General features: G+C 67.0%; 51 protein-coding genes and 1 tRNA gene (2 of these 52 cut by a window edge). 39 read left to right on the top strand and 13 right to left on the bottom strand.

Annotation, left to right across the window (positions count from 1 at the left end; genetic code table 11):
* The 14 genes from sctV to AC1DW0_RS21235 all read left to right on the top strand — a co-directional run.
* Positions 1 to 173 carry the 3' portion of a type III secretion system export apparatus subunit SctV gene (gene sctV / locus AC1DW0_RS21300; protein WP_477947825.1) on the top strand. The gene continues 1,942 nt to the left of window position 1, outside the view, so the window shows 173 of its 2,115 coding nt (coding positions 1,943-2,115); the start codon falls outside the window, past its left edge; the stop codon is at positions 171 to 173.
* Positions 174 to 246: 73 nt separating this feature from the next.
* Positions 247 to 513 (top strand): type III secretion system export apparatus subunit SctS, encoded by a 267-nt coding sequence (gene sctS / locus AC1DW0_RS21295; protein ID WP_477947824.1) that lies wholly within the window; start codon positions 247 to 249, stop codon positions 511 to 513.
* A complete protein-coding gene (sctC, locus tag AC1DW0_RS21290) occupies positions 513 to 2,237 on the top strand; it encodes a type III secretion system outer membrane ring subunit SctC (protein ID WP_477947822.1) in 1,725 nt (574 codons plus the stop codon). The genes sctS and sctC overlap by 1 nt, the downstream gene beginning before the upstream one ends.
* Complete coding sequence (locus AC1DW0_RS21285) at positions 2,234 to 3,367, top strand: FHA domain-containing protein (protein WP_477861072.1); 1,134 nt, start codon at positions 2,234 to 2,236, stop codon at positions 3,365 to 3,367. The genes sctC and AC1DW0_RS21285 overlap by 4 nt, the downstream gene beginning before the upstream one ends.
* A gap of 111 nt (positions 3,368 to 3,478) precedes the next feature.
* A complete protein-coding gene (locus AC1DW0_RS21280; protein WP_056193332.1) occupies positions 3,479 to 3,673 on the top strand; it encodes a hypothetical protein in 195 nt (64 codons plus the stop codon).
* Between the two features lie 102 nt (positions 3,674 to 3,775).
* The gene (locus AC1DW0_RS21275) at positions 3,776 to 4,165 is read left to right on the top strand and encodes a hypothetical protein (protein ID WP_457355486.1); all 390 of its coding nucleotides are present in this window, start codon (positions 3,776 to 3,778) and stop codon (positions 4,163 to 4,165) included.
* Positions 4,158 to 4,931, top strand: a complete 774-nt coding sequence (gene sctJ / locus AC1DW0_RS21270; protein WP_477947819.1) for a type III secretion system inner membrane ring lipoprotein SctJ — start codon at positions 4,158 to 4,160, stop codon at positions 4,929 to 4,931. Before AC1DW0_RS21275 ends, sctJ begins: the two co-directional genes overlap by 8 nt.
* Before the next feature lie 203 nt (positions 4,932 to 5,134).
* Entirely contained in the window at positions 5,135 to 5,827 is a 693-nt protein-coding gene (locus tag AC1DW0_RS21265) for a type III secretion system protein (protein ID WP_477947817.1), read from the top strand.
* Positions 5,809 to 6,444 carry a type III secretion system stator protein SctL gene (gene sctL / locus AC1DW0_RS21260; RefSeq protein ID WP_056193343.1) on the top strand — a complete coding sequence of 212 codons (636 nt, stop codon included), beginning with the start codon at positions 5,809 to 5,811 and terminating at the stop codon, positions 6,442 to 6,444. The genes AC1DW0_RS21265 and sctL overlap by 19 nt, the downstream gene beginning before the upstream one ends.
* Entirely contained in the window at positions 6,444 to 7,772 is a 1,329-nt protein-coding gene (sctN, locus tag AC1DW0_RS21255; RefSeq protein WP_477947815.1) for a type III secretion system ATPase SctN, read from the top strand. The genes sctL and sctN overlap by 1 nt, the downstream gene beginning before the upstream one ends.
* A gap of 1 nt (position 7,773) precedes the next feature.
* Positions 7,774 to 8,259 carry a serine kinase gene (locus tag AC1DW0_RS21250; RefSeq protein WP_477947813.1) on the top strand — a complete coding sequence of 162 codons (486 nt, stop codon included), beginning with the start codon at positions 7,774 to 7,776 and terminating at the stop codon, positions 8,257 to 8,259.
* Positions 8,259 to 9,053, top strand: coding sequence for a type III secretion system export apparatus subunit SctT (gene sctT / locus AC1DW0_RS21245; RefSeq protein WP_056193482.1), 795 nt, complete (start codon positions 8,259 to 8,261; stop codon positions 9,051 to 9,053). Before AC1DW0_RS21250 ends, sctT begins: the two co-directional genes overlap by 1 nt.
* Positions 9,046 to 10,077, top strand: a complete 1,032-nt coding sequence (locus AC1DW0_RS21240) for an EscU/YscU/HrcU family type III secretion system export apparatus switch protein (protein WP_477947811.1) — start codon at positions 9,046 to 9,048, stop codon at positions 10,075 to 10,077. The genes sctT and AC1DW0_RS21240 overlap by 8 nt, the downstream gene beginning before the upstream one ends.
* Before the next feature lie 370 nt (positions 10,078 to 10,447).
* Positions 10,448 to 15,409 (top strand): hypothetical protein, encoded by a 4,962-nt coding sequence (locus tag AC1DW0_RS21235; protein WP_477947809.1) that lies wholly within the window; start codon positions 10,448 to 10,450, stop codon positions 15,407 to 15,409.
* 85 nt (positions 15,410 to 15,494) lie between these two features.
* Here the strand turns inward: AC1DW0_RS21235 and AC1DW0_RS21230 are convergent, their stop codons facing one another.
* The 3 genes from AC1DW0_RS21230 to AC1DW0_RS21220 all read right to left on the bottom strand — a co-directional run bounded on the left by AC1DW0_RS21230 (position 15,495) and on the right by AC1DW0_RS21220 (position 19,660).
* Positions 15,495 to 16,370 carry a helix-turn-helix transcriptional regulator gene (locus AC1DW0_RS21230; protein ID WP_477947807.1) on the bottom strand — a complete coding sequence of 292 codons (876 nt, stop codon included), beginning with the start codon at positions 16,368 to 16,370 and terminating at the stop codon, positions 15,495 to 15,497.
* A gap of 103 nt (positions 16,371 to 16,473) precedes the next feature.
* The gene (locus AC1DW0_RS21225) at positions 16,474 to 18,981 is read right to left on the bottom strand and encodes a serine/threonine protein kinase (RefSeq protein WP_477947805.1); all 2,508 of its coding nucleotides are present in this window, start codon (positions 18,979 to 18,981) and stop codon (positions 16,474 to 16,476) included.
* Positions 18,982 to 19,024: 43 nt separating this feature from the next.
* Complete coding sequence (locus AC1DW0_RS21220) at positions 19,025 to 19,660, bottom strand: sigma-70 family RNA polymerase sigma factor (protein ID WP_457355466.1); 636 nt, start codon at positions 19,658 to 19,660, stop codon at positions 19,025 to 19,027.
* 950 nt (positions 19,661 to 20,610) lie between these two features.
* Between AC1DW0_RS21220 and AC1DW0_RS21215 the strand changes: the two genes are divergently transcribed.
* From AC1DW0_RS21215 to AC1DW0_RS21160, 12 genes are all read left to right on the top strand, one after another.
* On the top strand, positions 20,611 to 21,738 hold the full coding sequence (locus AC1DW0_RS21215) for a glycoside hydrolase family 43 protein (protein ID WP_477947802.1): 1,128 nt from the start codon (positions 20,611 to 20,613) through the stop codon (positions 21,736 to 21,738).
* Positions 21,735 to 23,303, top strand: coding sequence for an alpha-N-arabinofuranosidase (locus AC1DW0_RS21210; protein ID WP_457391825.1), 1,569 nt, complete (start codon positions 21,735 to 21,737; stop codon positions 23,301 to 23,303). Before AC1DW0_RS21215 ends, AC1DW0_RS21210 begins: the two co-directional genes overlap by 4 nt.
* A 132-nt stretch (positions 23,304 to 23,435) precedes the next feature.
* A complete protein-coding gene (locus tag AC1DW0_RS21205) occupies positions 23,436 to 24,494 on the top strand; it encodes a LacI family DNA-binding transcriptional regulator (RefSeq protein ID WP_457391827.1) in 1,059 nt (352 codons plus the stop codon).
* 690 nt (positions 24,495 to 25,184) lie between these two features.
* Positions 25,185 to 28,088, top strand: a complete 2,904-nt coding sequence (locus AC1DW0_RS21200; RefSeq protein ID WP_477947800.1) for a TonB-dependent receptor — start codon at positions 25,185 to 25,187, stop codon at positions 28,086 to 28,088.
* 179 nt (positions 28,089 to 28,267) lie between these two features.
* Positions 28,268 to 29,224: a hypothetical protein gene (locus AC1DW0_RS21195; protein WP_457391830.1), complete on the top strand. Its 957-nt coding sequence runs from the start codon at positions 28,268 to 28,270 to the stop codon at positions 29,222 to 29,224.
* Between the two features lie 76 nt (positions 29,225 to 29,300).
* Positions 29,301 to 30,461, top strand: coding sequence for an AGE family epimerase/isomerase (locus tag AC1DW0_RS21190; protein ID WP_477947902.1), 1,161 nt, complete (start codon positions 29,301 to 29,303; stop codon positions 30,459 to 30,461).
* On the top strand, positions 30,458 to 31,384 hold the full coding sequence (locus AC1DW0_RS21185; RefSeq protein WP_457391832.1) for a carbohydrate kinase family protein: 927 nt from the start codon (positions 30,458 to 30,460) through the stop codon (positions 31,382 to 31,384). Before AC1DW0_RS21190 ends, AC1DW0_RS21185 begins: the two co-directional genes overlap by 4 nt.
* A gap of 10 nt (positions 31,385 to 31,394) precedes the next feature.
* The gene (locus AC1DW0_RS21180) at positions 31,395 to 33,284 is read left to right on the top strand and encodes a glycoside hydrolase family 97 protein (RefSeq protein ID WP_477947797.1); all 1,890 of its coding nucleotides are present in this window, start codon (positions 31,395 to 31,397) and stop codon (positions 33,282 to 33,284) included.
* 34 nt (positions 33,285 to 33,318) lie between these two features.
* A complete protein-coding gene (locus tag AC1DW0_RS21175) occupies positions 33,319 to 34,584 on the top strand; it encodes an oligosaccharide MFS transporter (protein WP_477947795.1) in 1,266 nt (421 codons plus the stop codon).
* 8 nt (positions 34,585 to 34,592) lie between these two features.
* The gene (locus tag AC1DW0_RS21170) at positions 34,593 to 35,795 is read left to right on the top strand and encodes a glycoside hydrolase family 88 protein (RefSeq protein ID WP_457391837.1); all 1,203 of its coding nucleotides are present in this window, start codon (positions 34,593 to 34,595) and stop codon (positions 35,793 to 35,795) included.
* Positions 35,796 to 35,797: 2 nt separating this feature from the next.
* Entirely contained in the window at positions 35,798 to 37,450 is a 1,653-nt protein-coding gene (locus AC1DW0_RS21165) for a glycoside hydrolase family 43 protein (protein ID WP_457391839.1), read from the top strand.
* Between the two features lie 23 nt (positions 37,451 to 37,473).
* Positions 37,474 to 38,928, top strand: a complete 1,455-nt coding sequence (locus AC1DW0_RS21160) for a glycoside hydrolase family protein (RefSeq protein ID WP_457391841.1) — start codon at positions 37,474 to 37,476, stop codon at positions 38,926 to 38,928.
* Positions 38,929 to 39,008: 80 nt separating this feature from the next.
* Here AC1DW0_RS21160 and AC1DW0_RS21155 read toward each other — a convergent pair.
* Positions 39,009 to 39,084: transfer RNA gene (locus AC1DW0_RS21155), tRNA-Ala, on the bottom strand.
* A 62-nt stretch (positions 39,085 to 39,146) separates the two neighbouring features.
* On the opposite strand from AC1DW0_RS21155, the gene AC1DW0_RS21150 reads away from it, so the two are divergent.
* From AC1DW0_RS21150 to AC1DW0_RS21135, 4 genes are all read left to right on the top strand, one after another.
* On the top strand, positions 39,147 to 40,037 hold the full coding sequence (locus tag AC1DW0_RS21150) for an alpha/beta hydrolase (RefSeq protein ID WP_477947792.1): 891 nt from the start codon (positions 39,147 to 39,149) through the stop codon (positions 40,035 to 40,037).
* Positions 40,038 to 40,115: 78 nt separating this feature from the next.
* Positions 40,116 to 40,535: a rubrerythrin family protein gene (locus AC1DW0_RS21145; RefSeq protein WP_477947790.1), complete on the top strand. Its 420-nt coding sequence runs from the start codon at positions 40,116 to 40,118 to the stop codon at positions 40,533 to 40,535.
* Between the two features lie 59 nt (positions 40,536 to 40,594).
* Positions 40,595 to 41,944 (top strand): heterodisulfide reductase-related iron-sulfur binding cluster, encoded by a 1,350-nt coding sequence (locus AC1DW0_RS21140; protein WP_477947789.1) that lies wholly within the window; start codon positions 40,595 to 40,597, stop codon positions 41,942 to 41,944.
* Positions 41,941 to 42,516, top strand: a complete 576-nt coding sequence (locus AC1DW0_RS21135) for a DUF3501 family protein (protein ID WP_457323617.1) — start codon at positions 41,941 to 41,943, stop codon at positions 42,514 to 42,516. Before AC1DW0_RS21140 ends, AC1DW0_RS21135 begins: the two co-directional genes overlap by 4 nt.
* A gap of 3 nt (positions 42,517 to 42,519) precedes the next feature.
* Here AC1DW0_RS21135 and AC1DW0_RS21130 read toward each other — a convergent pair whose 3' ends face one another.
* The 6 genes from AC1DW0_RS21130 to AC1DW0_RS21105 all read right to left on the bottom strand — a co-directional run bounded on the left by AC1DW0_RS21130 (position 42,520) and on the right by AC1DW0_RS21105 (position 48,504).
* Positions 42,520 to 43,140, bottom strand: a complete 621-nt coding sequence (locus AC1DW0_RS21130; protein ID WP_457353234.1) for a DUF6198 family protein — start codon at positions 43,138 to 43,140, stop codon at positions 42,520 to 42,522.
* Positions 43,137 to 43,355 (bottom strand): DUF2788 domain-containing protein, encoded by a 219-nt coding sequence (locus AC1DW0_RS21125; RefSeq protein ID WP_056193383.1) that lies wholly within the window; start codon positions 43,353 to 43,355, stop codon positions 43,137 to 43,139. Before AC1DW0_RS21125 ends, AC1DW0_RS21130 begins: the two co-directional genes overlap by 4 nt.
* A gap of 3 nt (positions 43,356 to 43,358) precedes the next feature.
* On the bottom strand, positions 43,359 to 44,150 hold the full coding sequence (locus AC1DW0_RS21120) for a DUF2189 domain-containing protein (protein ID WP_056193386.1): 792 nt from the start codon (positions 44,148 to 44,150) through the stop codon (positions 43,359 to 43,361).
* A 103-nt stretch (positions 44,151 to 44,253) separates the two neighbouring features.
* Positions 44,254 to 46,842, bottom strand: a complete 2,589-nt coding sequence (locus tag AC1DW0_RS21115; RefSeq protein WP_457324079.1) for a [protein-PII] uridylyltransferase — start codon at positions 46,840 to 46,842, stop codon at positions 44,254 to 44,256.
* Positions 46,843 to 46,845: 3 nt separating this feature from the next.
* Positions 46,846 to 47,667 (bottom strand): type I methionyl aminopeptidase, encoded by an 822-nt coding sequence (map, locus tag AC1DW0_RS21110; RefSeq protein WP_056193392.1) that lies wholly within the window; start codon positions 47,665 to 47,667, stop codon positions 46,846 to 46,848.
* 12 nt (positions 47,668 to 47,679) lie between these two features.
* On the bottom strand, positions 47,680 to 48,504 hold the full coding sequence (locus AC1DW0_RS21105; RefSeq protein WP_056193396.1) for an undecaprenyl-diphosphate phosphatase: 825 nt from the start codon (positions 48,502 to 48,504) through the stop codon (positions 47,680 to 47,682).
* 118 nt (positions 48,505 to 48,622) lie between these two features.
* Between AC1DW0_RS21105 and AC1DW0_RS21100 the strand changes: the two genes are divergently transcribed.
* From AC1DW0_RS21100 to AC1DW0_RS21090, 3 genes are all read left to right on the top strand, one after another.
* A complete protein-coding gene (locus tag AC1DW0_RS21100; protein WP_235531847.1) occupies positions 48,623 to 49,258 on the top strand; it encodes a TetR/AcrR family transcriptional regulator in 636 nt (211 codons plus the stop codon).
* Positions 49,259 to 49,305: 47 nt separating this feature from the next.
* Positions 49,306 to 49,959, top strand: coding sequence for a protein-L-isoaspartate O-methyltransferase family protein (locus AC1DW0_RS21095; RefSeq protein WP_056193488.1), 654 nt, complete (start codon positions 49,306 to 49,308; stop codon positions 49,957 to 49,959).
* Positions 49,960 to 50,101: 142 nt separating this feature from the next.
* Positions 50,102 to 51,448 (top strand): TolC family outer membrane protein, encoded by a 1,347-nt coding sequence (locus tag AC1DW0_RS21090; RefSeq protein WP_056193398.1) that lies wholly within the window; start codon positions 50,102 to 50,104, stop codon positions 51,446 to 51,448.
* Positions 51,449 to 51,467: 19 nt separating this feature from the next.
* Here the strand turns inward: AC1DW0_RS21090 and AC1DW0_RS21085 are convergent, their stop codons facing one another.
* Complete coding sequence (locus AC1DW0_RS21085) at positions 51,468 to 51,977, bottom strand: Lrp/AsnC family transcriptional regulator (protein ID WP_056193403.1); 510 nt, start codon at positions 51,975 to 51,977, stop codon at positions 51,468 to 51,470.
* A gap of 108 nt (positions 51,978 to 52,085) precedes the next feature.
* On the opposite strand from AC1DW0_RS21085, the gene yedA reads away from it, so the two are divergent.
* Complete coding sequence (gene yedA / locus AC1DW0_RS21080; protein WP_056193491.1) at positions 52,086 to 52,985, top strand: drug/metabolite exporter YedA; 900 nt, start codon at positions 52,086 to 52,088, stop codon at positions 52,983 to 52,985.
* Here the strand turns inward: yedA and AC1DW0_RS21075 are convergent.
* Positions 52,982 to 53,770 (bottom strand): MBL fold metallo-hydrolase, encoded by a 789-nt coding sequence (locus AC1DW0_RS21075; RefSeq protein WP_056193406.1) that lies wholly within the window; start codon positions 53,768 to 53,770, stop codon positions 52,982 to 52,984. The two genes, yedA and AC1DW0_RS21075, sit on opposite strands and share 4 nt — an antisense overlap.
* Before the next feature lie 56 nt (positions 53,771 to 53,826).
* On the opposite strand from AC1DW0_RS21075, the gene AC1DW0_RS21070 reads away from it, so the two are divergent.
* From AC1DW0_RS21070 to AC1DW0_RS21050, 5 genes are read left to right on the top strand one after another with little or no spacing between them, the layout of a single operon-like run.
* A complete protein-coding gene (locus tag AC1DW0_RS21070; RefSeq protein WP_056193408.1) occupies positions 53,827 to 54,150 on the top strand; it encodes an ArsR/SmtB family transcription factor in 324 nt (107 codons plus the stop codon).
* Positions 54,147 to 54,575, top strand: coding sequence for a YeeE/YedE family protein (locus tag AC1DW0_RS21065; protein WP_056193411.1), 429 nt, complete (start codon positions 54,147 to 54,149; stop codon positions 54,573 to 54,575). Before AC1DW0_RS21070 ends, AC1DW0_RS21065 begins: the two co-directional genes overlap by 4 nt.
* Entirely contained in the window at positions 54,572 to 54,970 is a 399-nt protein-coding gene (locus AC1DW0_RS21060; RefSeq protein WP_477947782.1) for a DUF6691 family protein, read from the top strand. The genes AC1DW0_RS21065 and AC1DW0_RS21060 overlap by 4 nt, the downstream gene beginning before the upstream one ends.
* Positions 54,971 to 54,986: 16 nt before the next feature.
* Positions 54,987 to 55,766, top strand: coding sequence for a peroxide stress protein YaaA (gene yaaA, locus AC1DW0_RS21055; protein WP_477947781.1), 780 nt, complete (start codon positions 54,987 to 54,989; stop codon positions 55,764 to 55,766).
* A complete protein-coding gene (locus AC1DW0_RS21050) occupies positions 55,763 to 56,605 on the top strand; it encodes a 2OG-Fe(II) oxygenase (RefSeq protein ID WP_056193415.1) in 843 nt (280 codons plus the stop codon). Before yaaA ends, AC1DW0_RS21050 begins: the two co-directional genes overlap by 4 nt.
* A 9-nt stretch (positions 56,606 to 56,614) precedes the next feature.
* Here AC1DW0_RS21050 and AC1DW0_RS21045 read toward each other — a convergent pair whose 3' ends face one another.
* Positions 56,615 to 57,009, bottom strand: the final stretch of a protein-coding gene (locus tag AC1DW0_RS21045; protein WP_056193418.1) for a DUF3667 domain-containing protein. It continues 556 nt past the right edge of the window; the window shows 395 of its 951 coding nt (coding positions 557-951); its start codon lies off the right edge, out of view; its stop codon occupies positions 56,615 to 56,617.

The following is a 57,009-nucleotide window of genomic DNA, read 5'->3' as shown; positions in this document are numbered from 1 at the left end:
CCATCGTGTCGTCCGACACGCGGCGCTACATCAAGACGCTGATCGAGCCGGTGGCGCCCCAGCTGGCGGTGCTGTCCTACCAGGAGGTCGACGAGGACGTCGCACTGCAGCCGGTGGGCTGGGTCAGCAACCCGCAGCCCCAGGCCCTCACCCCGATCGCGGAGGCGGCATGAACGCCGCGCCGGGCCGCCCCAAGCAAGTTCGCTCCCGCTCGGCGGGACAGGCCGCAGGCCGAAGGGTGCACCAATGACCCCTCAGAGCATCCTCGACATCACGCGCGAAGGACTGCTGATCGTGCTGATGGTCTCGCTGCCCATGGTGCTGGTGTCCACGCTGACCTCTCTGGTCGTGGCCGTGCTGCAGGCGGTCACGCAGATCCAGGACCAGAGCATCGGCCAGTCGGTGCGCCTGATCGTGGTGCTGATCGCCCTCGTGGTGACCGCCGGCTGGCTCGGCCGCGATGTGCTGCGCTTCGCCGAGCGCGCTTTCCAAACCCTGACTTCGCTGAGCTGATGCTGCGCTTCGTCCACCTCCTGTTTTGCGCCGGCCTGGTCGCGGCATTGCTGGCCAGCCCCGCCTGGGCGGCCGACCTGCCGCGCAACGGCAGGCCCTTCCGCATGGAAGCCAACGAGAAGCCGGTAGGCGACTTCCTGCGCGAGCTGGCGGCGTCGCAGGGCGTCACGGCGGTCATCGACGGCAAGGTCGGCGGCACCATCAGCGGCCGCTTCGCCATCACCGGCAGCCAGCCCGGTGCGGTGCAGATGGTGCTGAGCAATATCTGCGCGGCCAACGGGTTGACCTGGTATTACGACGGTGCCTTCCTGTTTGTCGATCCCGCCGCCGACACGCGCAGCGAGGTGTTCACCATCGCCGGCAAGAACGCGCAGCGCATCGCCGACACGCTGGCCCGGCTCAAGATTGCCGACGCCCGCTATCCGCTGCAGATCAGCGAGGCGGATGGCAACGTCTACGTCTCGGGTCCCAAGCGCTATGTGGAGCTGGTGCGCCAGACGGTGCGGCTGATCGACCAGCGTGCGGCGCGCGACGACCGCGCCGAGGTGCAGGTGTTCCCGCTGCGCTATGCCTGGGCCGCCGACTTCAAGATGAATCGCGCCGGCAAGCAGGTGTCCATTCCTGGCGTGGCGACAGTGCTGCGCAATCTGTATGGCCGCACCGGGGCGGCGCGCGGAGCAGCACCCTCGGCCGTGACCGGGCCGGTGCGGCGCACCAAGCTCGGCGTCAGCGCCGACGCCGGCGTGGCCAAGCTGTCCAGCGAAGGCAGCAGCGCGACCGAGGACGAGGGCGACGGTGGTGGCCCCGAGTTCTCCAGCGGTGAATTGCCGCAATTCCAGCCCGACACGCGACTCAATGCGGTGCTGGTGCGTGACACGCCCGAGCGCATGGCGCGCTACGAGAAGCTCATCCAGACCATGGACGTGAGGCCGCGCCTGATCGAGATCGAGGTCACGATCATGGACATCAGCACCAACACGCTGGACAGCCTGGGCGTGGACTGGCGGCTGCACGCCCGCCACGGCGACCTGCAGATCGGCCGCGGCAACCTCCCGCCGCTGACCTTCGGCAACGCCAACTCCGAGGCCGGCCAGGTCGTCACCATCAACCCGCAGGGCAACCCCAGCACGCCGTTGGGCGCGCTGTTCACCGCCTCCATCGGCAACGACCTGCGCAACTACCTGCTGACCCGCGTCAGCGCGCTGGCCCAGAAGGGCAATGCCAACTTCATCGCGCGGCCCAAGGTGCTGACGCTGGACAACAACGAGGCGGTGCTGGAGAACCTCAGCGAGTTCTATGTGCGGGTCGACGGTTTCCAGGATTCGAGCCTGTACAGCGTCACGGCCGGCACCGCCGTGCGCGTGACTCCCTTGATCGTCGACGACAAGGAAGGCCGCGGCGTGCTGATGTCCATCGACATCGAGGACGGCGACGTCAGCAGCACCACCGTCGACCGCATCCCGGTCGTGCGGCGGCGCACCGTCAACACCCAGGCGTTGGTGGACGAAGGCACGAGCCTGCTGATCGCCGGCTACACCTCCGAGGAGAAGGCCAACGCGACCTCGGGCGTGCCGCTGCTGTCCAGCATCCCGGTGCTGGGCAAGCTGTTCCAGTACAGCGAGAAGAAGCAGAACAACATGGAGCGCTTCTACCTGCTGACGCCGCGCCTCGTCACGCCCGGCAGCAAACCTTCGCTGCCGGTGCAACAGGAGCCTACGCAATGAACGCGCGGGCCCACACCACCACCACGGCCGCCGTGCCGGGCTGGTGCCTGCGCTTCCTCAGTGGCGCGGTCAAGGGCCGCACCATCGCGCTCAAGCCTGGCGTCAACACGCTGGGCGCTTCGGGCGAGTGCGAGGTCATGCTGCCCGGCAGCGACGTGCTGCCGCGCCACCTGGTGTTCACGGTGGGCGAACTGGCGATGTCGCTGCAGAAGGTCGGCGCGGCCGCCGTGAAGCTCAACGGCCAGGACGTGCAGGCCCAGCGCAAGGGCGTGGTAGCGGGCGACGTGGTGTCGGTCGGCAGCATCGACTTCCAGGTCGACCGCAGCTATCCCGCGCCCGAGCACGACGACCCGGCGTCCGAGTGGACCGAAAGCATCATGCCCGGCGACGCGCCGCCCGCCGCCTTGCTGCAGGCGCCTGCGCGCCGGAGCTCGCCCTGGCTGAGCGTGGCCGTGGTGGTGCTGGCGGTCGGCGGGGCGGCCGGCGTGCTGGCCTGGGCCGGCAGTGCGGGCAGCTCGACCCGCGCCGCCACGGTCGACCTGGCCGAGGTGGAGAAGGCGCTGAAGCCCTTCCCCGAGGTCGAAGTGGTCGCGGTCGCCGGCGGCCGTTTCAACGTGCGCGGCTACGTCGAATCGCGCCAGCGCAAGCAGGCGCTGGCCGAGGCCATGGCGCCTTTTGGCCGGCAGGTCAGCACCAGCGTGCACGCGGCCGAGGACATCGTCGAGCAGGCGCGCCGCTACGTGAGCGACCCCGGCATCTCGATGAGCTACACGGGCCAGGGCCGGCTGGTGGTGGCCGGCGCGACCGAGGACGAATCGGTGCGTCAGAAGATCCGCCGCCTTGCCGACGACCTGCACCCGGCGGTGCTGGTGTCCGACCAGGTGAAGCTGCGGCCGCGGCCCCAGGTCGACCGCGCGGGCGAGCAGCAGCGCGCGCAGTGGGACGCGTGGCAGAGCGTGCTGCCGTCGCGCATGGTCAGCATCACGCAGGACGCCAGTGGCATGAGCTACATCCAGCTCGCCAATGGCAACCGCTACTACGAGGGGGCGGTGCTCAAGTCGGGCGCCGAACTCAAGCGCATCGAGGCCGATGGCCTGGTGGTGTCACCAGGCAGGGAGGGCGCGCGATGAGCACCAAGGGATTTCGCACCGGAGGCCTGGCCTTCGTGCGGAATGCCTCCGTCCACGAGGGCGGGGGCGATTTTTGTCATGTCATCAACCTTTGACGTTAGGAGTCAAACCATGGCCGTAGCCGCACCCGAGTCCGGACTGGACAGCAAGGCAATCCTGGAACAGAACAAGCAGCTGACCATCTTCAGCACCGTGACGTCGCAGAGCGCCCAGCGCACCGCGGCCATCACGTCGGCCAACGCCCAGCAGACCAACACGGTCCTGCAGGCGGCCAGCGACGTTCGCCAGCAGTCGCAGAAGGTCTGACCTTCCGCTTGTCGCCGCCCCGGCGCCGGGGCGGCATTTCATCTCTGCCCCGGCGCCGGGGCGGCACTTCTTCTTCATCCCTTTCACCCCAGCGAGGTCATCATGGTCCAACCCGTTGATGCCATGGCCGTTGCGGTCCAGTCCAGCGCCACGGCGCCGGCCGCGATCGATCCGGCCGAAGCCCAGCATTTCGCCGGCTACATGGTCCGCCCCCAGGCCGGCGGCACCGGCTCGCTGCAATCGCTGTCCAGCGCTGCCGACCAGTTCTTCGGCCAGCGCCCCGGGGCCAGCGAGCTGATAGCCCACCGCATGGTGCCGGCGGCCGACCTGGGCGATCCGCAGACCGCCGCCGTCGAATTCGGTCGCGCGCAGATGGAGATCGTCAGGTTCAGCAACGACTCCATGACCTACTTCAGCAAGATGCATATGTGCACGGCCCTGGCCAGCGCCTGCAGCAACCAGTTCAACTCGTTGCTGAAGAACAATGGCTAGGCAACTCTGCACCGCCGCGGCCCTGGTCGTGTGCCTCGCCCTTGCCGCCTGCAAGGTCGACCTCTATTCCAACCTCAACGAGCGCGAGGCCAACGAGATGCTGGCCGCGCTGACCTCGGAGAGCATCCCCGCCGAGAAGGAGGCGGCCGAGGGCGGCCTCTGGCAGCTCAAGGTCGAGGAAAGCCGCCTGCCCGCGGCCCTGGACGTGCTGCGCTCGCAGGGCCTGCCGCACGACCGCTACGCCAGCATGGGCGACGTCTTCCAGAAGCAGGGCCTGGTGTCCACGCCGTCGGAAGAGCGCATGCGCTACATCTATGCGGTGTCGCAGGAGCTGTCGCAGACGCTGCGCACCATCGACGGCGTGGTGGCTGCCCGCGTGCATGTGGTGATCCCGGCCAACGACCCGCTGAGCGACAAGCTCAAGCCTTCGTCGGCCGCGGTCTTCATCAAATACCGTCCCGACGTGGACCTACGGCTGCTGGCGCCGACCGTCAAGGACATGGTGGCGCACAGCATCGAGGGCTTGTCCCACGACCAGGTTTCGCTGTCGCTGGTGGAGGCCAAGCGGCCCGGCGGTGCGGCGCTGGCCGCCGTCGACACGCCACCGCGCTATGAGGTGGCCGGCCTGTCGTTTGACCGCACCATGATCACGCTCGCTGTGCTGTTGCTGGCCGCAGTGGCCTGCCTGATCGCGCTGCCTGGCCTGCTGCGCCGCCAGGGTCTTGACTGGCGCACCTGGGCGCGGCGCCAGCTGTTGAAGCGCTGAAATGAAGCTGCCCCTCGCCCAACCTCGCATCGCTGAACGCGAGCGAGTCCGGTCGGTCCCCCGAGGGGACGGCGATGCTTGTGGCATCGAGCCGCAAGCACATCGCCAGCGCGGGCCGGCTAGGGAGCGGCCCGGCGCTCGGCCCGCAAGTTCTGTGTGCCGCGGGCCGCGCAAAGCGCGGTGGAGCAACTGAAGTGCGAACCTTGCAGCCTGTCACCGACCCAGCGCCACCGGCAGCCGAGCATGGCCCGCTCGACATGCTGCGCCTGGCGCTGCGCCAGGGCTTGCACCCCGAGGAGGGGCTGCACCCCAGCTGGCTGCCGCCCGATTGGCCGGTGCGCCACCGCAGCACCTCGCGCTTCGGGCCTGCCGGCCGCGCCGTGCTTGGCCAACTGCTGCGCGCCCGCGGCCTGGCCGACGAGACCGTGGACCTGCAGTTCGATTCCCAGCTCAAGCGCGTGGACCTGATGGACGCCACCTCGCTGCGGCTGCTGGCCATCTACTGTGGCTTCGCGGCGCACAAGCCGCTGTTCGGCCTGCGGGGTGGCCTGGGTCAGCAGGTGCGGCGCCAGGCGCTGCGCGTGGCCGACGACGCGGTCGACTTCGTGCTCGACCGCGTGCCCCAGCTCACCCACATCCGCGTCGACATGCAGCGCCTGCAAGAGCAACCGCATGCGGCCGGCCATGTGATGGTGCAGCGCGGCTACCGGCTGCTGACGGGCGCGCTGCTGCCCGAGGGGCCCGCGGTGCTGCAGCGCATCCGGCTCAAGTTGCCGCAGCGCGTGAGCCGCTTGCGCGTGCCGCCGCTGCAGCCGCGCCAGCTCGAACAACTCAGGGAGCTGATGCTGCTGTGCATCGTCCCGGAAAGACTGCCGCAATGGGACTGGCTTTTCTGATCACGACCGACAACCTGCAGCTGCTCAGCGAGCGCAAGGTGCTGAAGGAGGCCGAGTACGCCGCGTTGCTCGACGCCTCGGCCGTCGTGGAGGCCGCGCGGCAGGAGGCGCGCCGCATCGAGCAGCAGGCCCGGCAGCAGGCCGAGGACAGCCGCCGCCAGGGTCACGAGCAGGGGCTGGAGGCGGCGCGCGCCGAGTACGCCCAGCAGCTGGTGGGTGAGGCCCTGGCCGCGCAGCGTCAGCTGCAGGCACTGCGCGCGGCGATGGCGCAGATCGTCGCCCAGGCCGTGCGGCAGTTCCTGGGCGAGGCCGATCCGGCGGCGCTGCTGGAGACTGCGCTGCGCCGCGTCGACACCCTGGTACGCCACGAGCCCTTCGTCATGCTGCGCGTGGCGCCTGCGCAGGAGGAGCACGTGCGCACGGCGCTGCGGCAGATCGGCGGCGAGCTGGCCTGGGCCCAGGCGCTGGCCGTCGTGGCCGACCCGGCCCTGCCGGCCCAGGCCTGCGTGCTGCAGACGCCCTCGGGCACGCTGCAGATCGGTGTTGATGCGCAGCTCGACGCGTTTCGCGCCGCGGTGGAGCGCAGCGGGTTGCTGCAGCCCACGGAGCAGGGCTGATGGACGAGCTGGCCACGCAAAGCATCGTCGACGACCTGTCGCGCGCCTTCGGCCACCTGCCCACCGTGGGCGTGCGCGGCCGCGTCAGCAAGGCGGTGGGCATGCTGATCGACGCTACCGGCATCCAGGCTCATGTGGGCGAACTCTGCGAGCTGCGCACGCCGGGCGAGCCGCCGCTGCTGGCGGAGGTGGTGGGCTTCCAGAAGCAGGTGGCCATCCTGACGCCGCTGGGGCCGACCACCGGCATCTCCGCGTTGACCGAGGTGGTGCCTTCAGGCCGTGGCCATGTCTGCCCCGTCGGGCCGGGCTTGCTCGGCCGGGTGCTCGACGCCATGGGCGAGCCCATGGACGGCAAGGGCCCGCTGAAGGCAATGGCGCGCATGCCGGTCCAGCGCGCACCGGTGAACCCGCTGGCGCGCCGCATGGTGGCCGAGCCGCTGGCCACCGGCATCCGTGCCATCGACGGCCTGCTGACCCTCGGCGAGGGCCAGCGCGTGGGTGTGTTCTCGCCGCCCGGCGTGGGCAAGAGCACGCTGCTGGGCATGCTGGCGCGGGGCTCCACGGCCGACGTCAACGTGGTGGCGCTGATCGGCGAGCGCGGCCGCGAGGTGAAGGAGTTCATCGAGCGCAGCCTTGGCGCCGAAGGCATGGCCCGCACGGTGATGGTGGTCTCCACCTCCGACCGGCCGCCGATGGAGCGCATCAAGTCGGCCTATGTGGCCACCACCATCGCCGAGCATTTCCGCGACCAGGGGCAGAAGGTGCTGCTGATGGTGGACTCGCTGACGCGCTTTGCGCGCGCCCAGCGCGAGATCGGCCTGGCCAGCGGCGAGCCGCCGACGCGTCGCAGCTACCCGCCGTCGATCTTCTCCATGCTGCCGCAATTGCTGGAGCGCGCGGGGCAGGGCGAGCGTGGCTCCATCACTGCGGTGTATTCGGTACTGACCGAGGGCGAGGACGACAGCGACCCCATCGCCGAGGAGGTGCGCTCCATCCTGGACGGCCACATCGTGCTGTCGCGCAAGCTCGCCGCGGCCAACCACTACCCCGCCATCGATGTGCTGACCAGCGTCAGCCGCGTGATGTCGGCCGTGGCGTCGCCCGAGCATGCGCAGGCGGCCGGGCGCCTGCGCTCCCTGATGGCCAAATACCAGGAGCTGGAGCTGCTGATCCAGATCGGCGAGTACCGCCAGGGCGCCGAAGCGTTGGCCGACCTGGCGGTGCAGCGCCGGGCAGCGACGCAGCAGTTCCTCGCGCAGAAGCCCGGCGAGCGCCAGGGCTTCGAGCAGATGCTGGCGGCGCTGCGGCGGCTCGCCGAGGGCGTGTGACATGGCCATCGCCTGGAAGCTGCTGGCCGACGTGCGCGAGCGCCACCAGCGCAGCGCACTGCAGGTGGTGGGGCGTGACCAGCGGGCGCTGCAGGCCTGCGAGGCGAGGGCGCAAGAGGCCGAGCAGCAATGGCTGCAGCAGCACCAGGCCAAGGCGCAGCACTGGCAGTCCACTATGGCGGCAGTGGGCGAGGGCGGCTGCAGCGTGGCGCAGATGCGCCAGGCGGGTGCCTGGAGCCGTGCGCTCGATGGAAGCATCGTGACGGCCGGCGCGGCCGCAGTGCAGGCGCAGGTCGTGGTGGCGCAGGCTGCAGGGCTGCTCGACGCGAGCCGCGCGCAGCTGCGCCGCGCCAGCGCCGAGCTGGAGAAGGCCAGGCAGATGCAGCAGCGCGCCCAGGCCGAGCAACGTGCGCAGCAGGAGCGCCGGCAGGACGAGGCGACCGAGGAAGCGTCGGTGCAGATGTGGTCGGCAGCGCGGCGGGCCTGATGGACGAGTCCGCCTTCCTCCATCCCGAGCAGCTGCTCGCTTCCATCGCGCTGACCATGCCGCGGCTGTTCGCCGTGTTCGCGGTCACGCCCTTCCTGTCGCCCAACGTCATCACCGGCATGTCGCGCAACTCGCTGATGCTGATGCTGGCGCTGTTCATGTCGCCGCTGGCGGGCGACATGCCGGCGCTGTCGGTGACGATGTGGGTCGCCATCGCCGCCAAGGAGGCGCTGATCGGCGTGATGCTGGGCCTGGGCTTCGGCATCTTCTTCTGGGCGATCCAGAGCGTGGGCGACCTGATCGACTTCCAGACCGGCAGCGGCAACGCCGCCTTCTTCGACCCCGTGGCAGGGCATGACAACGGCCCCACCGGCGAATTCCTCGGCTGGGTCGTCATCAACCTGTTCGTGTCGGCCGGCGGCATGCTGGCGCTGGTGGGTGCCGTGGTGGACTCCTACCGCCTGTGGCCGGTGGCCGACTTCTTCCCGGACCTGAGCCACGTCATCGAGGCCTTCGCCATCCGACAGGGCGACACCCTCTTCACCTGGATCGTCAAGCTGGCCGCGCCGGTCATCCTGGTGCTGATGCTGGTGGAGCTGGGTGCCGGCCTGCTGCAGCGCGTGGCGCCGCAGCTCAATGTGTTCCAGAGCACTCAGTCGCTCAAGGGCCTGCTGGCCGCGCTGATGATGATGCTGTTCATGTATGTGTTGTGGGATTCGCTGCAGCAGTTCCTGCGACCCGACAACGGCGTGCTCGAGTTCCTGCGCTCTTCCATGAGGCCCCGCAGTGGCTGAGAAGGACCAGGCCCCGACGGCCAAGAAGCTGCGCGACGCACGCAAGCGGGGCGAGGTGGTGTTCAGCCACGACGTGGCGTCCAGCGCCGTCTTCCTGTTCGCCGTGCTGGCCTTGTGGCTGGCCGGCGCCACGATCTTCGGCCTGTGGCGCGAGCTGTGGCTGCACGCCACCAGCGAGCGCCTGTTCATCGCACCGGACGACGGCGTGCCGGCATTGCTGCTGCACGCCGGGCGCGTTCTGGTGGTCACCATGCTGGGCCTGGGCGCGATGGCGGCGGCGGGCGGCTTCGTCGGCTCATTCGCGCAGGTGGGCGGGCTGCTGGCCTGGGAGCGCATCAAGCCCGACGTCAACCGGCTCAACCCGGCGCAGGGTTTCCAGAAGATCTTCTCGACGCGCAACCTCATCAACCTGCTGAAGATGATGGTCAAGACTGCGCTGCTCGCATCGGTGATGTGGCTGGTGATCCGCGGTTGCCTCGATACCGCGCTGAAGCTCGGCTATGCGACGCCGTCGGCCGCGATGAGCGTCGGCGCCAGCCTCGTGCTGCAGAGTTTCGCCTGGGCGGGGCTCGTTTACGCGCTGATGGCGGGCGTGGACTACGCGCATACGCGCTACGAGTTCATCAAGGGCCTGCGCATGTCCATCGACGAGGTGAGGCGCGAGCACAAGGACGCCGAGGGCGACCCGCTGAACCGTTCGCGCCGGCGCAGCGCCCACTTCGAGGCCGTGTACGCGAGTCTGGCGGACCGCGTGCGCATGGCCTCGGCCGTCATCCATTCGCAGCGCGTGGCGGTGGCGCTGCAGTACCTCGGCGAGCACGACCTGCCGCGCGTGCTGGTGCGCGGCGAGGCCGAGCTGGCCGCACAGATCCGCCGCGTGGCGGGCGAGGCGTTGATCCCGATGGCCTTCGACCCATCGCTCGCCGAGCTGCTGTACGACGAGGTGCCGCAGGACCAGCCGATTCCGCGCTCGCTGTATGCGCCGGTGGCCCGGCTGCTGCAGTGGGCCCAGGGGGATAACTAGGGCCTGTTAACGCTATGGCAATGGGTCGCGTTGTCGCCAAAAAGGCCGCGAGCAAGGCGCAAAGCGGAGCCGGGTTGGGCACCCGGCGAGCATTGGCAACGCCGCACGCGGCCTTTTTGGCGACAACCCTTCGGGAAGGCCCGCCACAAGGGGCCACTCTGCGTTGCATCGCTTGCCCGCACACGAGTGCGGACGGCGCGCCGCGCCTTGATTGGCCCCTTGTGGCGGGCCTTCGCGGCCCATTGCCATAGCGTTAACAGGCCCGCGCTACGTGGACTCGTAGTTGCGAGGGCGACAGCCCTGCAACTACTGTTGATCGCCGGGCAGGAATGCACATCAGGCCCATCCGCCATAGACAAGGAGAGAGTGAATGCTTGACGCCGTAGGGTCCAGTTCTTTCGTCGGCCGGGACGACGCCGCACAGGCCGAAGAAGCGCGTCGCCGTGCCGAGGAGGCCGCACGCCGCGCTGCCGAGGAAGCGCGCCGCCGTGCCGAAGAGGCCCGCCGCCGTGCCGAGGAAGCCAAGCGCCAGGCCGAAGCCGCGCGCAAGGCCGCGGAGGAAGCCGAGGCCAAGGCGCAGCAGACCCAGGCCCAGCAGGACAAGGACAAGGCCGCCGAGGCCAAGGCCGACCTCAAGGCCAAGCGGGCCGATGCGCTCAAGGCCGAAGCTCAGGCCGTGTTCAAGGAGAAGGAGCACGGCCTCGCCAAGGCCAGGCTGAAGGACGCGCAGGACAACCGCGCGCCGGCCGCGCCGTCGGCCGCCACCCAGGATGCGCAGAAGCAGGTCGACAAGGCGCGGGCGACCTACGCCTTCTACGATCCATTGGCAGCCGCGCCCCTCTTCAACAGCGGTTCGCCCTTCATCAACGACCTGGGGCCACTGCGCGCCACGCCTCCGCTCGGCGGCAACAACCCGCTGTCGCCCGGGCTGGGGCCCTTGCAGTCAAAGCCACCCCTGGGCAGCAACCCGCCACCGTTCCTGCAGCCCATGCAGGGCGTGCCGGTCGCCAAGCATGACGTCGACGGTTATGCCCAGCAGATCCAGGACGTCTACGCCCAGTCGGGCGCCGCCACCGCTGCCCAACAGCTCGCGCAGGCGATGGGAGACACGAGCCTGAGCCCCGAGCAGCGCAAGCAGCTGATGGCCAAGGCCCAGCCGGTGGTCAGCAAGCTTGCCGAGACGGCGGGCCAGGAGGCGCGCCACACCGACCTGCCGGCCGACGGCCAGGCCGGCAAGACCACGGGCATCGACGACAAGGCGGAGTACCACGCGTTGGTCGACGACCTGGCCACGGCGGCCGATGCCGCCGGCGACCCGGCGCAGGCGCGGCAACTCGCGCGCACGTTGCTGGATCACCTCGCCGCGCCAGCCAAGCCAGGCGGTGGCGCCGACGGGCTCGACCTGTTCGGCGATGCGCTGCGCGCGCACAACGTCGGCAAGGGAGCGCTGCACGACGCGGTGCTGTTTGCCTTGCAATCGCCGCAGAACGCGCCGGCGGGCTCGGTGCTGGCGGCATCGCCCGACACGCTCGCGTCCACGGTGCGGCTGATCGCTGGCGTGCCGGAGCCGGCGGGCGTGGCAGGTGCGTCGCCCACCGACCTGGCGGCGATGAAGACCTACACGGACGACGAGATCGACCTGTCCCACGAGCTGCTGCTGGACGCGCGCAAGAAGGAAGCGGAGCTCGCCAAGTACAAGCCCGGCAGCGAGGACTACGAGAAGGCGGCCCAGGCCTACCGCAGCGCCGCCAACCTGACGATCCGGGAACGCGCCAAGAGCGAGCAGGCCATCGCGGCGGAGCTGCGCCAGACCTACAAGGCCGACGCGAAGAACGCGGTGGCCACCGAGGATGCGGCGCACGAGATCGCCAAGCGCTTCCGCGACGACCCAGAGGCGCAGATGGTGGTCGACGCTGCATTGAAGACGGTCAAGACCGAGAACGCCCAGCAGCGCGACACCGGCAACAAGCTCTATGAGTTCCACCGCGCGACCGACCAGGTCACGACGCTGCAGGCGCAGCTCAACGCGACCGGCCACACCGACGAGGGCGCCTACAAGACGGCCCTGGCTGACTACGAGACCAAGCGCAATGCCGTGATGGAGGCCTTGGGCCACGAGATCTCGTTGGCCACGGCCGGGCAACCGGACGGCGCCGCGCGCGACAAGGCGATCGACGACGCCGCGATGGGCCTGGTCGACCGTTACCTGGGTGACGAAGACCTGACCCGCATGGCCGCAGCGGCGCGCATCATCAGCCACACCGAGAGCGCCAGCGGCACGACCAACCAGATGCTCGCCCTCGGCAAGGCGATGCCGGCCGACACCAGCCTGCAGATCCGCGAGTTGGTGATGTCGGACCCGGGCGTGAAGAAGCTCGTCGACAGCTATGTGAACGAATCGGCCCAAGCTGTGACCGATGCCTACGACAAGGGCGTCAAGGACTACAAGGACGAGTACGGGGACACCTACCGGCGGGACAAGAACTATGCGGCGCCCGCCACGGCGGCCACGCGCAAGTTGATGGAGCTGACCGACCCGGCCAGGCATGCCGAACTCACGCCCGAGATCACGGCGCGCATCGTCAACAAGCTCTTCGGTCCGGACGGCAACGGCACCCTGGACAAGGTGATCGACGACGTCTCGCTGCATGGCGACCACTCCGCGGAGCTGATGACGATCGACGGCACGCCTGAGGGTTTCAAGTCCTTCCGCGGCATGGACAACGACATGCTGATGGGCTACGGCCTGAAGGACTTCGACGAGATCATCGGCGGCGTCAGCATGGTCATCGACCGCGCCGCGGCCGGCTCGCATCCGACTGGCAACAGCGCGGACGGCAAGCCGGTGATGGCCTGGGAATCGAGCGAGGTTCAGAAGGCGGTCGAATCCGCGGGGCAGTCCTTCACGATGAACATCGTCGAGAACTGGGGGCCGCAGCAGGGGCGTCTCAATGGCGGCTTCCAGCGCGCCATCGCCAACGGTTCAGGGGCGACGCTGGCTCTGGAGACGGCCAGGCAGGAAAAGGACTTCCAGTTCAAGATGGATTGGGGCCCGGCCGGCGGGCATGAGGTCGACCTCGCGAAGGAAACCCTGCAAAGCACCGCCAAGGGGCTGGACGACCTGAAGAAGAACTCGCGCCAGCTGTTCGAAGACAAGCACAAGGACATGGCCGCGCTTGAAGTGCCGCAGCTGCGCTTCGGCAAACTGATGACCGAGGAGCAGCAGCAGAAGGCGCTGCAGGCCGTGATCAAGCAGCACCCCGACTTCGCCAAGGCCTTCGAGGACGGCAAGCGCACCCTGGACGCGCGCGGCTACCAGCTGCTGCGCGACACCGAGATGGTCACCTTCTATGGCCAGGACGACAGGCTGGGCAAGCAGGACGGCTACAGCCAGGTGGACGACAAGCGCAAGGCGCTGCTGGACGACGACTACACCAAGACCATGCTGATGGGCAGCGATGCCGCCTCGACCCGCATCAAGGAGCAGGCGGTGCATTCGTCGCTGAACTGGATGCGCGACGCCGGCATCACACCGCCTGCGGCTGCAGGGGTGGTGCCGGTGAACCTGTACCTGCAGTGGACCGGCGACTTCGCCGAGAACGCCATCGAGAACAACAAGCTCAAGGGTGTCTACGGCGCTGGCTATGGGCGGCTGGGCAACCATGGCCCGGCGGCGGCGGCGAGCTGGGGCGCGGTGGGCGTCACGCAGCTGTGGTTCACGGACTACCTCTATCACAACCTCAAGTTCGACTCGAGCGAGTCCTGGCGCAAGCCGGTGCTGCTGGGGCTGGTGGGGGGCTTCGCGGGCATCAAGGTGCTCGAGGCCGGCGCCGCGCTGGCGCACAAGGGCGCGCAGGCATTGCCGCCGAGCATGCAGAGGGTTCTCAACGACACCAGGGGCCTGCCGAGCCTCAGCACGATCGAGCGCGGCAGCGAGTTCACCCGCACCGCCGAATGGAAGTCCATCGGCTTCTTCGGCCTGCTGCATGCCGACGCTGCGGTGTGGGACGCGAGCCGGGTGAACAGCGAGATCAACAACTTCGTCGACGGCAAGCCGGTGGACCAGCGCAACTTCTGGACCGCCACCGTCAACCTGTCCAACGACGTTGCGATCTCGACGCTCGAGTTCAAGGGGGCCTGGAACCTGCTGAAGGACCCGCTGGTCACCACCGAGGAGGCCAAGCGGATCGCCGCACAGGGTGGCGCGGCTGTGACGCGCGATGGGCCGATCAAGGCGGCGCAGCTGGCTATCGAGGGCGCCGTCAACAAGTACGCGCTCGGCCGTTTCGGCTTGAAGGCGGTGATGACGCCGGCGAACATCTACGAGGCTGTCGGCAAGTTCATGGCCAAGAAGCTCCCCTTCATGGAGGCCGGCCCTGCAGGCTGGCTGGCCACCATGGCCTGGACGGCGACCGACCTGGTCAACTGGTACGGCAATGAGCAGAAGATCCACAAGCAGCTGGAATCGGTGGATCGAGACTTCCTCTCCGCCGCCGGCATGTCGCCCGGCGCTGCTGACAATCTTGCCGACCGCGACCTGCTGAAGGCCAACTTCAACCGTTGGCTCAGCGGCGAGTCGCTGGCCGAGGGGCTGCTGGATGCCTACAGCGATGCCAAGGGCGACCCCGACAAGTTCGTGGACTGGGTCAACGAGCTGCAGCGCACGGGTCGGCTGGAGCAGGTACGCCAGGCGTCCGAATACGACACCGACAAGCAGGCGCCGGAGCACTACGAGGCCTTCCTGGCCCTGCCCGAGGACCCGACCAAGGTGGACCTGTCCTATTCGAGTGTGGCCTACAACGGCAGCAAGAAGCGCTTCGAGGATCCGATGACGCAGACCTACTACCGCGGTGGCAGCTGGGTCTACGACAAGGACATCGCGGCCGCACCCGGCGCCGCCAAGGTCAACGACCCCAACAAGGCGCACTACTTCATCGACTACAACCCGAAGTCGCGCGAGATCCATTGCATGGCCGACGTCAACATCCGGCTGTCTGCCCGTGGGGGTGAGGGCTTGAAGAACTGGCTGCAGGCGCATGGCATGGCGCCGCCGCCCCTGCCCAAGCCCGATGACACGCCGCCCGCACCGGTGGACACGTCGAAGACCGCACGCGGCAACACCTACACCGTGAAGGCGGACGAGAGCGTCTGGAGCATCGCCGGCAATGATCCCAAGGTCGTGGAGTGGATCTATGGCCACAACCTGTGGCTCAACGACCGCATGGAAAGCGACAAGCGCCCCATCAACGCGCGCGGCGGCCAGAACCCCAACTACATCGAAGTGGGCGATGTGCTGGTGCTTCCCGATGGGTATCACGCACCGAAGGCGTGATGTGCACCCGTGCCGCTTCGGCACGGCGTTGCGCCACCGCGTTCAGCCGTCGGCGCAACGGCCCCGTGCGGGCCGCCGTCAGGGCTCAGGCGGCGTAAGGCGCCGGCCCCAGCGCGGCCTGCATCAGCTGCAGGCGGTTGCGCACGCCGAAGCGCTTGCGCAGCTGGCGCATGTGGTAGTCGACGTTGTGCAACGAGAGGTCGAGTTGCGCGGCGATGAGCTTGTCGGGCAGGCCGCGCGCCAGCCGCGCCAGGATCTCGTTCTGCAGCGGCGTCAGCGCGCCGGCGGCGCTGCGCAGGCCGTCCGCTTGCGGTGCCAGCGTATAGCGGCTGTAGAACTCGTGCAGGCACAGGGCCAGGGTCAGGACCTGGCCCAGCACCGCATCGGTCATCCAGTCGCGGCCCGGTCGTTTCGAGATCAGGCTGATGATGTGCCGATCACGGCCCGGCAAGCTCGGCAGGCCCATCATCACGCCGCTGCCGGCACCGGTGGCGCGCAGGTCGTCGAAGAAGCGCTGGCGCAGGCCCTGCAGGTAGGAAGGCGTCTCGGCCTCGGCTTGCAGCTCGTCCAGCGTCCACATGACCGGCAGGCCGGATTCGGGCACGCGCTGCAACCGCGGGTCGACCAGGTGATAGGTCTCGGCGAAGTAGCGTTCCGTCCAGGCGGGATCCGCGTAGGTCGTGCAGAACGACCGCGGCACGGGGCGGTCTCCCGCCTGGCTGAAACAGCCGTAGCCCAGCCATTCAAAGCCGAGCGACCGCAGCAGCGCCTTCACCGAGCGCTGGCGCAGCTCGGGTGTCTCTGCCGCCATCAGCGCGACGAGCAGCGCCGGCTGCAGCCGCGGCTGGGTCAGGTCTCGTTGCAACCCTGGCGGCTCGTCGTGCAGCAATACCGGCGTGGTGCCGTTCGCTCCGGGCGGAAGCGGATGGTCGCCACGGCCGAACGCCGCTCCCAAAGACATCAACATTCCCATGCCAAACACCTCGGCTGCGCATCAGTTCCAGATACCGCATAAGGCGAGAAACGCGGAGCGACCGGCTCATGGCGTTTCAGCTGGATACGCTTTAGTCGCAGCGCTGCAGTGACTGCGACACGACGGCCGGCGTGGTGTCGGTCCGGCCAATGCCGTTGTGGCTCTGCACGTCGCGCAGGATGACCAGGCTGCGTCGCCACGCGGCACATGCCCGGGCGTTCTGGTGGCCGGCGGCAAGCGCCTGGCCCAGCAGGTAGTGGGCCACGCCCTGCTTGTAGCGTGTGTTCAGGTCGCGCAGTGAGCCCTCTGGCAGGCTGTTGTAGCCCTCCACCGCCCGCTGCGCCGCTGCTACGGCGGCCGCCGCATCGCCGTTGGCCAGCAGCGCCTTGCTCATCGAGCCGGTGACGATGGCCACCTCGGCGCGCAGTTGCGCGTTGCTGGGGTCCCGCCCACTCAGCTCGGACAGGATCTGGACCGCTTGCCGGTAGGCGTTGGCCGCATCGCGTGGCTGCTTTGCGCGCATGAGAGCCGCGGCCAGATTGGCGTGGTGGGCCGCGAAATTGCGCTGCAGGCGCGCATCATCACCATGCCTTTGCACGACCGGCCCTTGCAGCTCGAGGGCGCGCCGGAACGCCGCGATGGCCAGCTGCACCGTCGCAGCCTCCTCATCGCGTTCGAAGTAGTAGGTGCCTTCTTCCAGGTAGGTGGTGGCCAGGCCGGACGTGGCCGTCTCATCGCCAGGCCGGCTAGCGAGGATGGCCAGATACAGGCGCCGGGCGGTTGCCAGGCTCTTGAAGAAGGGCTCCACCTTGTCAACGAAACGCTGGACCTGCGCGAGCTGGGAATGCATCGCGGCATGGACGGTCTGCAACTCGGGATCCAGCTGGCCACGTGCGGCCAACATGTCCATCAGCCCGACCCCCTGGGCCACCAGTGATTCCGCCGCGGCGTCGTCATCCTGGGAGGCCAGCAGCGTGCCCTTGCGCTGATACAGCTGGGCGAGCGTGGCCGCGGCATGGGCCTGGCTCGGCTCGGCGACCCGCGGGTTGCCGACGAGGTCCTTCACCAGCGCGATGCCGCGGTCGTAGCTGTCGCGCGCGCTCTTCGGGTCACCGAGGTTGGCCGAATACGGGCGGCCCTGGATGTCGCCGATGTTGCGGTAGCCGCCGGCCAGCTCGATCTGCAGCTCAGCGTCCCCGGCGGCTTCGGCGCTCAAATGCCGCAGCGAGTCGAGCGCGTTCTGCACGACCATCCGCCGCGCCGCCGTGCCCCCTGGCAGCGGCGCGATGGCCTTCTGAAGGTCGCGCAGCATGAGGGTGGCCAGCTTGCGGACGTCGGCGAAGTGCTGCTCCGCACGGGCCTTCTGCCGGCGCGCTTCGTAGGCCTCATAGGCCGCCACGGTGGAGGCGGCCACGAGAACCAGCAGGGACGCAGAGAGCGCCACACGGTGGCGCCGCAGGAAGAGGCCGATGCGGTAGCGCCGCGCATGGGGCCGAGCCTGCACCGCGAGGCCTTGCAGGTGCCGGGAGAGATCGTCAGCCAGTTCCGCCGCGTTGGCATAGCGCTGCGCCGGCGACTTGTGCAGGGCTTTCATCACCACCGCATCCAGGCCACCGCGCAGCTGCCGCCTGAGTGTGCCGGCACCGGTCAGGCTGGCATCGACGGCCCGGCTTGGCCAAGGCGGGCCGTCTTCGAGGATGGCCTGGCCCGGCGAGACGTCGCCGACGCCGCGAGCATAGGGACTCGTCCGGGCGAGCAACCGATACAGCACCACGCCCAGCGAGAAGACGTCGCTCGCCGGCGTGACCGGCTCGCCGCGGATCTGCTCGGGGCTGGCGTATTCGGGCGTCAGGATGCGGTGGATTCCATCCGTGTGCTGGTTGTCGGCCTGCACCGGATGCAGCTGCTCGGCGATGCCGAAGTCCAGCAACTTGACCGTGCCATCGCCGCGCACATGGATGTTGCTCGGCTTCAGATCGCGGTGCACCACGCCGCGTCCGTGCAGATAACCCACCACCTGGCAGACGGTGACAAAGAGCCGCAGCCGATCTTCCACGCCAAGCCCGCGACCGTCGCAGTAGGTGTCGATGGCGTCGCCTTGAACGAGTTCCATGACAAACCACGGCGCGCCGTCGCCCGTGACGCCGGCGTCGATCAGTTTGGCGAGGTTGGGATGGTCGAGCGAGGCCAGGATGCGCCGCTCGGCCCAGAACGGTTCCAGGGCAACGGCCTGGTCGGCATCCGCCCTCATCACCTTGACCGCCACCTGCTGCTCGTACTGGCCGTCAGCGCGCTCACCGAGGTACACCTCGCCCATGCCGCCGCGGGCAATCAGCGACACGAGCCGATAGGCACCCAGTGTTCGCCCAACCCATGTCCCGGTCGCGCGCTGCCCCAGCGCCTCGAGCATGAATTCAGCGGGCGGCGCATCCAGGGGACTTGCCACAGCGCCGGCGGCTTCAAGCAGGTCTTCGACTTCGCGCATCAACGTCGAGTCGCCGGCGCTGGCATGCCGCACGAAAGCCTTGCGCTCGCTCGCCGGACGCTCCATGGCGTCGGCCACGACTGCCTTGGCCCGTTGCCACAGCTCGGCTTCCATCGATGCGCTCAATGCCGTTGCCTCCCGGGACGGCAGTGCAAGCTCATGCCGGCGCGACAGCGGAAAGAACTTCCCGGCGCGAGGCGACAGCAGCAGGCCGCGCCATTTCGCGCAGCAGCCAGGCCCGCGCCGTCACCCATTCCCGCTTCACCGTGGCCGGAGAAATGCCCAGCGTCTCGGCGGTCTCGTCGATGCTGAGCCCGCCGAAGTAGCGCAGCTCAACGACCTGGTTCTGCTGCGGGTCGAGGCGTTCCAGCCGTTGCAGGCACTGGTCGAGCGTGAGGATGTTGAGTGCCAGCTCGCCCGCCTGGATCGATTGGTCCCAATCCGTGGGCAACTCATGAAGTTCCTCCAGGCTCACGGCGATCTGGCCGCCGCCTCGCTTGCCTGTCTGGCGTGCGCGGGCATGGTCGACCAGGATGTGGCGCATCAGCTTGGAGACCAGCGCAAACAGCTGCGAGCGCGACTTCCACTGCACTTCGCGTTCCTTGGCCAAGCGCAGGAAGGCCTCGTGGACCAGGCCGGTGCCCTGGAGGGTGTGGCCTGAGCGCTCGCCCCGCAGATGGCGGCGCGCGAGATGACGCAGATCGTCATACACAAGCGGAATCAGGCGCTCGAACGCCTGGCCGTCGCCGTCGGACCACTGTCGAAGCAACTGCGTTACCGGCCCGTGGGCCATCTCGTCAACGGGTCCGCTCGTCATGATGCAACTTGCTCCTTGCTCAAACTGCTCGGGGTGCGCAGCCTACGTCTGCAAACGGCGATTGATGCACCGTTTTTTGGCAGCAGCCTCATTTCAGGGACATTGAAATCGCTTACACGCCGGTGGTGTGCAACTGCGCAGCGACCCGGCTCTCTCGACCCAGACATTCCTCGCCGCTGGGCCGAAGACCCAGCGGCGGCATACCTGCGATCAGCGATGAAGCGCGTTTGCTAACACGGCCATCGCTTCTGAAACTGGCGCCCGGCCGAAGCGGCCCTGCGTCTCATGTTCGCCGCTGGCGCCTGTGCGTCCGGGCGGAAGAGGTCGTAGTCGGGGCGATCACCGTTGAGTGATGCGGGTCGGTCGCGGTGCATGGGTTGTCTCCCTCGTTGTGGGCATTTCCGAGAGCCGGCGTGGCCGCAGCCGGACTGTCAGTCGTCCACACTGTGCTGGCAAATGTTATCGATGTCATTTGGGTTTACATCTGATGACATTGCCGATGCGCAGAGAGCACTGCGACGCCTGGCTGGAGCGTGGTGTCCCCAAAATGCATAAAGCTGCCGCTACGGCAGCTTTATGCGCCTAGGCCCAGGCGGTGACTGAACCAGGATTGGTCGTTCTCTCGTCGTAGCCATCCTCAAATCTGCATATATCGACGCCCAACTTTCATATGTGCTTCCCGTCCTTACGGGGTAGCCTGTCGGCAGTTTCGAGCGCCGACCTTGGCTCGGTGACATGGCGGGCGGTCTGGCTCTTGGCCCTACGGGATAACCCGGCAATCCAGATGCTGCGGAAGTGTTTTTTTTTCTGTCGATATGGCACCGATACCATATTCGAATACTGTTGATTTATTCGAACCGTCAAAGTGGGCGCCGAAACCACTGGCACGTGACAGCGTGCAGAAGCGAATCTGTAAAAAGGAAATCATGAGGCGGTTGCTCCAGTCCCTTCTCACGCTGCCACTGCTCGCAGCGGCCGCCCTCTGTGCTCAGGCGCAGGTGCCGCCGCTGGAGGTCGCCCATCCGGTCAAGGTGCTGAGCATCATCGACAAGCTGCCGGCGCGGCTCGAGGGGGCATCGGTAGAGAAAAATCTGACGTCCTACCTGCTCGTCTACTTCAAGGACGAGACGCACGACATCTATTTCGCCACTTCAGCCGATGGCTACACATTCACCGATGTGAACGGCGGCCAGCCTGTCTTCCTGGGCCGGGTGCTGGCGGAGCAAAAAGGCGTCCGCGACCCGCACCTGATGCGCGGGCCGGATGGCGCCTTCTACATGGCGATGACGGACCTGCACATCTTCGCCAAGCCCGCTGGCCTGCGTGCGACTGATTGGGAGCGATCCGGCGAGGAGTACGGCTGGGGCAACAACCGCAATCTCATCTTCATGAAGTCCTGGGACCTGCTGCACTGGACGCACCACCGCGTGCCGGTGGCCCAGTTGTTCCCGCAGGGCGGCGACCTCGGCGTCGTCTGGGCGCCCGAAACCATCTGGGACGACAAGGCCGGCAAGCCCATGGTCTATTACACGACCCGCGTGAAGAAGGGCGCCGACCACCTCGTCTACGCCTATGCCGACGCCGATTTCACGACGCTGACCACGTCGCCCGAGCCGCTGTTCACCTACCCGGTGAAGGGCAAGAGCGCCATCGACGGCGACATCACGCGCATCGGCGACCGCTTCCACATGTTCTACGTCGCGCACGACGCGCCCGGCCACCTGCGCCAGGCGGTGTCGGACCGCATCAACGGTGGCTATGTCTTCAACCCGCAGAAGATCGACCCGGAGACGGTGGGCACCGAAGCGCCCAACTTGTGGCGCCGCCACGGCAGCGACACCTGGGTGCTGATGTACGACGTGTTCGGCGCAAAGCCGCGCAACAACATGGGCTTCTCCGAGACCGCGGACTTCGTGAACTTCAAGAACCTGGGCCGTTTCAATGAACCGGGCTCGCCGATGAAGGCGACCAACTTCGTTGGCGCGAAGCACGGCGCCGTCATCGCCATCGCGCCGGAAGAAGCGCAGCGGCTGCAAACCTACTTCGCCCCATGAAAGCGTTCATCGCCTGCGTGCTGTCGCTTGGCGCTGCCATCGCCCAGGCGGACAGCGGGCGTCTCGATGCGGGCTCGCCCGGCCCTGTCATCCACAAGGAGGTCTATGGCCAGTTCGTCGAGCACCTGGGCCGCGGCGTCTACGAGGGCATCTGGGTGGGGCCGCAATCGCCCATTCCCAACACGCGCGGCATCCGCAATGACGTTGTCGCCGCGCTGCGCCGGATCAAGGTTCCCGTCGTGCGCTGGCCAGGCGGCTGCTTCGCCGACGACTACCACTGGCGCCACGGCGTCGGTTCGCAGCGCCAGCCCAGCATCAACTCGAGCTGGAGCAACGCCATCGAGCCCAACACCTTCGGCACGCACGAGTTCATGGACTTCGTCGAGCAGATCGGCGCCCAGCCTTATGTCGGCGTGAACTTGGGGTCGGGCAGCGTCGAGGAAGCGCAGGGCTGGATGCAATACATGACGGCGCCCGCCACCACGGCGCCCGGCGCGGAGCGCGCGCGCAACGGCCGCTCCGAGCCATGGGCAGTCCCGTTCGTCGGCGTCGGCAACGAGAGCTGGGGGTGCGGCGGCCACATGCACGCCGAGGAGTACGCCAACCGCTACCGGCAGTTCCAGGGCTACCTCAAGTCCTACTCCGGCCCCGGCATCCGCAAGATTGCCACCGGCCCGGACACAGACGACTATGAATGGACCGACACCGTCATGCGGCTGGCGACGAGGTTCCGCCCGAACGCGACGTCGCCCATCCTCTACAGCCCGCCCAAGCCGCTGCTGGATGGCTTGTCGCTGCATTTCTACACGCTGCCCAGCAACCGCTGGGGCGGCGTGCACCCCGCACGCGGCTTCGATGAGGCGGCGTGGATCTCGACGATGAAGCGCGCGCTGCTGATGGACGAACTCGTCGGCAAGCACAGCGTCATCATGGACAAATACGACCCGGGCAAGGAGGTCGCCCTCGTCGTCGACGAATGGGGAACCTGGTACGACAAGGAACCCGACGGCCCTGGCGGCCTGTGGCAGCAGAACACCCTGCGCGACGCGTTGGTGGCGGCCGTCACGCTGAACGTCTTCCACGCCCACGCCGAGCGTGTGCGCATGGCCAACGTGGCGCAAATGGTCAACGTGCTTCAGGCCATGATCCTGACCGACGGCCCGCGCATGCTGGTCACGCCGACCTACCATGTGTTCGACCTCTACCAGGTGCACCAGGACGCGCGTCGACTACCGCTGACGATCGACGCCCAGCGCTACCGCCACGGTGGGCTGGACGTGCCGGCGGTCACGGGCACGGCCAGCGTCGACGCGGTCGGCCGTACGCATGTGTCCCTTGCCAACCTCGACCCCAACCGGCCTCACCGCCTGACGCTGGACGTGTTGGGCCTGAAGCCGGGCGCCGTGCGGGGCCAGGTCTTGACGGCGCCGGCGATGGACAGCTTCAACGGCTTCGACGCGCCCGACACCGTTGCGCCGCTCGACTTCAACGGTGCACGTTGGACCGGTTCGACGCTGACGGTCGATTTGCCGGCGCGCTCGGTGGTCAGTTTGGAGCTTCGTTGACGGTTCGAGGCTGGCGTCTGAAACGAGTATTGAGCGCGCGAAGTGCAGCTACATTGATCAAGCTTCAGAAAACACCGCCGAACATTGAATTCTCGATGCCAAAAATTGATCGAACCGTGCTAGCGAAAAAATATGAGAAAGCCTAGCAAACTCATTGAAGTGGCGCGACTGGCAGGTGTGGCCCACATCACCGCCTCGCGCGCCATTCGCGGGGAGGGCTATGTTTCAGAAGACACGCGCGCCCGCGTCATGGAAGCCGCCGCGCAGCTGAACTACACGCCCGATATTGTCGCCCGGCGCATGCGCACCAAGGGGAGCCGATTGATCGGCATCTTCGTGCACAACATCGGATCGCTCTTCATTCATGAAATCACCAAGGTCATCAGCGAGAAAGCAGACGCCCTTGGCTATGACATCCTTGTCTTCAATGCCGAGCGATTCGAAGGCGCGGACCGCGTGGGCACGCGCGACATGTTGGCCAAGTTTTGCGCCGGGCTGATATTACCGATGCCGAGCATGGACGACAGCTATTTAAGCGAACTCGAGGAGCGCCAGCAGGCTTGTGTATTTCTGAATTTCGACGCACGTCCTGTCAAATTGCCGGTGGTTGCGCTGGAAAACCGCAAGGGGGCGTTGATGGCGATGCAACATCTTTTGACGCTTGGGCATCGACGGATCGCCTTCATCGCTGGCACCAAATACACCGGTCAAAGTGCGGAGCGCGAGGCCGCTTATGTCGAGGCGCTCGTCGCTGCGGGTCTGGAAGTTGACCCGAAGTTGATCGTCCATGGCTCGTTCATCCAAACCGGGGGCTTCGCAGCGACGGAGCAATTGCTGGATTTGCCGTGCCCGCCCACTGCGATATTCGCCGCCAATGATGAAATGGCCATGGGAGCCATCGACGCCATTCGCGGGCGAGGTTTCCGTGTTCCACACGACCTGTCCGTGATCGGCTTTGACGATCTGCCCACCGCCCGGCACGTTCACCCACCCCTCACGACCATCAAACAGCCCATCGCGGAAATGAGCGCGCGCGCGATGACGGAATTGATCGCGTTGATAGAAGGCAAGAGCCGGCATGCGCAGGGGACGAGAATCCTCTTTGCGCCGGAACTCGTCGTCCGCCAGTCCACCGGGCCGGTAAAAACCAAGGGGGAGGGCGAATCGGCACTGAGCACGACGGTTGCATAAAGTGGCTCAACGCAACGGCAGACTTACCGTTGCGGATAACCCTGCCTGAATGGATCGAGGGTTGAAGCTAAATGGATTTTCACGTAAGTGTTGACCCGCGGATGGTGGAAGCCACGGTTGACACCTAAATTCGTTACAGCTATCTTGTGAGGGTGTCGGGCAGATGTTTGCCTGGCGACCGACCAAAATTTTTTTGGAGCAGTATGGTATCGGTGCCATACCGCTTTAATGGTTGGGGGAAGTGATGGAATCAGCTTCCGAAACGGCATCGGAAACAAATAATTCCGAGCCAATTATTGCCGTCGTGTGGTATCGGTGTCATGCCGCGCAGGCAGCTGACTAAATATGGAGACAAGACATGTTCACACCAAGGTGTGCCGCATTTGAGCGTGGCAAGCAGGCAGAGGCGTTCACCGCCTCGTTGGGAAGTGCCGATTGTTGGCGCCCGCCTCTATAACTTCAAGTTACTCCGAGGAGTTGTGAAGCAACTCCTTTGGCCCCTCCGGTCACCGGTTGGGCGCTTTTTATGCCGGGCATTGCGGAGGAGCCACAAGCTCCCACCTCAAAAACCCTTTCACGCAGTAAATCCGAAACGTTTGATCGCGCAGGGCTCCGAATGGCGTGCCAGATCGCCTGGGGCCCCAGAAAGCGCCGCATCAAACCAACAACCGACCTCAAGGAAAACCAATCATGAAGAAGATCGTGGCCCTTCCACTGCAAATTTCCCTGCTCGCCCTTGCCATCGGCCAGGCCTATGCCCAGTCAGACAAGCTGGAAACCGTCGTCGTTTCCGGCATCCGCGCGAGTGCGCAGTCGTCGGTGGCCGTGAAGAAAAACGCCATGGAGGTCGTCGACGCCATCACGGCGGAAGACATCGGCAAGCTGCCGGACTCCAACGTTGCCGAAACGCTCACCCGCATCCCCGGCGTGCAGGGCTACCGCTATGGCGGCGAGGGCGCGTCGCCCGTCGGCGTGGGCTCGGGCCTGACCATCCGCGGCCTGGCCAACCAGACGGCCTCGCAGGTGGACGGCCGCGCCTACTTCACCGCCGGCGCCCGTGAGTTCAACGTCGAAGGCGCCATCCCTGCGATGGTGGCCGGCATCGACGTGTTCAAGAACCCGTCGGCTGAACACATCGAGGGCGGCATCGGTGGCCTGGTCAACATCCGCACCCGCAAGCCCAGCGATTTCCGCAAGCCCACCTACAGCTTCGCCGCCAATGGCCGCTACAACGACCTGGCCAACAAGCTCGACCCCGAGGTCTCGGGCCTGGCCGCCAACAGCTGGAACCTGGGCGGCGGCGAGCGCATCGGCGCCATGATTGCCGGCGTCTACCAGAAGAGCACCGGCCGCTCCGACAACAACCCGGCCAACGGCGGCATCAACCTCAAGCGCGTGGTGCGTGCCGACAGCGCCGAGTACGCGACGCTCGCGGCCGCCAACACCGGCAACAGCACGGACAGGGCCTTGCAGAAGTACGTCGGTCGCAGCGACGTCTCCCTGTTGACCGGCGTCGGCGCCACCCTGCCCACCACCTCGGGCCAGGACGCCAATCTGGTCGCCGCGCCAGGCCTGACGACCAACGTCTTCCAAGAGACCATCATGCGCACGCGCAAGGGCCTCAACCTGGCAGCCGACTACCGCAAGAGCGACACGCTGCGCTTCTACGTTGACGCCAACTACAACTACTACCTCTACCACCAGAACTACCGCGGCCTGAATTCGATCGACGGCGGCGTGGGCAACGGCGGCAATGGCAATGTGCAGAACCTGCAGACGACGGCCTTCAACCTCACCGAAGGCCTGGCCAACCGCAACTTGAACGGCGGCAGCGACGACGTGCTGCTGACCAAGCGGGTGCTGAGCGGCAACTTCCTCGATTCCACCGCCACCACCACCGGCGGCGATGAAAACCACCCCTACAAGACCTGGATCGCCGCCACCGGCGTGGAGTGGCGGCCCACCCCGGCGCTGTTGCTCAAGGGCGACTTCAGCTACATCAAGGCCGACCAGAGCGTGGACAACCGCTCGGTGCAACTCGTCTCGGCCCCTGGCCTGACCTGGTCGACCACGCGCGTCGCCGACGGCGAGCCGCACCAGCTCACCTTCTCGAACGGCCCGAGCTTTGCAGACCCGGCCACCTGGGTGTTCAACAACTACGGCAACGGCAACCGCCAGACCTGGAACGACAAGGGCTATGCCGCCGCGCTGAACGGCGAGTACGAGCTGGACGGTGGCTTCTTCACGACGATCAAGTTCGGCGCGCGCGCCGCCAACCAGCAGGACCTGAACAAGAGCTTCTCCTACGGTGGCAAGAACCTGACCACCGACGGCGCCGGCCGCACCGTTGCCAATCAGATCCTGGTGAGCGCCATGCCGGGCGTCGTGCAGGCGGCGCCCAGCAACTTCATGGGCTACACGACCGGCTACTCGGGCGGTTACCTCGTCTACTCGCCCGACGCGCTGCTGGGCGACCAGGTGCGCACGGCCTTTGGTAACGCCGGCATCCCCGCCGACAACGCGTTGCCCGAGAACGCCGTCAACCGCCGCAAGTTCGACGAGCACACCTATGCGGCCTACGCGCTGGGCGAGTTCTCGGCCCTGGACAACCGCATTCGCGGCAGCGTCGGGCTGCGCCTGGTGCGTACCCAGACCGAGATCCAGGCTCGCCAGGCGGGCGCGTCGCTGGTGGATGTCGTGAAGAACACCTCCTACACCAATGCGCTGCCTTCGCTCAACGTCATCGGCGAGATCAGCAAGGACTTCCTGGCCCGCTTCGGCTACGGCCGCGGCATGACCCGCCCGGCCATCGGCGACCTGAGCCCGGGCGGCACGCTCAACACGACCAATGGCACGGTGGGCCTGGGCAACCCCGACCTGCGCCCGCAGGTGGCCGACAGCCTCGACCTGAGCCTGGAGCGCTACTTCACGCCCACCAACTACGTGGCGCTGGGCCTGTTCGACAAGCAGATCAAGGACGCCCCCAACGTCATCCTGAGCTGCCAGACGCTCGGCCAGGCCTACACCGGCACGATCAACAACGGCTGCACCAACGGCCAGTGGGCGGTGACCCAGGCGGTCAACTCGCTGAAGGGCTATGCACGCGGTGCCGAACTGTCGGGCCAGTACTTCTTCGACGCCAATGCCGGCTGGCTGCAGAACTTCGGCATGTCGGCGTCCTATACCTATGTGACGACGTCGATCCCGGTCAACTTCGGCTCCGCGGCGGCGCCACGCATCGTCAATGCCAGCCAGGCCTTCGTGTCCAAGCGCAACTACACGCTGGCGGGCATGTATGAGGACAGCACGATGTCGGCCCGACTGACCTATACCTGGCGCTCCGACCAGGTGCTTTTCGGCGTGTCCACCAACCCGATCGATGGCCGCTACATCGGCGCCTACGGCATCCTCGACGCGGCGTTCAACTACAACCTGAACAAGAACCTCGCGCTGACGGTCAACGCCATGAACCTGACGAACCGCGGCCTGAACCGCTACGTCGGCGAACCCGGTGCCTACGCCACCGGCCTGGAGCGCCAGCACTACGACAACGGCCGTGCCTTCCTGGTGGGCCTGCGCTACAAGTTCGACTGACGCCGCCTTCGGTCGCCTTCAACGGTTCGGATGCTGCGTGATGCAGCTCCGAGCGGTTGGCGACGGGCGACCACGGACCCTCCATGCAACCTACCCATCGACCACCAGAGACGACGGATCAGCTTTCGTGGCGAATCCAATGGGATTTCGGCAGCGCAAGCGTTCAGGCCCTGGGCGCCATGCTGGGGCCGGTCGAATTTCGTCTCGACGACTCTCGACATCTCCAGGTCATGCATGTCGCGCCCTGGGCTGGCACGGCTGAAGCGCGTGAGCTTCCCGGCATCCTTCGTCGGCTCCGCGGCGAGTGGCCCTGTGTGCCTTTCGGGCGGACCGATGCGCCGGCGGATCTGCCGTTGAACTGGCAGGTTCTTGCGCCCGACGACGCGTGGCCGCACGGCTTTGGCGCCAACCACCCCTGGCGTTGCGAACACGCCGACGCGCGGCGTGTCGATCTGGCCATCGACTATCCCGACCCGTCACCCGTGGCACGCCTGGAGCGGCGCGTTCAAGCCGTTGCCGGCATGGCCGCCCTCGACGTGGAGTTGGTGGTCCATCCGCGGCGCAGCGTGCTGTTGCCCGCGGGCCTGCACCCCACCTTCCGCCTGCCCGAGCGGGCAGGGCGGTTGCAGGTCGAGCTGGGGGCGCATGAAGGCATCTTTGCGTATCCCAGCCGAAGCACGGGCGGCGCCAGCCATCTGCTTCCCGACCAGCGCAGCGAGCACCTGGCCGCGATGCAGGGTGTGAACGGGCCGGTGGACCTCAGCCGCCTGCCGCTGCTGGGCGACGCCGAGGAACTGCTGCAGGTGCGCGGATTGAAATCCAGCGCGGGCGAGGCACCGCTGCGCCTGCGCTATCTGGACGATGACGCCACCGTGGCGCTGTCGTGGGACACCGCCGACTTCCCCGACCTGATGCTATGGATCAGCAACCGCGGGCGGCAGCACCCGCCGTGGCAGGGCAGGCATGTCGCGCTCGGTGCCGAGCCGGTCAACAGCCTCTTTGACCTCGGCCGCGTCGCCCGGGCCCCTGAAGGCCATGCGTTGGCGGACCGGCTGGGCATCCGCCTGGAAGCGGGCCGCCCGTGGAAGACGCGCTACCGGATTGCCGCGAGCAGCAGCCGCCGTCAGAACGCATGAACTCGTCGAACCGGGACCGAGCGTGACCCCATCTTTTCGCAGCAGAGACTTCCTGTTGAAGCACGTCGACCAGACGATGCGCTTCTATCACCCCCGATGCGTCGATCCGGTCGGCGGCTTCTTTCATTTCTTCCGTGACGACGGGCGCGTGTACGACGCCGAGACCCGGCACCTGGTCAGCAGCGCGCGCTTCGTCTTCAACTACGCGATGGCCTGCCGGCACTTCGACCGCCCGGAGTACGTCGAGGCGGTCCACCACGGGCTGAACTTCCTCCGTCAGGTGCACCGCGACCCGGCCACCGGGGGCTACACCTGGCTTTTGAAATGGGCAGACGGCACCAAGGAGGTCTTGGATGGCGACAACCACTGCTACGGCCTGGCCTTCGTCCTGCTCGCTTACGCGCATGCGTTGGCCGCTGGCGTCGAGGAGGCGCGCGGTTATGTGTCCGAGACCTTCGAGTTGATGGAACGCCGCTTCTGGCAGCCCGCCAGCGGCCTCTACGCCGACCAGGTGACGGCCGACTGGCAGACGCTGTCGACCTACCGTGGCCAGAACGCGAACATGCACTCCTGCGAGGCGCTGATCGCCGCCTACGAGGCGACGGGCGAGCTCCGCTATCTGCATCGCGCGGAGCTGATCGCGCACAACATCACCGTCCGCCAGGCAGGCCTTGCGGGCGGCCGCATCTGGGAGCACTACACCGAGGACTGGCAAGTCGACTGGAGCTACAGCCTCGACGACAAGGCCAACCTCTTCCGCCCCTGGGGCTACCAGCCCGGCCACTTCACGGAGTGGTGCAAGCTGCTGCTCATCCTCGACCGGCACGCCGCCAGCCTTGCCCAGCCCGCGGGCTGGCTGCTGCCCCGTGCCACGGCCTTGTTCGATGACGCCATGGCGCAAGCGTGGGACCCGGCCCACGGCGGTATTGCCTACGGCTTCGATCCCCAAGGCGTCATCTGCGACGGCGACAAATACTTCTGGGTGCAAGCCGAGTCCCTGGCCGCGGCGGCGCTGCTGGCGGCGCGCACGGGCGACGCCATGTACTGGGACTGGTACGACCGCATCTGGGCCTACAGCTGGGCCCACATGGTGGACCACCAGCACGGCGCCTGGTTCCGCATCCTGAGCCGCGACAACCGCAAGCTCAGCGACGAGAAGAGCCCCGCGGGCAAGACCGACTATCACACCATGGGCGCGTGCTACGAGGCGCTCAACGTGCTGGGAGCGGCGGCATGAGCGCGCTGCCCGAGTTCGTCTCGGCCGGCGAGGCCCTGACCGACATGATCCAGAAGCGCCCGGACGTCTGGTGCAGCCGCATCGGCGGTGCGGCCTTCAACGTCGCGCGCGCCATGGCGCGGCTGGGCGTCGGGAGCGCCTTCGCCGGCGCCGTGTCCACCGATGTGCTCGGCCGCGCGCTTTCCGAGGGCGCGCGGCTGGCGGCGCTCGACATGCGCTTCATCCAGCGGCGTGACAAGGCGCCGTTGCTGGCCATGGTCCACGAGACCTCGCCGCCGGACTACTTCTTCATCGGCGATGACAGTGCCGACCTGCACTTTGCGCCCGAGGCGCTCCCGGCCGGCTGGGAGCGCGAGGTGCGCTACGTGCACTTTGGCGGCATCAGCCTGGCGCGTCAGCCGCTGGCGGACCGGCTCATTCAAATGGCGATCTGGCTGAAGTCCCAAGGCGTGGCCATCAGCTACGACCCGAACTACCGCAAGCCGATGGACGGGCGCTACGACGCGACGCTGCGGACAATGGCGGGGCTGGCCGATGTCATCAAGGTGTCCGACGAAGACCTCGAAGGGCTGTTCCGTACCAGGGACACGGCCTCGGCCTTCAATAGCCTGCGCGCGCTGAACCCGCGGGCCAGCGTGCTGCTGACGCGCGGTGCCGAGGGGGCCGAGTACCACTGCGGCCATCTCGCCTGGCGCGCAGCCGCGCCCGTCGTCACGGTGGCCGACACCATCGGCGCGGGAGACGCGAGCGTCAGCGCGCTGTTGTTCTCCCTCATGCGCCAGCCCGGCGCCGACGGCGGCCAGCGTCTGCGGATGGCAGTCGCCGCCGGTGCGGCGGCTTGCATGCGACCCGGCGCCGTACCGCCGACCCTCGAGCAGGTGACCGCCCTCGTGCCGGCCGTCGACGTCACGACCCTTGCCTGAGCGAGTTCCCATGCGCCCACTCTTCCTCGTTCTCGCGCTGTGGATCTGCAGCCTGACGCAGGCGCGTGCCAGCGGCTTGGAGGAAGTGCTGACGTCGCCCGACGGCCGGATCGCCGTCACGCTGCGGCAGACGGCCGACACCGACGGCAAGCGGGCGCTGTACTACAGCGTTCGCTACGAAGGCGAGACGGTCATCCGTGAGTCGCTGCTGGAACTCCAGCTCGACAACCACCTGTCCGAGAGCGCGATGGCGCTGCCCGTCGACCGCCGGTCGCGCTGGTTCGAGAACCTCCAGGTCGTCGGCACGCGCCGCAGCGCACAGGACTCGACATGGAAGCCGGTCACCGGCGAACGGGCGGAGATCCGCGACAACTACCAGGCGCTGAGCGTCGACCTCGTGAAGGAGGACAACCCGATCTACCGCGTGTCCGTCGAGTTGCGGGCCTATGACGCCGGCGTGGCCTTGCGCTTTGCCTTCCCCGAGAACCCCAAGGGCAGCTACTACCGGATCGTCAGCGAGGACACCGAGTTCGCGCTGCCTGCCGGCACGCGGGCCTGGTTCCACGGCTGGGCGCAGGCACCCTACCGCTTGCTGCCGCTGCGCGACTGGCCCGACCAGTCCGAACGCCCGCTGACGCTGGAGTTGCCGAACGGCCTGTACCTGGCGCTGCTCGAAGCGCAGATGGTCGATTACGCGCGCACGAAGTTCAAACTGAGCGCGACCAAACCCGACACGCTGGTGACGGCCATGCATGACCCGGCCGATCTCATCTCGCCTTTCGCCACGCCGTGGCGCGGCATCATGATTGCGCGCACGCCGGGCAGGCTGATCGAGAACAACGACTTCATCCTGAACCTGAACCCGCCCTCGCGGATCGTGGACACGTCATGGATCAAGCCGGGCAAGATCATGCGGGTGATGACGCAGACGACGGCCGCGGCCAAGGCGAACATAGACTTCGCCGCCCGCCACCAGCTGCAGTACATCCTCTTCGACTGGAAGTGGTACGGCCCGGCGTTCTCGTTCGGCTCGGACGCCACCCGGGTCGCCATCCCCGACTTCGATCTCCCGGACATCATCGAGTACGCCAAGGCGCGCGGCATCGGCGTCTGGCTGTACGTGAACCAGCAGGCGCTGCTGGCCCAGTCCGACACGCTGTTCCAGACCTACCGCGACTGGGGCGTCAAAGGCGTCAAGTTCGGCTTCGTCCAGGTGGGCTCGCACCGCTGGACGACCTGGCTGGACAAGACCATCCAGCAGGCCGCCGCGGCGCGCATCATGGTCAACGTGCATGACGACTGGCGACCGACCGGGGAGCAGCGCACCTGGCCCAACCTGATGACCGCGGAGGGCATCCGCGGCAACGAGGAGATGCCGGATGCCACGCACAACACCGTGCTGCCGTTCGTTCGCTTCCTGGCCGGCGCGGCGGACTACACCATCTGCTATTACGACCCGCGCATCAAGACGACGCATGCCCACCAACTGGCGCTCGCGGTCATCTACTACAGCCCCTTGCAGACGCTCTACTGGTACGACAAGCCGGAGATGTCGCAGGACGAGCCCGAGCTGGCTTTCTGGGATCGCATCCCGACGGTGTGGGACGAGACGCGGGTGATCGACGGCCACCCCGGCCAGCGCGTGACGATCGCCCGCCGCAAGGGCGACGAGTGGTTCGTCGGCAGCATCACGAACAACGACGCCCGCAGCATCAAGCTGCCGCTGTCCTTCCTGCCCCAGGGCCGGCGCTTCATCGCCACGGTCTATGCGGACGACGCCGCCGTGCCGACACGTACCCAGGTGAGCGTCCGCATGCTCAAGGTCGCCGCCGACGATGTGTTGACCTTGAACCTGCCGGCGTCCGGCGGCCAGGCGATCTGGCTCAGTCCGGAACGCTGATGCCGCTCGTCTTTCGTACCCCTCATTGCAAGCCATGACGCCCAAGCAGTCCCACTACCGCTTCCTGAGCACGTTCGTCTACGTGTACTTCTTCGCCCAGGCGATGAGCGTCTCGCTGCTCGCGCTGTGGCTGCGCTCGACGCTGGAGCTGTCGGGCACCGAGACGGGCATCGTGTTTGCGGCCAACTCGCTCGCCGCGATGTGTTCGCAGCCCGTGTACGGCTACCTCTCGGACAAGCTGGGCATGCGCAGGCACATCCTGTGGGTGGTGGGCGTGCTGTGCATGACGTCCGGGCTGTTCCTGGTCCATGTCTACGGCCCGCTGCTCAAGGCCAACGTGCTGGCCGGCGCGGCCGTGGGCGGCATCTATCTGGGCATCACCTTCCTGGCCGGCAGCTACGCCATCGAGTCCTACGTGGACCGCATCGGCCGCGCCTACGGGTTCGAGTACAGCCGCGTGCGCCTTTGGGGCTCGCTGGGCTTTGCGTCGGCCGCCTTCATGACCGGCCGGCTCTACAACCTCGACCCGCACTACAACTTCATGCTGGCGTCGGTTGCGGGGCTGGTGCTGGTGGCCATTCTGGCGTTCTGGCGGCTGCCGGCGCACGGGGCGACCGACACCCGCGAGCAGGCGCTGCGCTTCAGCGATGCGCTGGCGCTGTTCCGGGACAAGGCCTTCTGGCGCTTCATGGTGTTCGTGCTGACGGTCACCAACATCTACCTCGTCTACGACCAGCAGTTCCCCAGCTACTTCGCATCCCAGTTCCCGGACAAGGCGACTGGCGCCGCGATGTTCGGTTACCTGAACTCGCTGCAAATCTTCTTCGAGGCCGGCGGTCTGTTCCTGTCGCCGCTGCTGGTGCGGCGCATCGGCGCGAAGAACGGCTTGCTGCTGGCCGGGACCATCATGGTCTTGCGCATCTTCGGCTCGGGCATGGCCGTCGGCCCTATGTCCATCTCGGTGATGAAGATGCTGCACTCCATCGAGCTGCCGATCCTGGTGGTCTCGGTGTTCCGCTACATCGCCTGTCACTTCGACAACCGGCTCGCCTCGACGGTCTACATGGTCGGCGTCAGCTTCGGCCACTCCCTCGGCCTGGCGCTGCTGTCCCCCATCGTGGGGAAGAGCTACGACCTGATCGGCTTCCCCAGCTCCTACCTGCTGCTGTCGGCGATTGGCGCCGGCTTCCTTGTCCTGTCGGCCTTCAGCCTGTCTTCGACCCCTGCGGAAACAGGATCGCCGTCTCACCCTGACGACTCGCCCGAACAGACGGGCGATGTCGCAAAAGCATCAAGCTGATCCCACCCATGCGAGAGTCCCTGCATCCGGCCAAGCCGGAGTTCCTCCACGTCGACCGCCTGCCCAAGGCCTGGCTTGAGCAGCCCGCCAAGACAAGGGTAGAGCGCGCCGTCGCCGCGGCGGTCGCTGCCGTCGCACGAAATCTCGACCACTTCGGCGACGCCTTTCCCGAGCCGTCCAGCCAGGGCGGCGTGTATCCCGTGATGGGCAACACCGAGTGGACCAACGGCTTCTGGACCGGCCAGCTCTGGCTGGCCTATGAACTCGACGGCGACGACAAGTTCCGGCAGGCGGCGGATCGCCACGTGGCCAGCTTCTTCGAGCGCCAGCGCGACCGCATCTCCACCAATCACCACGACCTGGGCTTTCTGTACAGCCTGTCCTGCGTTGCCGGCTACAAGCTCACCGGCAGCCGCGTGGCCAAGGAGGCGGCCCTCGGCGCCGCACAGCTGTTGATGGAGCGCTTCCACGCCGGCGCCGGCATCATCCAGGCCTGGGGCGACCTGAACGATCCGGCGCAACGCGGCCGCATGATCATCGACTGCAACCTCAACCTGCCGCTGCTGTACTGGGCGGCGGACGTCACCGGCGACCTGCGCTATCGCGCGGCAGCCGATCGGCACATCGAGCAGGCGGCGCGCCACATCGTCCGCGATGACGGCTCCACCTATCACACCTACTTCTTCGACGCCGACACCGGGCACCCCCGCGGCGGCAACACGCACCAGGGCGTGGCGGACAGCTCTTGCTGGTCACGCGGCCAGGCCTGGGGCATTGCAGGCTTCTCGCTGGTGGCCCGGCACAACGACGACCCGCGCCTCATCGAACTCGGTCAGGTGCTGACCAACTACTTCCTCAACCGTCTGCCAGCGGATGGCATCTGCTACTGGGACCTGATCTTCACGAACGGTCCTGAGGAACGGGACAGCTCCGCAGCGGCCATCGCCGCCTGCGGGCTGCTTGAGCTCGCGAGCCAGATGCCGCTGCTGGACCCGCACCGCTCCATCTACGAGCACGCGGCCACCGGGATGATCCTGACACTGGCCGAGAGCTATTTCGCCAAGGATGCGGTCCCCGGCGCGGGCCTGCTTGAGCACGCCGTCTATCACAAGCCCAATCGCATCGGCGTGGACGAGTCCTGCGTCTGGGGTGACTACTTTTACCTCGAAGCGCTTGCCCGACTGACGCGAATCTGGAAGCCCTACTGGTGATCATGCACAAGACCTTGTCATTGCTTCGCAGTGCGCTGGCGGGCCTTTTGGCTGCAGCGACGATCGGGACCGTGGCGCAGGCCCAGGGGCTTCAACCGGGCGCGCCCTGGGTCGCCGACCTGGGCGATGGGCGCTATCGCAACCCGGTGCTGCACACCGACTATTCCGACCCCGACGTCATCCGTGTCGGCGAGCGCTTCTACATGACGGCGTCGAGCTTCACCAATGTGCCCGGGCTGCCGTTGCTGGAGTCGCCCGACCTGGTGAACTGGACGCTGGTAGGCCATGCGCTCCCAGAGCTCGTGCCGCGCGAGACCTTCAACAAGCCGCAGTACGCCAAAGGTGTCTGGGCACCGGCCATCCGGCATCGCGATGGCAAGTTCTTCATCTTCTATCCCGACCCGGACTTCGGCATCTACGTGGTGGAGGCCGAGAACTTCCGCGGGCCCTGGAGCGCGCCGCGCCTGCTGATCGCCGGCAAGGGCCTGATCGATCCGGCGCCGTTCTGGGACGACGACGGCAAGGCCTACCTGGCCTATGCCTGGGCCTTCAGCAGGGCAGGGAAGAACAACCTCGTCACGCTGCAGCGCATGGACCCGAGCGCCACGCGCATGCTGGACGAGCCCGCCGTCGACATCATCAACGGCGCGGACTTTCCCGGCTATCACACCGTGGAGGGCCCCAAGCTCTACAAGGCCGACGGCTACTACTACATCTTCGCGCCGGCGGGCGGCGTGGAGATGGGTTGGCAGGCGGTGTTCCGGTCCAGGTCGCTGATGGGGCCTTATGAAGTCCGCAAGGTCATGGACCAAGGCGACACGCCTGTCAACGGGCCGCACCAGGGCGCGTGGGTTTCGGCGCCCGACGGCAAGGACTGGTTCGTGCACTTCCAGGACAAGGGGCCGTACGGGCGCGTCGTGCACCTGCAGCCAATGACCTGGAAGGACCACTGGCCCCTGATCGGCCAGCCGAGCCGGCGCCCGGGCACGGGCGAGCCCGTCATGACGTTCAGGAAACCGGTGCGGGGGTACGGCCCCTTCGCCCCGGCTCACAGCGACGACTTCAAGTCGCCGACGCTGGCCCCGCAGTGGACCTGGAGTGCCAACCCGCAACCCGGCTGGTTCGAGCTCGATCCCCAAGCGGGGCGATTGCGGCTGTTCACCGTCGCGTCGCCGGAGGCCGACGGCTTCGTCCGCGCCTCGCCGGCCATCCTGTCCCAGCGCGCGCCCGCTTCGCGTTTCCTCGTCACGACCCGGCTGCGGCTCGACAACGCCAACGACGGCGACCGGGCCGGGCTGATCGTCAATGCAATCCAGTACACCTGGCTGGGCCTGCGGCGCAGGGCAGGGGTGAACGAACTGGTGCAGACGGTCTGTGGGCCCTTCGGTCCGCGATGCCAGGAGCAGTCGACGGTGGTCCTGTCACCGGCGCCTCAGGAACTGACACTGCGCATGTACATGAACGAAGGCGCCTTCGTGAACTTCGCCTACAGCGTCGACCACAAGACCTTCGTCAGGGCGGGGCCGGCATTCCCGGTCACGCGCGGCGGCTGGGTGGGGACGCAGGTCGGGCTTTTCGCCGTAGGCGAGAAGCGCGGTTCCTGGCTGGACGTCCGGAGTTTTGAATTGACGGCGCCAGGCGCCGGTCCGTATTAGCCGACAACCGAGAAAGAACAACGATGTATCTCATCCGGATTTTTGCTGGCGCTTTGATCTGCCTGCTGTGGCCGTTCGCTGCCGCCAACGCTGGACCGAACGAACTGCAGGTGCACCCGTTCCCAAATCCCATCCGCTACACCCATCACAACGATGATTTCACCGTGCGTGTGAGGGTCCCGGGGGGGGCGTGGCAGGACTTGTACGAATACAACGTGAAAGTCGACCTGGACAGACCCAGCGACGCTTCGATGGTGAACTTCAATTTCGATGGCACGGTCGAACTGGCCATTCAGAAGAACAACGGCCTGTTCTCGAAAGTCGCCGTCAGGCCCGAATCGAAAGGGATCAAACCTGTCGTCAAAGATGGCATCGCCTACGTCACCCTGCAACACCCTGAAAATCTCAGCGTCGAGTTCGACGACGACCATTTGCACAACCTGCATGTTTTCAGCCATGCGATTCGCAAGGACATGCCGGCCACCCCGGACCGCACGTCCAACGATATTTCCACCGGCCAAGCGCCCGACCTGAGCCAGAAAATCGTCTTCTTCGGCCCTGGAATCCACAGCGGTGAATTCCGGCTGCGGTCGGGTAGCACCGTTTATATCCACGGATCGGCCATCCTGAAGAATCCCCTCATCCTGGACGGCGTCGAGAATGTGAAGGTCGTCAGCGATGGATTGTTCGACGGCGTGGACATGACGACGATACGCAATTCGCGCCATGTGGACATCGACGGCCCGATCTTCATCAACCAGCCGCATGGCACGATGCGATGCATCAACTCGCAGGATCTCAGCGAGCGCAGCATCCGCGCCATCGGCGCAGGAAAATGGTCAGACGGTTTGGGCCATTTTGCTTGCGAGCGGGTAACAATCACCGACGGTTTCATCCGCACGTCGGACGACTGCCTGACCTTCTATAACCATCGCTGGGATATATGGGGAGATACTCGGGACGTCGACGTGAGCAGAACCACATTGTGGGCCGACGTTGCACACGCCGTGATGATCGGCATCCATGGCAATACGCCTTCCCCGGCGCATCCCAATGCTGAAGTGCTGGAGCGACTGCGATTTTCGAACCTGGACATTCTGGATCATGACGAAGATGACCCGGAATATGAAGGCGCACTCGGCATCATGGCGGGAGACGATAATCTGGTACGCGACGTGATTTTCGAGAACATTCGCGTCGAGCGCATCGAAGAGGGCAAACTGTTCAGTTTGAAGATTGCCTATACCGCCAAGTACAACACCAGCCCGGGGCAGGGCGTTGAAAACATCACCCTGCGCAACATCCACTATTCAGGCAAGGGCTCGCCCAGCGCATCCTTGATTGCCGGGCGAAATGCGGACCGCAAGGTCAAGAATGTCGTGATCGAGAATGTGACTGTGGGCGGCAAGAAGCTGACCCGGCCGGAGATGGGCGCGCTTGAAATCAACGAGTTCGTCGAGGGCGTCCAGTTCCGCTGATTGCAGCGCTTGTCCAAGGCCGCAGAACGTCGTCGCCACGGGAAGAAAATGCTTTGAAAATCAAGGCATTAAGTAGCGAGTGGTGGAGAGGAGGAGGATCGAACTCCCGACCTCCGCATTGCGAACGCGGCGCTCTCCCAGCTGAGCTACCCCCCCACGCGACCGAAAAAGTATAGCCCTGGCTGATGGGCAGTTGTCGGCTGCTATCGTCTTCGCCCATGACGCCCCGCAAGCCGACGGCCTGGTTCGAGGCCCAGTACAACAACCGCCAGCGTGTGACCGACAGTGCCGACATCCTCGGGCGCTGGGCCCAGGCGTCCGCGCTGGTGCGCGAGCGCTCCAGCTGCCATCTGGATCTGCGCTACGGGCCTGATCCCAAGCAGACGCTGGACGTCTTCACGCCCGACCCGGCGTTTGCCGGCGGTTTCGCGCCGGTTCTCGTCGTCATCCATGGCGGCTACTGGCGGTCCCTGGACAAGTCGGACTATTCCTTCCTGGCCGCAGGCTTCACGGACGAAGGAGCCCTCGTCGTCGTGCCGAACTACGACCTCTGCCCGGGCGTCAGCATCGAGCGCATCGCGATGCAGCTCACTTCAGCCGTGGCCTGGGCCTGGCGGCATGCGGCAGAGCATGGCGGCGACCCCAGCCGCATCGTCCTCGTCGGCCACTCGGCCGGTGGTCATCTGGCGGCGATGCTGAGCTGCTGCGACTGGAAGCGTGTCGGCAAGGACCTGCCGCGGCGCCTTGTGCAGGGCGCAATGTCGGTGTCGGGCCTGCACGACCTGGCGTCGCTGCGCCGCGTGCCCTTTCTGCAGACCGATCTTCAGCTGGATTCGGCCAGCGTGCGCCGGCTGAGCCCCATCCACTTTCCGCCGCCGCGCTCGCCGCAGACGCTTTTCGCCGTCGTCGGTGCCCAGGAGAGTGAGGAGTACCGGCGCCAGAACCAGCTGATCCGCCAAGCCTGGGGCGCACGCGCAGTACCGGTCTGCGAAGAGTTGCCAGGCTGCAACCATTTCACCGTGCTGCACGATCTGGCCGACCCCCAGGGCCGCTCCCATCAACTCGCGCGCCAGCTGCTCGGTTTGCGCTGGTATAGCGGCCTGCTATGAGGTGCATTGAAGCTATCCATTGGCTGGGCGTGGCCGCACAGGAGTAGCGTCGCCGTCTCCCACCCCACGGAGACTGCGATGAGCTTGAAAGGTTCCAAGACCGAGCAGCACCTGAAGGACGCCTTTGCGGGCGAATCCCAGGCCAACCGCCGCTACCTCTACTTCGCCAACAAGGCGGACATCGAAGGGCAGAACGACGTGGCGGCTTTGTTCCGCTCGACGGCCGAAGGCGAGACGGGCCATGCCCATGGCCATCTCGAATTTCTGGAAGCCGTGGGCGACCCCGCCACCGGACTGCCCATTGGCAGCAGCCGCCAGAACCTGACGGCGGCCGTCGCCGGCGAGACGCACGAGTACACCGACATGTACCCGGGCATGGCCAGGACGGCGCGCGACGAGGGCTTCGACGAGATCGCCGACTGGTTCGAGACGCTCGCCAAGGCCGAGCGGTCCCATGCCAACCGGTATCAGAAGGCGTTGGACGCACTGGTGGACTGAGCGGTCCATCGAGCGGCCGCTGAATCCAGCGGCCGCCTTCCTTTTGGCCAGGAGCCGCGATGAGCATCAGGGAAGGCAATCTCGAGGCGCCGACTCGCCACGCCCTCGACTGGAAGAGCGCCGAGTTCAACGACGAGGCGGCATGCCTCCACGAGATGGAGCGCATCTTTGACATCTGCCATGGCTGCCGGCGCTGCGTGTCGCTGTGCCAGAGCTTCCCGACGCTGTTCGATCTCATCGACGAGGGCAAGACCGGCGAGTTGGATGGCGTGGACAAGCGGGATTTCTGGAAGGTGGTTGACCAGTGCTATCTGTGCGACCTCTGCTACATGACCAAGTGCCCCTATGTGCCGCCGCACCCGTGGAATGTCGACTTCCCGCACACCATGCTGCGTGCCAAGGCGATCAAATTCGGCAAGGGCGAGGTCGGCGGCGGCGAGAAGTTCCTGGCCTCCACCGACGTGCACGGCCAGTTCGCCGGCATTCCCATCGTTGTGCAGGTTGCCAACGCCGTGAACCGCACGAAGTTCGCGCGCAAGCTGATGGACAAGCAGTTGGGCGTGCACCCTGATGCCTGGCTGCCGGCGCTGGCGACGCAGCGCTTTCGCTGGAGCGCGCCCAAGGCGCAGACGCAAGTCGTCACCAACGGCGAGCGCACGCCGGGCAAGGTGGCCATCTTCTCGACCTGCTACGTCAACTACAACGAGCCCGGCATCGGCTTTGACCTGCTCAAGGTGCTGGAGCACAACGCCATTCCCTATGTCCTCGTCGAAAAGGAAGCCTGCTGCGGCATGCCCAAGCTGGAGCTCGGCGACCTGGCCACGGTGGAGAAGCACAAGACGGCCAACATCGCCACGCTGGCGCCCTATGCCAAGGACGGCTTCGCCATCCTGTCGGCCATCCCGAGTTGCACGCTGATGTTCAAGCAGGAGCTGCCGCTGATGTTTCCTGAGGAGGATGCGGTGAGGCTCGTGCAGGACGCGATGTGGGACCCGTTCGAATACCTCGTCGCCCGCCACAAGGACGGCTTGCTGCGGACCGATTTCAAGCAAGCCCTGGGCAGGGTGTCATACCACGTACCCTGCCACGGCCGGGTGCAGAAGATCGGCCGCAAGACCGAGGAAATGTTCAGGCTGATCGGCCGGAGCGTGGAGGTCAAGCTCAACACCGTCGAGCGCTGTTCGGGCCATGCGGGCACCTATGGCGTGAAGACGCCCACTCACCCGGTCGCGATGAAGATCGGCAAGCCGGTGTTCAAGGCCATGGCCAAGGACGAGCCCGACTTCATCGCCAGCGACTGTGCGCTGGCCGGCCACCACATCGCCCAGGGCATGGCGCAGGCCGGCACGCCGGCCAAGGCCCTGGCTCACCCACTGACCTTGATGCGTACTGCTTACGGCTTGCCATGATCACCAAAGACAGCCTGATGACGCTGGAGGCCTATGCGAAGTTCCGCAAGACCGAGAAGGGTTCAATCGTCGCCCACCGCCGGCTGCGCAGCGTGCAGCTGGGCGAGCACCTGAACCTGCAGTTCGAGGACGAGCGCACCATTCGCTACCAGATCCAGGAGATGCTGCGCATCGAGAAGATCTTCGAGGAAGAGGGTATCCAGAGTGAGATCGATGCCTATGCGCCGCTGGTGCCCGACGGCACGAACTGGAAGGGGACGCTCCTCATCGAATATCCCGACCCCAACGAACGCAAGCGGGAGCTGGCGCGGCTGATCGGCGTGGAGGACCGGATGTTCATCGAGGTGGAGGGCCAGCCGCGCGTCTATGCCATCGCCGACGAGGACCTGGACCGCGAGAACGACGAGAAGACCTCAGCCGTGCACTTCGTGCGCTTCGAGCTGACACCGGCCATGCGGCAGGCGCTCAAGGCGGGCGCGAGCGTGAAGCTCGGCTGCGATCACACCCACTACCCCGCACACGTGCAGATCACGCCCGAGACACTGGCCAGCCTTGCCGGTGATCTGGCTTGACGCTCAGGTCGCCACGTAGCGGCCGGGTCGGTGGTTGATGGCCAGGGCCGCGTTGATGGCCGCCATGCCCAGCAGCGACAGGCCGATGCGATCCAGCGGCACCAGGGGCAGGGCGGCGAGCAGGATGGCCGTGTCCAGGCCGGCCTGCAGATAGCCGGCACGCCAGCCGCGCGTTTCCTGCAGCCACAGCACCAGCACGTTGAGCCCGCCGAGGGACGCCCGGTGGCGGAACAGGATGATCAGCCCCGCGCCCACGAGCAGCCCGCCGCCGATGGCGCCGAACCAGGGGTTGAGCTGGCTGATGCTCAGCCAGCCGGGCAAGGCCTCGGCGAGCGCCGCCAGCAGCGCGACGGCCAGCAGGCTCTTCACCGTGAACGCAGCTCCCATGCGACGCCAGGCCAGCGCATAGAACGGCAGGTTGATGGCAAAGAACAGCAGGCCGAACGACCAGCCGAAGGCGTAGTGCAGCAGGAAGGCGATGCCGACCGTGCCGCCACTGAGCAGGCCGGCCTGCTTGAACAGGGCCACGCCCAGCGCGGCGAACAGCGTGCCGGTGAGCAGGGCCTGGGCGTCCTCGAAATGGCTGTGCTTCAAGGTGCGGCTTGCCGCAGAGGGCGGCTTCATCCGATGGCTCCGGACAGGAAGTACTTGATGACGCCCTTGGCCGCGAAGCCGACAAGGCCGAAGCCCAGGCCCAGCAGCAGCACGAAGGTGCCGAAGCGACCCGCCTTGGACTCGCGCGCCAGCTGCAGGATGATGAACACCATGTAGAGCATGAAGGCGCCAACCCCGAAGGTCAGGCCGAACTGCGCGATCTCGGCTTCGGTGTAGCCCCACATGGTTCAGTCCCGGCGGGTGACAAGGTCGCGGTAGGCGTGCCAGCTCGCGTGGCCCAGCCAAGGCACGACGAGGATCAGGCCCAGCAGCGCGGTGGCCATGCCCAGCAGCGTCAATGCGAGGAGGAGGGCGGCCCAGAGCGCCATGGGGGCGGGGTGCGCCAGCACGACCTTCCAGCTCGTGAACACCGCGCCGAGCACGCCCAGCTTGTGCGGAGGCAGGTCTACCAGCGCCGGGATGGCCACGACGGTGGAGGCGAAAACCGGCGCGGCGAGCACCGCACCCAGCATGAGCCAGGTCTCGAAGAGCCGGGATTCGTCGTTCATCACGACCTTGAGCAGGAAGTCGCGCGGGCTGTGGATGGGGTCGGCGGCAAAGCCGGTCACGAAGGCCGCGGAGCACAGCACCCAGCCCGTGCCGGCGAAGGCCAGCAGCACGCCGAAGACGATGAGCCGGCCGTCGCGCGGGCGCCAGGCGTCGCGCACCGTGCGCCAGCCGGGTTGCCCGCCCCGGTCCAGCTCGCGGCTGAGCGCGTACAGGCCGGTGGCCAGGATGGGCGCGATGATGAGGAAGCCGGTGAAGGCGCCCGCCAGCAACCAGAAGCGGTCTCGCGCCAGCGCGAAGAGCAGGGCGCCGAACGCGGCCATGACCAGGCCGTGGGCGAGCGAGGCCAGCGGCGCCTGCCACAGGTCCTGCCAGCCGCGCGCGAGCCAGCCCAGCGGGCGCAGCACGGGAATGGGACGGGCGCCGAAGGCCTGGGACTCCCTCAGGGCCTTTTCGCTGTAGCGGTTGGGCATGGCGGTGCCAAGTGTGGCGTGCTCGGCCGCCGGCTGCCTTGATGCGGCTCAAGCTGTGCTGCGTTGGGCGGCCACGGCAGCGAAGCCGGTAGGGGTGGGCTTGTCAGGCCGGCAGCGACACCGCGTCCAGCAGCTCGCTCTCGATCTGCAGCTGGGCCTTGTTCTGCTGGAGTGCCGGGCCGTCGAGCAAGAACGTGTCTTCCACGCGCTCGCCCAGCGTCGAGATCTTGGCCAGCTGCAGGTTGATGCCGTGTCGCGCCAGCACACGGGCGATGGCGTAGAGCAGGCCGGCGCGGTCGCTGGTGGAGATGGTCAGCAACCAGGCCGTCGCGCGCTCGTCCGGGCGCAGTGAGATGCGCGGCGTGTAGGGGAAGCTCTTGACGCGGCGCGAGAGGCGCCCGCGCCGCGGCTCGGGCAGTGGGCCGCCGGTCTGCAGCGCCGCGCTGAGCTTCTGCTCCACCAGCGGCACGAGGTCGCGGTGGTGCACGTCGGCCTCGGGGCGGATGACCTGGAAGGTGTCCAGCGCATAGCCCTTGCGTGTCGTGTGCACCTTGGCATCGAGGATGCTGAAGCCGGCACCGTCGAAATAGCCGCAGATGCGGGCGAACAGGTCCTGCTGGTCGGGTGCGTAGACCAGGACCTGCAAGCCCTCGCCGATGGGCGAGGGACGCGCGCGCACGACGGGGACCTGGGTCTCGACATGGCGCCACAGCGAACGCGCGTGCCAGGCCAGCTCGGCGCCTTCATGGCGCGCGAAGTAGCTGATGGCCAGCGTCTTCCACAGCGGCTCCTCGGTACCGGGAAGCTGGGAGTGCAGGGCCAGGTCCTGGCGGGCCTCGGCCTTGCGTGCCTCGATCTCGGCGTCGAGATTGATCTTGGCTCCACCCAAGGCACGCAGCGTGATGCGGTAGAGGTCCTCCAGCAGCTTGCCCTTCCAGGCATTCCAGACCTTGGGGCTGGTGCCGCGGATGTCGGCGACAGTCAGCAGGTACAGCGCCGTCAGGCGACGCACGTCACCGACCTTGGCGGCGAAGGCGGCGATGACGTCGGGGTCGGACAGGTCTTCCTTCTGCGCCACGCGCGACATCGTCAGGTGGTGCTCGACGAGGAAGACGCACATGGCCGTGTCCTCCGCGTTCAACCCATGCTGGCGGCAGAAGCGCTTCACCTCGGTGGCGCCGAGCTCCGAGTGGTCGCCGCCGCGGCCCTTGGCCACATCGTGGAAGAGGGCGGCGATATAGAGCAGCTCGGGCGTGTCGAACTGCGCGGCAAGTTGCGAGCAGAACGGGTACTCGTGGGCATGCTCCGGCACGAAGAAGCGCCGCACATTGCGCAGCACCATCAGGATGTGCTGGTCCACGGTGTAGACGTGGAAGAGATCGTGCTGCATCTGCCCGACGATGGCGCGGAACACCCACAGGTAGCGCCCCAGCACCGAGGTCTGGTTCATGAGCCGGAAGGCATGCGTCTGGCCCTCGGGCTCGCGCAGCATCGTCATGAAGGTCGCCCGGTTGACCGGGTCGCGGCGCCAGGCTGCGTCCATCAGGCCGCGGGCGTTGTACAGCGCCCGCAGCGTGCGCGCCGACAGGCCCTTGATGCCCGGCGTCTGCTGGTAGATCAGGAAGGTGCGCAGGATGGCGTGCGGGTCGCGCTGGTACAGGTCGTCGCTGGCGACCTCCAGCATGCGGCCGCGGTCCAGGAAGTCCGGGTGGCCGTCGATGGGCCGCAGCAAGCCCTGCTGGGAGCCATTGATCTGCTCCTCCAGGTTCAGCAGCAGGATCTGGTGCAGCTGCGTGACGGCCTTGGCCGCCCAGTAGTAGCGTCGCATCAGCACCTCGGAGGCCCGCTGCGAAGCCGTGCTCTCGAAGCCGAAGCTTTGCGCGACGGCGGTCTGCAGGTCGAACACAAGACGGTCCTCGCGCCGGCCGGCGACCGCATGCAGTCGCGCCCGGATCAGCGTCAATTGACCCTCGTTGCGCTGCAACTGGCGGCTCTCGAAGGGCGTGATGAGGCCGCGTGCGCTGAGGGCCTTCCAGGTCTTGCCCAGGCCCGCCGCGCGCGCGATCCAGATCAGCATCTGCAGGTCACGCAGGCCGCCGGGGCTTTCCTTGCAGTTGGGCTCCAGCGCGTAGGGCGTGTCGTCGAACTTGGTGTGGCGCTGCAGGCTCTCCAGGGTCTTGGCGCGAAAGAACGCCTTGGGGTCCATGGCCGCCATGAAGCGCTTGGCCATCAGCTTGAACAGCTTGGCGTCTCCGGCCAGTGGCCGGGCCTCGAGCAGGGCCGTCTGGATGGTCACGTCGCCCTCGGACTCGCTGAGGCATTCTCCCAGCGTGCGCACCGAGGAGCCGATCTCCAGGCCCAGGTCCCAGCAGGCCGTGATGAAACCTTCGATGGCCGACTTGACCGGGCCGGGCACATGGGCCTCGACGCCATCGGGCAGCAGCACGAGCACGTCGACGTCGGAATGCGGGAAGAGCTCGCCACGGCCGTAGCCGCCGACGGCCGCAAGACAGGAGCCCGCGGGCATGCCGGCACCGTCCCAGAGCGCGCGCAGCGCGTCGTCGACATGGCGGGCCAGGCGGCGCAGCAGGGTCTGGGCGCCGGCCTGCGTGGGCCGCGCGGCCAGGAAGTCGTCGATCAGCGTCTGCTTGCCCGCCTTGAACTGCTGGCGGAGCTCGGCGAGCGTGGCCACGGCTTACGCGGTCGCCGCAGCGGCCTGCGTGATGAAGGCGGGCGGCGGTGGGCTGCCGGCCGACAGCGTCATGACCTCGTAGCCGGTGTCGGTGACGAGGATGGTGTGCTCCCACTGGGCGGAAAGCGAGCGATCCTTGGTGACGATGGTCCAGCCATCGCCCATCTCGCGGATCTCGCGGCGGCCGGCGTTGATCATGGGCTCGATGGTGAACATCATGCCGGGCACGAGTTCGTCCAACGTGCCGGGGCGGCCATAGTGCAGCACCTGCGGCTCCTCATGGAAGACTTGGCCGATGCCGTGGCCGCAGAACTCGCGCACGATGGAGAAGCCGGCGTTCTCGGCAAAGGTCTGGATGGCGTGGCCGATGTCGCCCAGGCGCGCGCCGGGCTTGACCTTGGCGATGCCCTTCCACATGGCCTCGTAGGTGAAGGCGCACAGCCGCTTGGCCGCAATGGAGCCCTCGCCGACGACGAACATGCGGCTGGTGTCGCCATGCCAGCCGTCCTTGATGACGGTGACGTCGATATTGACGATGTCGCCGTTCTTCAGCGGCTTGTCATTCGGGATGCCGTGGCAGACCTGGCTGTTGACCGAGGTGCAGATCGACTTGGGGTAGGGGATGTAGCCGGGCGGGCAGTAGTTCAGCGGCGCCGGGATGCCCTGCTGTACGTTGACGATGTGGTCGTGCGCGAGCTTGTCCAGCTCGTTGGTGGTGACGCCCGGCTTGACGTGCGCCGTGAGCATGTCGAGCACTTCGGACGCCAGGCGCCCGGCGATGCGCATGCCTTCGACATCGGCTGCGGTCTTGATCGTGATGGCCATGACCTAATTATCTCAGTCCGCCCAGATAACCGTACCGGTCAGCCAGGTTGCCAGCACGACGACGCCGAAGGCGATGCGATACCAGGCAAACGGCACGAAGTTGTGGGTGGCCACGTAGCGCAGCAGCCAGCGCACGCAGGCCCAGGCGGCCAGGAAGCTGACGATGAAACCGACGGCGAACATCGGCGCGTCGGCCATGGACAGCGCGTGGCGCTCCTTCCACAGGCTGTAGCCGCCGGCCGAGATCAGCGTCGGGATGGCCAGGAAGAAGGAGAAGTCGGTCGCCGCCTTGCGCGACAGGCCCAGCAGCATGCCGCCAATGATGGTGGCGCCCGAGCGGCTGGTGCCGGGGATCATGCCCAGGCATTGCACGAGACCGACCTTGAGGGCGTCCAGCGCCGTCATGTCGTCCACGCTCTGCACGCGGGCCACCGGCTGGGCGCGTTTTTCCACCCACAGGATGATCAGCGCGCCGACGATGAAAGCGCCGGCGACGACGGGCGCGTTGAACAGATGCGCCTTGATGGCCTTGTAGACCGTCAGACCGACCAGGCCGGCGGGCAGGAAGCCGATGGCGATGTTGGCGACGAAGCGCTGCTGTTTGGCGCTGTTGGTGATGCCGCCCAGGGCCTCGCGGATGCGCGCCCAGTAGACGATCAGCACGGCCAGGATGGCGCCGCTCTGGATGGCGATATCGAAGACCTTGGACTTGGCATCCGTCATGCCCAGCAGGCTGCCGGTCAGGATCAGATGGCCCGTGGACGAGACGGGCAGGAACTCGGTCAGTCCCTCGACGATGCCCATGACGGCGGCTTTGATCAGCAGGATGACATCCACGTAACGGCTCCGGGGGCGAACAAAGCCGCGCAGTGTAGCCAGCGGGCAGGGCGTGCCCTTGCCGCTGCCTGGCCCGGCGGGCTACATTACTGACCCTCCGGTCATTAACTTCGCCATCTTGGCCACCGCCACCCCCCGCCAACGCCGCAAGGACGCCCGCCCGCAGGAGCTGCTGGACGCCGCCCTGGCGCTCTTCGTCGAGAAGGGCTTTGCCGCCACGCGCAGCGAGGAAATCGCGGCGCGCGCCGGCGTGGCCAAGGGCACGCTCTACCGCTACTACCCCAGCAAGGACGAGCTCTTCAAGGCCATGGTGCGCGACAACCTGTCCGTGCACATCGCCGAATCGGCTGCCCAGGCGGCGCTGTACCAGGGCTCCATCGCCGAGCTGCTGAGCCAGATGATGCAGGCCTGGTGGGCCAAGGTCGGCCATGGCAATGCCGGCGTCGTCTGCAAGATCATGATGGTCGAGGCGCGCAACTTCCCCGAGCTGGCGCGTTTCTATGTGGAGGAGGTCATCCGGCCGTCCCAGGCGCTGATCGGGGGCCTCATCGAGCGCGGCATCCGTACTGGCGAATTTCGTGCCGTGCCCGTCGAGGCCACGGTGCACATGCTGATCGCGCCCATGCTGCACATGCTGCTGCACGAGCATTCCTTCGGCGAGCACGACATCTGCCACCAGACCATGGGCGCCGAGGAGTTGCTGGACGCCCAGATGTCGCTGCTGCTGCACGGCTTGCTCGCCACACCGGGCTGACCTCTAGAATTTTGCTTTTTGCCGTCGACCGCGCCTCGGAGAACAAGATGAACCTCGAACAAGTCCGCTTCAACATGATCGAGCAGCAGATCCGGCCCTGGGATGTGCTCGACCCCAGCGTGCTGGAGCTGTTGCGCGTGGTGCACCGCGAGGACTTCGTGCCCGAAGCCCACAGGCTGCAAGCCTTTGTCGACACCGAGCTGCCGCTCACAGCCACGCGTCGCATGCTGGCACCCAAGGTGGAGGCCCGGCTGCTGCAGGAACTCAAGGTGCAGCGCCACGAGAAGGTGCTGGAGATCGGCGCCGCCACGGGTCACCTGGCCGCGCTGCTGGGCCACAAGGCGCAGCGCGTCATTGCGCTGGAGGCCGACGCCGGCCTGGCTGCCGCCGCTGCGGCCAACCTGAAGCGCGCCGGCGTGCTGAACGCCACGGTGCTGAACCAGGACGGCGCCGCCGGCCTGGCCGCCGAGGAACCCTTCGACGTGATCCTGCTGTCCGGCTCGGTCGCGTCGGTGCCCCAGGCCTTGCTGAACCAGCTCAAGGTCGGCGGGCGCCTGGCGGCAATCGTCGGCGAGGTGCCTGTCATGCGCGCCGTGCTCGTCACGCGCACCGGCGCAAGCGACTTCCGCACCGTCGAGATGTTTGACACGGTGGCCGGCCGCCTGCCCGGTTTCGCCGAAGCGCCGGCGTTCAGCTTCTAAGCCAGGCCGGATGCAGCCCGTCGCCGTAAAACGACCGTTGCTCCCCGTTTGGGCGCAGGTCGTCACATGGCTTCAGTCACCGGCGGGCTTTGCCTCTATAAACCCGGCCGCGCTCACTACATTGCCCAAGTCAAGGAATTCCATGCCCTTCGTCACAGCCCCCCGCCTGATCCTGCAACCGCTGGCCATCGCCGCCAGCCTCCTGCTCGCCGGCGTGGCCCAGGCCCAGAGCCTGCAGGAGCTCTATGACGCTGCGAGGGGCTATGACGCGACTTATCTGGCGACCCGCAACAGCGCCGACGCGGCTGCGGCGCGCGCTGCCCAGGCCGAGGCACTGATCCGGCCGTCGCTCTATCTGTCCGGTTCGGGCACCGTGGCGCAAACCGACCCGCCTTCGTCTGCGAGCTTCAATACGAGGACATTGACGGCTGGCCTGCAGGGAAAATATTCCGTCTACAACGCGAGCAATATTCCGACCATTGACAAGGCCCGCCGAGCCTATGCGGTCGCTCAGGCCGATCTGGACCTGGCCGAACAGGACCTCATCGTCCGGCTGGCCACGGCCTATTTCGATGTGCTGGCCGCCAAGGACACGCTGACGACGTCGCGCGCCAACAAGGCAGGCATCTCCGAGCAACTGGCCTCGGCCAAGCGCAACTTCGAGGTTGGCACCGCCACGATCACCGACACGCGCGAAGCCCAGGCCCGCTATGACCTGGCAGTGGCTCAGGAGCTGAAAGCCGACAACGATCTGCGCGTCGCGCGCGTCACGCTGGACCAGTTCGTCGGCCGCGTCGGCGTCGAGCCCAAGAGCCTGGCGGTGCCGGTCGCCCTGCCGGCCCTGCCCAGCGACAACGTCGACACCTGGGTCGCGACAGCCGATGACCAGCATCCAGGCGTGCGCAAGGCGCGGTTGGGCCTGGAAATGGCACAGCTCGATACGCAGATCGCCCGGGCCGGCGAAAAGCCGACGCTGGACGCCAGCGCCACCCTGGGTGGCCAGAACCAGCACAACAGCCTGGGTGGCATTGCAGCTGCGCAGGCCGGAGCCGGCACCTCCAAGAACGCCAGCATCGGCCTGACCTTGAGCTATCCGCTCTACACCGGCGGCGCGACGCAGAACCGCATCAAGGAAACCCTGGTGCTGGAGGACAGGGCCCGCAATGACTTTGACTTTGCCCGTCGCAAGGTCGCCGAGGACACGCGCCGCGCCTTCTTCGGCGTGCAGTCGCTGAAGGCCCAGGTTGGCGCCTACGAGGCTGCCGAGTCGTCCACCAAGCTGGCTCTGGAAGCCACCCAACTGGGTTACAAGGTCGGTGTGCGCGTGAACCTGGACGTGCTGAACGCCCAGACCCAGCTCTACACGACCCAGCGTGACCTGGCCAAGGCACGCTATGACGTCGTCGTCAACAGCCTCAGGCTGCGCCAGGCCTCGGGGCAACTGCGCCCCGAAGATGTGGCCGCTGCCAACGGCTTGCTCGCGCGCTGAGAGCCTGGCTCTTCTTTCATCAAGCCCCGCTGCGGCGGGGCTTTTTGTTGGCCGCGGCTAGTGGCGGCGGGGGCTCGGGCTCGGCCGCCGGCAGGGGCTTGAGCGGCGCATGCTCGCGCAGCGCACGCAGGATGATGGCCGTTGAGGTCGGAGCCTGCTGGCAGAAGCGCGACAGCACCGCCTTCAAGTGGGCGACGTCACGCACGGCGATCTCGAAAATCCAGCTGTCCTCCCCGGTGACGTCATAGGCGGTCAGCACTTCCGGGCTGGATTCCAGCGCGCGCAGCAGCAGCGGCTCGTCCATGCTCTCGATGCGGATGACGGCGCGGATCGCGTAGCCGAGCTTGCCGGCGTCCACGACCGCCCGGTAGCCGCGGATGACGCCGCCTTCCTCCAGCTTGCGCACCCGCTCGGTCACCGCAGGCTGGCTCAGGTGCACCCGCCGGCCCAGCTCGGCCATGGTCAGGCGGGCGTCGGCCTGCAATTCCGCCAGGATGCGATGGTCATGCTGATCGAGCTCGATGGCCATGAAATTCTCTAGAAGTCGACGGAATGTTCTTGAATATTAAGGCGAAGTGCTGGCGCAACCTTCAAGTACCCATGTCATGAAAGAGCCGAAATTTCTACGATGCCGGCCATGAACACGACGACGCTGCCCCTCAAGAATGCCCCCGGTTTGAGCCCTTTGCTGCTGCTCTGCCTGGCCGCCACCTGGCTGGTCTGGGGCTCGACCTATCTGGCCATCAAGATCGCGCTGATCAGCCTGCCGCCCTTCTTCCAGATGGGCAGCCGTTTTCTCGTCGCCGGCGTGCTGCTGGCGGGCTGGATGCGCTGGCGCGGCGCGCCATGGCCGAGCCGGCGCCAGTGGCTGCATGCCCTCGTCATCGGCGGGCTGATGCTGGGCGGCGGCATGGGTGGCACGGCCACGGCCGAGCAGACCGTGGGCTCGGGCCTCGTCGTCGCCTTCATTGCCGTGATGCCGCTGATGATTGCCGGCCTCAACCTGCTGTGGGGCGAGAAACCGACCCGGCTGGAATCGGCGGGCATCGCCCTCGGCCTGGTGGGCGTGCTGCTGCTGACGCAGGGCCAGGGCTTTGGCGCATCGCCCGCCGGCCTGGTGGCCATCAGCGTGGCCTGCGCGAGCTGGGCGGTGGGCAGCGTGCTGTCACAGCGCAGCCTGCCACTGGCGCCGGGCGCCATGGGCTTTGCCAGCGAGATGCTGGCCGGTGGCCTTCTGCTGATGGGCTTGAGCCTGGTGAGTGGCGAGACCTTGCCCGGCCATATCGAGCCGCAAGCGCTGTGGGCCTGGGCCTATCTGGTCGTGTTCGGCTCGCTGGTCGCCTTCAATGCCTACATGGTGCTGCTGGCGCAGGCCTCGGCGGGCCTGGCGTCGAGCTATTCCTTCGTCAACCCCGTCATTGCCATGCTGCTTGGCGTCACGCTGGCCGGCGAGCAGATCAGCGGCCACGAGTGGCTGGCCGCGGGCATCGTCCTCGTGGGTGTCGTGCTGCTGCTGATGGGGCGGGCGAGGGCCTAGCCACCCGCGCGGATATTGGCCTGCAGGGCCGGCTGCATCAGCCGGGGCGCGGCCAGCGTCGCATCGCGCGCCTGGCGCATCGCGACGAACTCGGCTTCACTGACGCCGTCATGCGCGTGAATGTTGGCGGCGCGCTGCTCGGCCACTGTCGTTTCCCAGCGCGCCTGGCGGCCGACCGGGTAGTCGTGGCAGACGAAGAGGCGGGTCTCGGGCGGCAGGGTCAGAAGCCGGCGGATCGAGCGGTAGAGCGCGGCGGCGTCACCGCCGGGAAAGTCGGCACGGGCGCTGCCGCCGTCGGGCATGAAGAGGGTGTCGCCGATGAACACGGCGTCCTCGATGCGGTAGGCGAGGTCGGCTGGCGTGTGCCCGGGCACGAGCAGGGCGGTGGCCTCGATGCTGCCGATGCGGAATGACTCGCCGTCGCGCAGCAGGCGGTCGAAGCCGTCTTCTTCAGAGGGCCAGCCGCGCAGGCGGCCCAGCGTGGCTTGCACTTCGCGGGTGTGCTCGCCGATGGCGATCAGCCCGCCTGCTCGGGTGCGCAGGTACCGAGCGGCAGAGACATGGTCGGCGTGGACATGGGTCTCGAGGATCCACTGCAAGGTGAGACCTTGCTCGCGCAGATGCACGAGCAGCATGTCTGCGCTGAGCGTGCTGGTGCTGCCGGCGGCAAGGTCGTAGTCCAGTACCGGGTCGATGACGGCCGCCTGGCGCGTGGTCGGATCGCTCACGACATAGCTGACCGTTCCGGTGACGGCGTCGTGGAAGCCCTGGATGGCGACAGTCATGGGGAATGGCCGGCGATGGAGAAGGCATGATTATATCGATTGATATAATGTTTGCCATGCCGAGACCCCCCACCCTTGATGTCCAGACCCTGCGCCAGGCAGCAGGCGAGGCCGTCGCTGCCCTGAAGGCCCTGGGCAATCCCGAGCGCCTGTTGTTGCTGTGCCAGATGTCCCAGGGCGAGATCAGCGTTGCCGATCTGGAGGCCCTGCTCGACATCCACCAACCGACGCTGTCGCAGCAGCTGGGCGTGCTGCGCCGCGAGGGCATGGTGGCCACGCGGCGCGAGGGCCGGAATGTTTTCTACAGCGTGGCCGATCCGCGCTTGCTGGCGCTGCTGCGCACCCTCTACACGCAGTACTGCCCGAAGGAGAACACATGACCGTGGACTGGCCTGCCTTCACACCGTGGCCCGCCCTGGCTGGTGGCCTGCTTGTCGGCCTGGCCGTCGCAGTGCTGGTGCTGGGAGCGGGTCGCATTGCCGGCATCAGCGGCATCGTCGGCGGACTGCTGCGGCCGTTAGCCGGTGACCGCGCCTGGCGCGTGGCCTTCCTGGCCGGGCTGCTGGTGTCGCCGTGGATCTTTGTGCTGTTCGCGGGCCTGCCACGGCCGCGCATCGACGCCGCTTGGAGCACGCTGCTGGTAGCCGGCCTGCTGGTCGGCATCGGCACGCGATATGGCGCTGGCTGCACCAGCGGTCATGGCGTCTGCGGCCTTTCGCGGCTGTCGCCGCGCTCTGCGGTTGCGACAGTCGCGTTCATGGCGGCTGGTTTCGCGACCGTCTTCGTGCTGAGGCATTTGCTGTGAAGAAAGTGCTGATCGCCGCGTTCGCGGGCCTGTTGTTCGGGCTGGGGCTGATCGTGTCTGGCATGGCATCCCCGACCAAGGTGCTGGGCTTTCTGGACCTGGCAGGCGCTTGGGACCCATCGCTGGCCTTTGTCATGGCGGGCGCCATCGCGGTCGGTCTGCCGGCCTTTGCGTGGGCACGCCGGGCCAAGGTGCAGATGCCTCAGACAACGCGCATCGACCGCCGCCTCGTCGGTGGCAGCCTGCTGTTCGGCATCGGCTGGGGCCTGGTTGGCCTGTGTCCCGGCCCGGCCTTGGTCGTGCTGGGCCTGGGCGATGCCAAGGCGCTCGGCTTCGTCGCGGCGATGCTGGCCGGCATGGCGATCTTCGAGGTGCTGGAGCGCCGAAAAGCATGAGACAAAATCCGCGCCCATGCTGTTTCTGCTCTCGCCCGCCAAGTCCCTCGATTACGACACGCCGACGCCGCCCGAACTGGCGCCGGCGCTGACCCGCCCGCAGTTCCTTGACGACACGGCCGCCCTCATCGACATCCTGCGCACCCAGAGCGTGGACGATGTGCGCGGGCTGATGGATCTCTCCGAGCCGCTGGCCCAGCTCAATGTCGACCGCTACGCTGCCTGGCGGCCGCGCTTCACCGAGCACAACAGCAAGCCGGCCGTGCTGGCCTTCAACGGCGACGTCTACGACGGCCTGGATGCCAGGACGCTGCGCGCCGATGACCTGGCCTGGGCGCAGCAGCACGTGCGCATGCTGTCGGGCCTGTACGGCATCCTGCGGCCGCTGGACCGCATGCAGCCCTACCGCCTGGAGATGGGCACGCGACTGGCCGGTGACCATGGCGCCAGCCTCTACGACTACTGGGGCGATCGCCTCGCCCTGCATCTGAACAAGCTGGCGCGGGGCGAGAAGGTGCCCGTCATCGTCAACCTGGCGTCGCAGGAATACTTCCGTGCCGCGGACCGCAAGGCGCTCAAGCCCAGGGTCGTCGATTGTCAGTTCGAGGACTGGAAGAACGACGAGTACAAGATCATCAGCTTCTTCGCCAAGCGCGCCCGTGGCCTGATGGCGCGCTATGCCATCCAGCATCGCCTGGAGACGCCCGAGGCGTTGAAAGGCTTCAACCTGGACGGTTATCGTCTGGCCCCTGAGGTGTCTTCTCCCGACCGACTCGTCTTCCGCCGCAAGTCATGAGCCAACAAGTCATCACCCCCGAGCTGTGTGAATGGATCACCGAGCAGAGCCGTGCCGGCCACGCGTCAGAAAGCATCCTGGCCGCGATGCTGGGCAGCGGCTGGGATGAGAGCATCGCCCGCCAGGCGCTGGCGCGCACCCTGGGCGAGGTGGCCACGCTGACGCCGCCGCCCGGCGCAACCGTCGGGTTGCCCGAACCCGAGCTGAGCCGCTTTTCGCCCGTCATCGATGCCGGCGACCGCCAGGTCAAGGTCTTGATGGCCTTGCGGCAGCCGCGCGTCATCGTCTTTGGCGACCTGCTGTCGGAAGAGGAGTGCGACGGCATCGTCGCGTTGGCGACCAAGCGCCTGGCGCGCTCCGAGACCGTGGCCACCGGCGGCGAGGGCAGCGAGGTGAACGCCGCACGCACCAGCGACGGCATGTTCTTCGAGCGCTGTGAGACCGAGCTGATCCGCAAGATCGAAGCACGCATTGCGACGCTGTTGCGCTGGCCGCTGGACCACGGCGAGGGCCTGCAGGTGCTGCACTACCGGCCGGGCGCTGAATACCAGCCGCATTACGACTACTTCGACCCGGCTCATGTCAGCACGCCGGCCATCCTGAAGCGCGGCGGCCAACGCGTTGCGACGCTTGTCATGTACCTGAACACGCCCACCGCCGGCGGCTCGACCATCTTCCCGGACATCGGCCTGGACGTCGCACCCGTCAAGGGCAACGCCGTCTTCTTCAGCTACGACCGGCCCCACCCCGCCACGCAGACCCTGCATGGCGGCTCGCCGGTGCTGGACGGCGAGAAATGGGTGGCGACGAAATGGCTGCGTCAGGGCGTCTTCACCTGATCGGGCGGATCACGCCGTTGCGGCAATGCCTGCGACCAACAGGCCGACGCCGACGACCAGCAGCACGAAGTAGCCCATGCTGAGCAGCAGGCCGCGCCAGATGGCGCCGAACCAGCTGAGCCGGTAGACATTGCGCATCGCCACCAGCCCCTGGCCGAAGACGGCGAAAGTCATCAAGCCTTCGATGTTGGCCGCCATGGCAAGCAGCAGGGCCAGGAACCACAGGCTGTGGCTGTGCAGCGAAAACACGAAGTGCTCGGCATAGCGCCTCCCGCTGCCGGCAAACATGGCCAGCAACAGGGCTGCGAAGACCGGCTGCATCGCCAGCATGCCGTAGGGCGCCAGCGCACTGAAGCGGGCCTTCCACTGGTCGCCTGTCATCGACTTGCCTTTCGTGACCAAGC

This window comes from Roseateles sp. P4_D2 (assembly GCF_056401875.1).
The sequence above is the reverse complement of the archived record's forward strand: the minus strand, read 5'-3'. Positions and strand labels throughout refer to the sequence as shown.

Coding starts and splice junctions, on each gene's coding strand:
- AC1DW0_RS21075 (WP_056193406.1), bottom strand. CDS start 53,770: ATGACTGTCGCCATCCAGGGCTTCCACGACGCCGTCACCGGAACGGTC.
- sctS (WP_477947824.1), top strand. CDS start 247: ATGACCCCTCAGAGCATCCTCGACATCACGCGCGAAGGACTGCTGATC.
- AC1DW0_RS21235 (WP_477947809.1), top strand. CDS start 10,448: ATGCTTGACGCCGTAGGGTCCAGTTCTTTCGTCGGCCGGGACGACGCC.
- AC1DW0_RS21135 (WP_457323617.1), top strand. CDS start 41,941: ATGATCACCAAAGACAGCCTGATGACGCTGGAGGCCTATGCGAAGTTC.
- AC1DW0_RS21215 (WP_477947802.1), top strand. CDS start 20,611: ATGAGGCGGTTGCTCCAGTCCCTTCTCACGCTGCCACTGCTCGCAGCG.
- AC1DW0_RS21220 (WP_457355466.1), bottom strand. CDS start 19,660: ATGGCCCACGGGCCGGTAACGCAGTTGCTTCGACAGTGGTCCGACGGC.
- AC1DW0_RS21090 (WP_056193398.1), top strand. CDS start 50,102: ATGCCCTTCGTCACAGCCCCCCGCCTGATCCTGCAACCGCTGGCCATC.
- AC1DW0_RS21070 (WP_056193408.1), top strand. CDS start 53,827: ATGCCGAGACCCCCCACCCTTGATGTCCAGACCCTGCGCCAGGCAGCA.
- AC1DW0_RS21250 (WP_477947813.1), top strand. CDS start 7,774: ATGGCCATCGCCTGGAAGCTGCTGGCCGACGTGCGCGAGCGCCACCAG.
- AC1DW0_RS21140 (WP_477947789.1), top strand. CDS start 40,595: ATGAGCATCAGGGAAGGCAATCTCGAGGCGCCGACTCGCCACGCCCTC.
- AC1DW0_RS21130 (WP_457353234.1), bottom strand. CDS start 43,140: ATGAAGCCGCCCTCTGCGGCAAGCCGCACCTTGAAGCACAGCCATTTC.
- AC1DW0_RS21200 (WP_477947800.1), top strand. CDS start 25,185: ATGAAGAAGATCGTGGCCCTTCCACTGCAAATTTCCCTGCTCGCCCTT.
- AC1DW0_RS21285 (WP_477861072.1), top strand. CDS start 2,234: ATGAACGCGCGGGCCCACACCACCACCACGGCCGCCGTGCCGGGCTGG.
- sctN (WP_477947815.1), top strand. CDS start 6,444: ATGGACGAGCTGGCCACGCAAAGCATCGTCGACGACCTGTCGCGCGCC.
- AC1DW0_RS21205 (WP_457391827.1), top strand. CDS start 23,436: ATGAGAAAGCCTAGCAAACTCATTGAAGTGGCGCGACTGGCAGGTGTG.
- AC1DW0_RS21230 (WP_477947807.1), bottom strand. CDS start 16,370: ATGTCTTTGGGAGCGGCGTTCGGCCGTGGCGACCATCCGCTTCCGCCC.
- AC1DW0_RS21185 (WP_457391832.1), top strand. CDS start 30,458: ATGAGCGCGCTGCCCGAGTTCGTCTCGGCCGGCGAGGCCCTGACCGAC.
- AC1DW0_RS21160 (WP_457391841.1), top strand. CDS start 37,474: ATGTATCTCATCCGGATTTTTGCTGGCGCTTTGATCTGCCTGCTGTGG.
- map (WP_056193392.1), bottom strand. CDS start 47,667: ATGGCCATCACGATCAAGACCGCAGCCGATGTCGAAGGCATGCGCATC.
- AC1DW0_RS21280 (WP_056193332.1), top strand. CDS start 3,479: ATGGCCGTAGCCGCACCCGAGTCCGGACTGGACAGCAAGGCAATCCTG.
- AC1DW0_RS21125 (WP_056193383.1), bottom strand. CDS start 43,355: ATGTGGGGCTACACCGAAGCCGAGATCGCGCAGTTCGGCCTGACCTTC.
- AC1DW0_RS21050 (WP_056193415.1), top strand. CDS start 55,763: ATGAGCCAACAAGTCATCACCCCCGAGCTGTGTGAATGGATCACCGAG.
- AC1DW0_RS21095 (WP_056193488.1), top strand. CDS start 49,306: ATGAACCTCGAACAAGTCCGCTTCAACATGATCGAGCAGCAGATCCGG.
- sctJ (WP_477947819.1), top strand. CDS start 4,158: ATGGCTAGGCAACTCTGCACCGCCGCGGCCCTGGTCGTGTGCCTCGCC.
- AC1DW0_RS21195 (WP_457391830.1), top strand. CDS start 28,268: ATGCTGGGGCCGGTCGAATTTCGTCTCGACGACTCTCGACATCTCCAG.
- AC1DW0_RS21175 (WP_477947795.1), top strand. CDS start 33,319: ATGACGCCCAAGCAGTCCCACTACCGCTTCCTGAGCACGTTCGTCTAC.
- sctC (WP_477947822.1), top strand. CDS start 513: ATGCTGCGCTTCGTCCACCTCCTGTTTTGCGCCGGCCTGGTCGCGGCA.
- AC1DW0_RS21150 (WP_477947792.1), top strand. CDS start 39,147: ATGACGCCCCGCAAGCCGACGGCCTGGTTCGAGGCCCAGTACAACAAC.
- AC1DW0_RS21275 (WP_457355486.1), top strand. CDS start 3,776: ATGGTCCAACCCGTTGATGCCATGGCCGTTGCGGTCCAGTCCAGCGCC.
- AC1DW0_RS21065 (WP_056193411.1), top strand. CDS start 54,147: ATGACCGTGGACTGGCCTGCCTTCACACCGTGGCCCGCCCTGGCTGGT.
- AC1DW0_RS21180 (WP_477947797.1), top strand. CDS start 31,395: ATGCGCCCACTCTTCCTCGTTCTCGCGCTGTGGATCTGCAGCCTGACG.
- AC1DW0_RS21210 (WP_457391825.1), top strand. CDS start 21,735: ATGAAAGCGTTCATCGCCTGCGTGCTGTCGCTTGGCGCTGCCATCGCC.
- AC1DW0_RS21120 (WP_056193386.1), bottom strand. CDS start 44,150: ATGCCCAACCGCTACAGCGAAAAGGCCCTGAGGGAGTCCCAGGCCTTC.
- AC1DW0_RS21145 (WP_477947790.1), top strand. CDS start 40,116: ATGAGCTTGAAAGGTTCCAAGACCGAGCAGCACCTGAAGGACGCCTTT.
- sctT (WP_056193482.1), top strand. CDS start 8,259: ATGGACGAGTCCGCCTTCCTCCATCCCGAGCAGCTGCTCGCTTCCATC.
- AC1DW0_RS21225 (WP_477947805.1), bottom strand. CDS start 18,981: ATGGAAGCCGAGCTGTGGCAACGGGCCAAGGCAGTCGTGGCCGACGCC.
- AC1DW0_RS21190 (WP_477947902.1), top strand. CDS start 29,301: ATGCGCTTCTATCACCCCCGATGCGTCGATCCGGTCGGCGGCTTCTTT.
- yedA (WP_056193491.1), top strand. CDS start 52,086: ATGAACACGACGACGCTGCCCCTCAAGAATGCCCCCGGTTTGAGCCCT.
- AC1DW0_RS21165 (WP_457391839.1), top strand. CDS start 35,798: ATGCACAAGACCTTGTCATTGCTTCGCAGTGCGCTGGCGGGCCTTTTG.
- AC1DW0_RS21085 (WP_056193403.1), bottom strand. CDS start 51,977: ATGGCCATCGAGCTCGATCAGCATGACCATCGCATCCTGGCGGAATTG.
- yaaA (WP_477947781.1), top strand. CDS start 54,987: ATGCTGTTTCTGCTCTCGCCCGCCAAGTCCCTCGATTACGACACGCCG.
- sctL (WP_056193343.1), top strand. CDS start 5,809: ATGGGACTGGCTTTTCTGATCACGACCGACAACCTGCAGCTGCTCAGC.
- AC1DW0_RS21170 (WP_457391837.1), top strand. CDS start 34,593: ATGCGAGAGTCCCTGCATCCGGCCAAGCCGGAGTTCCTCCACGTCGAC.